Origin of the sequence: Bradyrhizobium sp. Arg816, from assembly GCF_029989365.1 — a bacterium.
Classification (GTDB): domain Bacteria; phylum Pseudomonadota; class Alphaproteobacteria; order Rhizobiales; family Xanthobacteraceae; genus Bradyrhizobium.
This window is the reverse complement of the sequence record NZ_JAPRAQ010000007.1, coordinates 220,955-273,360: the sequence shown is the minus strand read 5'-3', so window position 1 is coordinate 273,360 and position 52,406 is coordinate 220,955. Positions and strand designations below refer to the sequence as shown.

The following is a 52,406-nucleotide window of genomic DNA, read 5'->3' as shown; positions in this document are numbered from 1 at the left end:
CTGTGATCTTGCGGGACAAGTCGCCGCGCGCCACGGCGGTGGTCACATTGGCGATGTTACGAACCTGTGCGGTAAGGTTGCCGCACATCGCGTTGACGGAGTCCGTCAGATCCTTCCAGGTGCCGGCGACGCCGGGCACGATGGCCTGGCCGCCGAGCTTGCCGTCGGTGCCGACCTCGCGCGCCACGCGCGTCACTTCGGAGGCGAAGGAGCGCAGCTGGTCCACCATCGTGTTGATGGCTTCCTTGAGCTGAAGGATCTCGCCGCGGACGTCGACGGTGATCTTCTTGGACAAGTCGCCGTTGGCGACCGCGATCGTGACCTCGGCGATGTTGCGAACCTGGTTGGTCAGGTTGTTCGCCATCGAGTTGACGCTCTCGGTCAGATCCTTCCAGACGCCGGTCACCTCAGGCACCTGGGCCTGGCCGCCGAGCTTGCCTTCGGTGCCGACCTCGCGGGCCACGCGCGTCACCTCGGAGGTGAACACGCCGAGCTGCTTGATCATGGTGTTGACGATGGTCGCCGACTGCAGGAATTCGCCGCGCAGCGGGCGGCCGTCGACGTCCAGCTTGACGGTCTGGAGCAGGTCGCCTTGCGCCACCGCCGCGACCGCGCGCGTCACTTCGCGCGTCGGCCACAGCAGATCGTCGATCAGCGTGTTGACGGAGCCTTCCATGTCGGCCCAGGAGCCGCTGGCAAGGCCGAACTTCACGCGCTGGCGGGTCTTGCCCTCGCGCCCCACGACCTGACCGACCAGCTCGAGTTGCTGCGCCATGCGCTGGTTGGCGGCGATGATTTCATTAAAAGTGTCGGCGATCTTGCCGTCGATGCCGAGATAGTCCCCGCTCATCCGCACCGAAAAATCGCCGCTGCGCATGGCCTGCAAGACAAGCAGCAATTCCGGCCGGGAATCCGGGTCCGACATACCGTTGTTTTTTGGCTTTGGAACGCGACGACCGGAGCGTGATGCAGTTCCGGGATCGAGGTCGCTCATACTGATTCCCCCGCGGCGTCGGCCGAATCCAAGGCGTGACGCAGTTGTCAAAATAGAGCGTCAGCCAAATTCGAAATCAAGCGCCAACGTTTGCGGCGCTTGGAATTGGAACCTGCCATGCTCAGCCCGGTCAAAATAACGATGAGGAGTGACGATGGTTCCATCCCGTTCAGGAAAAAGCCGCCCTGGCCGCTGGCATTCTGGCCTGCACCAGAGCTCCCAGCCCCAAGCTGGTGCCAAGCTGGCCCGCCCAGCTGGCGCGGGGCTGTGACCGGCGACCCCGCCGCAAGCTCCGCCACGCCACACGCTGATTCGCAGACCACGGGGACCGCGACCAGATCGAACCCCAGCGGCAGCGGCACCTCGACCTCGGGCGGCAGGGACGACAACGGCGATGCCGGCCGGGACAAGATGCCTGAGAGTAACCGTACGGTGCGGCCGGACAACCAGCAGCAACACCCGGAAGACAAATAGGGCTGCTATTTGTCCGCCATGGTGCGCTCCGCATCTTTGACCTGCGTGCGCAGCATCGGCAATTGCTCGCGCGCGAAGGCCGCGAGCGCAGGATTGTCGGGCGCTTTCAGATAGCGCTCGAGCAGACTGATGGCGGAGTCATATTCGGGAATTTGCGCGGCATAGAAGCTTCTGACGTAAGTTGGTCCATCCGCGCTTTCTGGCTCGGCGAGGCTTGCGCTCACTGACGTCGTCTTGCCGGCGTGCGGCTCCGCACCGATCGCGTCCTGAATCTGCTTCAGGATCTTGTCGCGCTTGCCTGCTTCCTCGGCGCGCAGGGCCGCGAGATTTTTCACCTCCGCATTGCCTTTCAGGTCGGTGCTCTCCAGCAGGCCCTGCTGGAAACGGCTGAAAGTGTAGAGGCCGTTGATGACATCGGTTGCGGTCGGCACGCGGTCGCCGGCCGTTCGCTCGCCCCTACTGTCGGCGAACGCCGAGGTGCTGACGAAAGCCAGGATGATCGCGACGAGAATCCTCATGCATCTCCAATGACCGATGGCGTGCGAAGTTCCCTGGCGTTACCATCCGGTAAGGGCGATTGCAGAGCGAGAGTTCCGTCCCCACATCTTCTGTATGAAACAGTCTGACATGTTCAGGGATAACGCCGACAATTGCCTTCAGCTCGCCGAGCGCGCGGAAGGGCAGCCCGCCCACAAGCGCTATTTGCGTATGGCGGATGCCTGGACGGCATTGGCGACCGAGCAGGACTGGCTGGATGGTGAAATCCCGCCCGTAAAGGTCCGCGTCCTCCGAACGCAGGATGCGTGAACGCTCGCATCTTCGTCAATCTGCATGTGAGACCGCTCACGGAATGCAAGCAACCAATCCAGGATCATCCACGAACAGTCGATCGCGTTGATTATTCCAGAAGGAGGTTTTGCGATGGCTCCACGTCTGGCTCTTCTTTCGCTCATTCTCGCCTTTGGCGTCTCGGTCGCGTTCGCGACAGTGACGACGGTGCGGCAGGTGCATCTGGAGAATGCATCGGCGGCAATCCACGCCACGCATAGTTAGCGCTGCGGGCCTCGCGCGCTGGAACATTCGTTGTGCCGGCGCGTAAGCGCTTCAGGACATCTGGAGAGGCGAGAGGACATCATGGCGCATTCCGACCACGGCATCGTCAAGGACAAGCGGGCGGAAGATCAACCGCGCGACAAGCAACGCGCGCAAACCGTGCACAAGACGGATCCGAAGGGCTCGCCGTCGCGTGAGGCGACGCGCGATCCCAAGCTCAACGATAACACCAAGACGCCGGGCTCAGGCGTGATGCCGGACGATTCCGGCGACGCGCCGACCGGCTAGTTCTCGCGAGGAACGAATCCCCGCGCGAAGCGTCGACAGGCTGCTTCCGGTTGTCATACCCCCGGTGAGCCGGAAGCAATCTCCAAGGACGGCCCTGGCACCACTGTGCCGGGGTCGTTTTGCTTGGCGAGGGACGTTCGATCAGTCGTTGCCGCCTTCGGTGTGTCCGTCGGGTCCGCGGCCGAACACCCCGAAGCTGCTCGACTTCACGCCGGCCACTGCATCAACGCCCACGGCGGCCAATCCGAACTTGAGGAGCTCGCGGACCGCTGCCGCCCGCGTCGGCATCCGATGTTTGAACCGGAAATCGTCGATGGCGGCCAGCTCTTCCGGGGAGAGCATGATCTGGAGGCGCTCGGCGCGAAGGTCATTCATGGTCGATCACGCAAAGTGAGTAAGTTGAGTAGTTTGCTCAACGAACGAGTCTGGCGCGAGTTCCACAAGAGTCGGAAAAATCACCAGATGAGTAAAAATACCCATTAAAATCAATAAGTTATTATTGAAACAACTCTGACGGTGGCGCATTCTCTCGGAGAGGGAGAAGAGGCCATGACGGAGGAAGTCAGGTTACCCCGCAAGCTTTCCGAAGAGCCCGAGGCGCCCAAGCCGGTGCGTCCGAGTCATCAGAAGGTCATCGAGCAAGTCGAGCGCTGGGCCAACAGCTCGGGGCTGCAACCACCGAGGATGGAAGATGCGAAGACGATCTGAGCCGCATACATTTGAGCAACGTCTCAAGGCAGAGCAGCTGCGGCTCGAGCAGGAATTGTCGGGCTTGCCGGATGGACAGCAGCGCGATTCTGTCGTGGCGCGCATCGATCAGCTTCAGACCGCTGCTGCGATGCATGATTTCCTGATGCTACGGGAGGCCGCGGCCGCTCGCTGATTGCCCCTGGCGTCCGTGCTCCGTGCGGCGAGAGGTGATGCGAAGCGTCCGCCTCAGCCACCACGCCGACACCGAAACCAGGACCCAGACCAGAATGGCGATGGCGAACGCGCCGATGATGCTTGCCGATACCGTGACGTAGAACGCGGCCGCGAACGCTGCGAGGCCGATACTTCCAAGGCCAGCGCCCGCGGCGTCCAGCGCGGCCGCCTGCTGTCCGCGCCTCCGTCCGCTGAAACCGGCCTTCTCCTTGGCGCGGCGCTCATGGCTTTCGATCAGCGTGGCGCTGGCGCAGAAGACGGCGGGAAGCGCGAGGAAGAGCCCGCCGGCTGAAGCGCCGAACCGCGCTCCCACGACGCCTGCGAAAACCGTCGCCAGTCCACCGAGCAGGAAGCGAACGCCGTATTCGTACCAGCGCGTCTGATGAAGCGACGACGATGACAGCTTGATCAGCATCAGGCGGCACCTCCAAGACCCGCGAGCAGGCCGAAGGCGACTGCGAGCCATACGGCAAAAGCGACGATGGTGGCGGGCAGCGCCGCGAGCCGAAATCTCATCAGGAGATGGCAGACGACGAGGCTGTAGCATGCGAGGGCGACCGCGCCGTAAATCATGGTCCGGCTTTCGGCCGCAGCGTAGCGCGGGCCGTGCTGAACGACCGCGATGCCGAGCGTGGCGAGCGCGACCGACGGCGCGGCGCCGAGGAGGCCGCCAAAACTCTTGGGCTTGAGCGCGTCACCGAGGATTGCGAACGCGCCGCCGGCGATGAAGCGCACGACATATTCAGTCATGGCGACGCCCGCCATCGTCGTTTCCGCGCCGCGGTTTGGTCAGCGTCCATGGCCGCATCAGTCGCTCCACGGCCGCACCAAGGACGAAGCCCGCGACGACGTCGCTCGCCCAATGCGCGAGCACCGCAATCCGAGTCAGCGAAAGCCCGACCGCAACCGCGCGTAGCAACCGACGCGGGGTTTTCGGCAGCAAGCCGGCCGCGGAGGCAAGCGCGCCCATATGAACCGCGTGACCGGAAGGGAAGGCGTCGCGCGCCTGTCCCGAGATCGGAACTCCATGTCGGTGCCCTCGTATGGTCAGCCGGTCTGGTCTGATCTGATCGAACATGGATTTCAGGACGTGGGGCAGAACGGCCGTCGCCAGTGAAACAGCTAGAACGTGGTTTGCAATGGGCCGCTGTTGCGGCTGCCGAAGATGAGCGTAGAGCCAACCCGCGGCAGCCAGCGCGAGCAACACGTGCTCGTCGGCGGCCCAGGTCAATGTCTGCGCGGTGTGCTCGAGGCCTGAATTGGTGTGATCAGCGATCTCATCCGCGATCGCGATGTCGATCTTGGTAGGTTTGACGTCAACTAATGCCATCGGTTTTCGAGCGTGATATCCTTCATGACATTCCTGTAAAGCTTGGATGACCGCGAAGGTTCCTGAGTGGCAGTCTGCGCTGCTCCGCTCATGTGGATGGCGTTACGGCTGTCCCGATCCGCCCGCCGAGCCATACACCTGGCCCGTCGCGTAGCTCGCATCGGTCGCGGCAAGCTGCACATAGATCGAAGCGAGCTCGGCCGGCTGGCCGGGGCGACCGAGCGGCGTCATGTCGCCGAACTTCTCGAGCTTCTCCATCGTGGCGCCGCCGGAGACCTGGAGTGGCGTCCAGATCGGTCCCGGAGCGACGCCGTTGACGCGAATGCCCTTCGGCGCGAGCTGCTTCGCCAGCGACTTCACGTAGTTCATCGTCGCGGCCTTGGTCTGTGCATAATCGTAGAGGTCCGGCGAGGGATCGTAAGCCTGCTCCGACGTCGTGCCGATGATGCAGGAGCCCGGCTTGAGATGCGGCATCGCTGCCTTGATGATCCAGAACGGCGCGTAGATGTTGGTCTTCATGGTCGCGTCGAAATCTTCCGACGAGACGTCGAGGATCGAGGCGCGCGTCTGCTGCCGTGCCGCGTTGTTGACGAGGATGTCGAGCCCGCCGAGGCCTTGCACGGACTGCTCGACCAGCTTCTTGCAGAACGCTTCATCCTTGAGATCCCCGGGGATCGCAAGCCCGGTGCGCCCTTCCTTCCTGATCAGAGCGATCACCTCCTGTGCGTCGGGCTCTTCCGCCGGCAGATAGTTGATGGCGACGTCGGCGCCCTCGCGCGCATAGGCGATCGCAGCCGCGCGGCCCATGCCGGAATCGCCACCGGTGATCAGCGCCTTCCGGCCGGCGAGCCGGCCGGAGCCCCTGTAGCTGGTCTCGCCGTGGTCCGGCCGAGGTTCCATCTTGCCGGCAAGGCCCGGCCAGGGCTGCGACTGCTTCTTGAACGGCGGCTTCGGAAAGCGGGTGACGGGATCAATCAGGTCGTGCTCGGCCATCTCTGTGTTTCCTTTCGCTGACGAAGACGCCAGCGAAGCCGCAGCGAGCGTCGCGCTCGCCGCGTGAACGACGTGCCGGCGGGATACTGAAGTCTTGCCTTGATGCGCCATGGTGGTCTCCGCAACCTTGCGATCTCGACGAGCGGGACGAGTGGAGAGGTTGCTAACATGAGGACGCCGGTGAGGCCGGCATCCTTACGCGATGATTACCTGGACTGCCCGACGCTAGGCGCCTTGCCGAGCTCCTTGGCCATATCGAGATGATGCTTGAGTGCCGGCAGCGTCTTGCCGGCCCAGTCCTTCAGCGCCGAGTTGTCGCCACCCTTGGCGTAGCGCTCGAATAGCGAGACCGCGTCCTCATGCGCGCTGACCTGATAGGAGTTGTAGTCCGAGGTGAAATCCTTGCCCGTAACGCCCTTGAGCTTGTCGAGCTTGCTCTGGTGCGCACTGTCGAGCGCCGTCGGCAGGGTCGCCTGCACCTTGCCGTCGCCGACCAGGCCCTTGAGCTGGCTGCTGGTCTTGGTGTGGTCGGTCACCATTTGCTGGGCGAAGGATTTCTCCTGCGCAGTGCCCTTCTGCTCGGCGAGCTTGCTGGATTCGATTTCGAACATGTCGCTGATGGCGACCTCCTTGACGAAATCGGCGGTCGCGGGCGCGACGCCGAGCGCCGAGTTGATGCCGGTTTTCTCGCCGAGCGACTGGGCGAGCGCGGGGCCTGTGAAAAGCACGCAAGCAAAGGCGATGACGGCACGTCTCATGGTCGGTCCTCCGGATTGGCGACGCGGCCGCTGGCCGCGCGGGTCTTTGCGCCGACCAACACCGCGCCGGGACCGAGGTTCCTAATCCGTCGGATTGCGACCGGTGCGCGGATTGATCGGATCGGTCGGCTTGCGCCGCAACCTCTCAGGCAGGAACGGTTCTGCCGGCGAGGCCGACGGAACAGCGCGCACATCGGCGTGTCGCTGCGCCCGCTCATGCGGGGTCTGGTTGGTGTTGAACTGTCGCTTGACGTCGACACCGTCGACGGGATCGTTGATGCCGTGCTGGATATCGCGAAAATCGCTCATGCTTCACCTCACGCCAGGTGTCCTGATGTGAATACGAGAACGGCGCGTTTTCCGTGATGTTCCTGCTTGGCCGCGAGATGCCACACCTGCACGCAGGAACGATCATCCCTTCACGCAAGTTGATCCATACATTGGCTGAGTGGAGAAGCGGGATGTTGAATCAAGGCGAACTGGATCGCGGCGAGATGGGCCGATTGATCGGCAGTGACAAGGTCGAGGGAACATCGGTCTATGGCGCCGACCGCAACAAGATCGGTTCGATCGAACGCGTGATGATCGACAAGGTCAGCGGCAAGGTGTCCTACGCCGTGCTCGGCTTCGGCGGCTTCCTGGGCCTCGGCAACGATCACTATCTACTGCCCTGGCAGTCGCTGAAATACGATACGGAGCTCGGCGGCTATGTCACCGGGATTACCGCCAAGACGCTCGAAGGCGCGCCGAAATATGGCGAACGCAGCGATTGGAACTGGGGTGACGACGCGGCAGTCCGCGGCATCAACTCGTATTACGGTGTTCCCTTCGCGTAAGCTCCCATGGAAAGCGAGATCCGATGAGCAAGGAACGGCCCACCGACGATCCCCGGCGTCAGAATGACTGGGGATCCCACGCCCAGACCGACAAGCCCTGGAAGGGCAATCCGGAGAAGGAGCAGAAGTCGGGCGAGACAAGAGACCAAGACGCACTGAGCAGAGGCGGTTGAAGGATGCGCCTGGCGCCACTCTATCCCACCGCCTCCTTCCGCCCCGGTCCCGCATGCACATGCACCTGTTTCGCGTGCAGCGGCTCACCGCATTCCGAGCAGACCATCACGGGGTCGAACTCCTTGCCGCAAGTCTTGTGCTGGTGCAGCAGCGGGCGGCCGCGCTCGTCGCCCATGTGGGTGTCGCCCCAATGCACCATCGCCATGATGATCGGGTAGAGGTCGAGGCCCTTCTGCGTCAGGATGTATTCGTAGCGCTTGGGCGCCTCGGAATAGGGGACGCGGCGCAGGATGCCGAACCGTACCAGCTTCTTCAGTCGCTCCGAGAGCAGGTGCCGCGTGATCTGGAGCGAGGACTGAAATCCCTCGAACCGGCGCACGCGTAAAAAACATTCGCGCAGGATCAGCAGCGTCCAGCGGTCGCCGACCACGGCGACGGTGCGGGAGAGCGAGCAGGGCTCTTCATCCAGCGTGTCCCACTTCATGGTGCGATCTCCGGCAAAGGGTAGTAAGTCAGAAAAAGGAACTGACTTGAATGATCAGCGCTATTTCTATTGAAGGCTATCATTCACCCCCGTGGTTTGACAGTTCTATTTTAGAACTATAGCCTCTGACGCGGTCACATACCGTTCTCACCGAAGGAGGCGACCTTGCCCAAGCGAAATGCGACAGCCGCCGTGATCGGGGCCGGCGATTTCATCGGCTCCGAGATCGCCAAGAAATTTGCCGCGGAAGGTTTCACGGTCTTCGCCGGCCGCCGCAACGGTGACAAGCTGGCGCCGCTGGTGGAGGACATCGAGGCCGCCGGCGGCGAGATTCACGCGCGCTCGCTCGATGCACGCAAAGAGGAGGAGGTCATCTCCTTCCTCAATGACGCCGACCAGCATGCGCCGCTCGAAGTCTGCATCTTCAACGTCGGTGCCAACGTCAATTTCCCGATCCTCGACACCACCGAGCGCGTATTCCGGAAAGTGTGGGAGATGGCCTGCTATTCCGGCTTCCTCGCGGGCCGGGAAGCGGCGCGGCTGATGCTGCCGCGCGGTGGCGGCAACATCTTCTTCACCGGCGCGACGGCGAGCTTGCGCGGCGGCAGTGGCTTTGCCGCCTTTGCCAGCGCCAAGTTTGGTTTGCGCGCGGTGGCGCAGGCGATGGCGCGCGAGCTCGGGCCGAAGAACATCCACGTCGCCCATCTCATCATCGATTCCGGCGTCGACACCGAGTGGGTGCGGCAGCGCCGGCTCGAAGCGCTCGGGGCGAATGCGCTTGATAATCCCGACCTTCTGATGCCGCCGTCGTCTGTCGCGGATGCCTATTGGCAGCTCTATCAGCAGCCGAAGAGCGCCTGGACCTTCGAGATGGAGATCCGCCCCTTCGGAGAGAAATGGTGACCGCGGAGCAAAAGTCCGACTAGACTGATCCCAATACAAACTGAAATCCGGGAGGCCCCTACGTGAAGACTGCGATCACCGAACTGTTCGGCATCGAGCACCCGATCATCCAGGGCGGCATGCATTTCGTCGGCTTTGCCGAACTCGCCGCTGCCGTCTCCAATGCCGGAGGGCTTGGCATCATCACGGGCCTCACGCAGAAGACGCCGGAATTGCTCGCGAAGGAAATCGCGCGCTGCCGCGACATGACGGACAAGCCGTTGGGCGTGAACCTCACCTTCCTGCCGACCTTCTCGGCGCCGCCTTATCCGGAATACATCGCGGCCATCGTCGAAGGCGGCATCAAGGCGGTCGAGACGGCGGGGCGCAGCCCGGAGCAGTACATGCCTGCGCTGAAGGCCGCTGGCATCAAGGTGATCCACAAATGCACATCGGTCCGCCACTCGCTGAAGGCCGAGCGCATCGGCTGCGACGCCGTCAGCGTCGACGGCTTTGAGTGCGGCGGCCATCCCGGCGAAGACGACATTCCCAACATGATCCTGCTGCCGCGCGCGGCGGAGGAATTGAAGATCCCGTTCGTGGCCTCCGGCGGCATGGCCGACGGGCGCAGCCTCGTCGCGGCGCTGTCGCTGGGCGCCGCCGGAATGAACATGGGCACGCGCTTCATCGCCACCAAGGAAGCACCGGTGCATCAGAACGTGAAGAACGCGCTTGTTGCGGCCACCGAGCTCGACACCCGCCTGATCATGCGCGCTCTCCGCAACACCGAGCGCGTGCTGAAGAACGCCAACGTCGATCGTCTGCTCGAGATCGAGCGCGAGAAGGGCGCCAAGTTGAGCATCGACGATATCCACGACCAGGTCGCGGGCGTCTATCCCAAGATCATGCTGGACGGCCAGATGGACGCCGGCGCCTGGAGCTGCGGCATGGTCGCAGGACTGATCCACGACATCCCCTCCTGCAAGGAACTCGTCGATCGCATCATGGATGAGGCGGAACAGATCATCCGCAGCCGCCTGATGGGGTTCCTGGACGGGACGGGTGCAGCGCGAAAGGTCGCCTGACAGCGCCAAACTTCTTAACCACGGCGGCACTTGGCCGCTGGAATTGCGCGTGACGCCTCCTAAATAGGGGTAAATCACCCTTGAAATAAGCAATCTCAAGAGGCGTCCGTGGTCCTGAAGAGCGTTCCTTTTGCAGTTGCCATTGCCCTCGTGCTCGCATGGGGCGGCATTGCGCGCGCTGACGACTACAAGCCCGACGAATATCTTGGTCTCGATCTCTCCAAGGCGGTGCTGTCGCCGAAGCGGCTCGGGCCCGAGACGCAGTTCGCCCCGGTCGCGTTGGAGGCGAAGGGTGGCAACGAGGCGCAGGCGCGCGCCGAGCCGATGGACGTGCCGAAGAAAGTTGCCGCCGAGCGCGTGCACGTGGCCGAGCCGAAGCCTGTTCATGCCAGGAGCGCCCAGCCACGCGGCGCAGCGCGTACCAAGCTCGCACATCGTCGCGGCAATCCGCTGGACGCGCAGGCGATGGACACCCGCATCCAGACCTGGCCGTGCCGCACCGGCGGCATTTGCAACTGGAAGCGCTAGCCGGGTCTGTCCCGTCATCCCCGCGTCGCAAAACCGTAGGCGCGGAGTCAAGAAACCGTCAGGATAGGGGTCAAGGAGCGCAGGCACCTTCCGTCGCGATTCGACGAAGGTTTCCTGAATGGCAACGCTCCGCGCCTCGCGCGCATGGACCCGGCGGCAGTTCCTGGTCCGCTCGACTTCAAGTCTCGCCGTTGCCGCGCTCGGCACACTCGCAAAGCCATCGATCAGCCGCGCCGCCGATCGCCCGCAAATCATGGGCGGCATTCAGTCCGGCGATGTCTCGGATGGCTCCGCCGTGATCTGGGCGCGCGCCGACCGGCCCGCGCGAATGCAGGTGGAATGCGCGACCGTCGAGAGTTTCAAGACGATCATGGCGTCAGCTTCGCGCGACGCGCTGCCCGATGCCGACCTCACCGCAAAACTGCTGCTGAACGATCTGCCGTCCGGGCAGGACATCTTCTATCGCGTGCGTTTCGACGACATCGCCACCGGCATTGCCGGCGAAAGCCGCGTCGGCCATTTCCGCACCGCGCCGGCCGCAGGGCAATCTATCTCGTTCGTGTGGTCGGGCGACGTCGCGGGGCAGGGCTGGGGCATCGACATCTCGCGCGGCGGCTATCGCAGCTATCGCACCATGCTGGACAATCGCCCGGACTTCTTCATCCACTCCGGCGATCACATCTACGCCGACTGCACGATTCCCTCCGAGCAGAAGCTGCCGAACGGCGAGACCTGGCGCAATCTGGTGACCGAGGAGAAAGCCGAGGCCGCGCACACGCTGGCGCAATTCCGCGGCAACTACAAATACAACCATCTCGACGAGCATTTTCGCGCGTTCCATGCGAACGTCCCGATGTTCGCACAGTGGGACGACCACGAGGTCACCAACGACTGGTCGCCGACCGGCAGCTACGACGACGCCGGCTATGAAGACGACGGCACACCGCGCCTGGTCTCGCGCGCCCGTCGCGCCTTCTTCGATTTCATGCCGATCCGCGACATCGGCGCACGACAGGGCCGGGTCTATCGCAAGATCGCTTACGGTCCGCTGCTCGACGTCTTCATGATCGACATGCGCAGCTACCGCGATGACAGCTGGAACAAGGGCGAGGACCATCGCGGCTGGATTCTCGGTGCCGAGCAGCTCGCCTGGCTGAAGCGGGAGCTCGCCGCTTCGCGTGCCACCTGGAAGGTGATCGCGGCCGACCTGCCGATTGGCCTCGTCAGCCTCGATGCCGTCGCGCTCGGCAATGGAGCGCCCGATCGGCGTGAGCACGAAATCGCAGATCTGCTGGCCTCGATCAAGCGCGCGGGCATCCGCAACATCGTCTGGCTCACCGCCGACATGCACTACACCGCCGCGCATTATTACGATCCGAACAGGGCGCAATTCCAGGATTTTGAGCCGTTCTGGGAGTTCGTCTCCGGCCCGCTCCATGCCGGCACCTGGGGTCCGGGCGAGCTCGACAACACGTTTGGCCCGGTCGCGATGTACCAGAACGGCTGCAGCGAGGCGCAGGGGGAGAACCTCGCGCCGTGCTTCGGCCTGCAGTTCTTCGGCAGGGTCGACATCGACGGTGCGAGCGGCGTGATGACCGTGACCTTGAAAGACGTCGACAACCGCGACCTCTGGTCGGTCGACATCGTGCCGCAGCCGCAGGCGCGCCCGGCCGTGGTGGCGCAGCATTCGTGACTCTCTCCGTCGTCATGGCCGGGACGAGCCCGGGCATGACGGTGGGGAAGGGTTTGCGTATCCAAAGCTAACCCGATCTTGATTGGCCGCCGCACGCCTCCCGCGCTATACTGATTGCTCCCGCCACCTCTTTTCCATCACCGAAGAGTTTACCCTCGCGGCCCCACCGCGTGTTCGGCGGCTGAAATACGTCAGGAGTTGACCCATGGATCATCTGAAGACACAGGGCATCAGCATGCCCAAGCTCGGCCTAGGCACCTTCCGCATGCAGGGCGATGCCTGCCGCGCGGCGGTCGAGAGCGCGCTGTCGATCGGCTATCGCCACATCGACACCGCCGAGATGTACGCCAATGAAGAGCCGATCGGTGCGGCGCTCGCCGCGGCCCGACTGCCGCGCGGCGAGCTGCATGTCACGACCAAGGTTTGGCACGAGAATCTCAACCCCGATGCGATCCGCCGCGCCTTCGACACCAGCCTGACCAAGCTCCGGCTCGACCATGTCGATCTCTACCTCGTGCACTGGCCATCGAAATCCGCGAACTGGGGCGCGGTGTTCGAGACCCTGATGGAGCTGAAGGAGGAGGGGCGTACGCGGGCGATCGGCGTGGCCAATTTCACCACGGCGCTGCTCAAGATTGCGGTCGAGGACATCAAGGCCCCGATCGCCTGCAACCAGATTGAATATCACGCCATGCTCGATCAATCGAAGGTGCTGGCCTATCTCAACGCCAGGTCGATCCCGCTGGTCGCCTATTGCCCGCTCGCGCAGGGACGCATCGCGTCGGATCCGGTGCTGGCCGAGATCGGTGCCAGGCACAACGCGACCGCCGCGCAGGTCGCGCTGAAATGGCTGCTCGACCAGAACGGTGTCGCTGCGATCCCGAAGGCCTCGCGCCGCGAAAGCCAGCAGGCCAACCTCGATGCGTTGAAGATCACGCTCGACGATTTCGACCGCAACAAGATCGCGGCGTTGCCCAAGGACAGGCGTTGCGTCAATCCAGGCTTTGCGCCGGCGTGGGATTAGCGCCAGCACGCTTTTCGGACGCAAAGAAATGGCCCCGGGAGGGGCCATTTCCATGATGCATTACGCATCAATCCCAGTGGTGCCGGTGACCGCGATTGACCACCACCACCCGGTCACGATGATGCCAGCCGCGATGCCAGCCGTGGTCACGATGCATGCCGTATTCGGCGCGGGCAACGTACGGGCCGTGATGGCCACCGCGCTTGATCACCACCGTTTCGGCACTTGCCAGCGTCGGTGCCGCGATGACGAGCGCGCCGAGAGCCGCAACCACATAACCAAGCTTCTTCATGATGTCCTCCTCCAATGCAATGCACATGAGAACGGCGCATCTGTGCGAACGTTCCGGAGAAACTGGAAGAGAATTCTGAATGGATGTTCAGACAGAGATAATCCGGAAAAATGTGAAGCGGTCTTGCGAGAGATCATGCTCAGCCGCGATGGTCAATCGCAGCGTTGCTGCGCTGGTGTCGGCGCGCCTGTCGCGACGTATTTGCCGTCCCTGATCGTGTACACACCGCGCTCGCTGCGATTGTAGATCGCGCTCAGGCTGCCATCCTTCGCCAGCAGCAGCCCGAACTCACGCGTCTGGTGCAGCGAGGGGAAGTAAACCATCACATTGAGCAGGCCCTCGGCGTCGACCGTGGCGGACACCACTTCGTTCTCGTCCTTGGCCTCGCCGAAATCGCGACGGTACATCACCCGGCCGTCCTTCCTGATCTCGTAAGTCAACAGCGAGCCCTTGTTGCGGTCGGGCCGGGCCGCGCAATCGACCGCCCATGAGCCGAGCAGGCCCCATTGCTCGACCGTTGCCGCAAGCGTCTCGGCGCCGGCCGCGGGCGCGAACGCAATCCACAGCACCACCGCCGCGATCCAGCAGCCTAGACAACGCGTCATGTCCTGAAAAACCCCGCCTCGAACAAGTGCAAGTGTAGCATCCCGCGCGCGATCGTCCACGCGAGCTGCCATTCGCGCGCGAATTTGATCCGCATCAATGAGGCCGGTCGTATCAAGGCTAGGATGGCGCTCCCGAAGGCGAAGTTGGTGAGAGCGATGCTGAATCAAGTCATGGATTTCGCGGGCGAGGTACTGCCGGGGAGCTGTGCCGTGCCGCCTTATTCCGAGACCGCGTTCCTGGCCGAGCTGGGCGAGCGCTTAAGGTCCTCGCGCGCGCGGTGCGAGCTGTCGCGCCGGGAGCTTGCCCGCCGCTCCGGGATTTCGGAGCGCTACATCGCCCAGATCGAGGCCGGCAAGGGCAACGTCTCGATCGTACTGTTGCTGCGGCTGGCCTCCGCCATCCACGGCAGCCAGCCTCGGGTGGCCTAGAGCGAGCCTTAGGCCCGCTTCTCCACATTGGCGCTGCGGGCCGGCACGCCGAACTCCTTGCGGCAGACCTCGGCCAGCACTGCGACGCCCTCACGGATCTGCTGATGTGAGGGGCTCGCAAAGCACAGCCTGAGCCGCGAGCTGGAATGGGGCTTGTTGGTCGACCATTCCGGCCCCGGATTGATCGAGACACCGGCGGCGAGCGCTGCCTGATACAGTTTGAGCGTATCGACCTGGTCGGGCAGCTTCACCCACAGGAAAATGCCGCCCTTGGGCTCCTCGAACTCGGCCGCCGTCCCGAACTGCTCGTTCAGCGCCTCCATCAGCGTGTCGAGCTTCGTGCGCAGCGCCTTCGTCAACGCGGGCACGTGGGTCGAGAAATGCGGCTTGCAGTAGGCGGCCAGCACCATCTGCTCCAGCGCGCCGGAGCCTGCGTCCGTCTTCAGCGCCAGCATCCGCGACATCACATCCCAGGGCGCGACGATGAAGCCGACGCGCAGCGCCGGTGCGATCGATTTCGAGAACGAGCCGATATGGATCACGCCGCCGTTCGGGCTCATCGCGTGGATGGCCGGTGGCCGCTGTCCCGACCAGACGAGATCGGCGTAGCAATCGTCCTCGAAGATGGGCACGCCATATTCGGCCGCGAGCCGCACCAGTTCAGCGCGACGACTTTCCGGCATGATGCTGCCGGTCGGATTCTGCACGGTCGGGATGGTGTAGATGTATTTCGGCCGGATGCCGCGGCTCTTCAAATCGGCCAGCGTCGAGGCCAGCACGTCCATACGCATGCCGTCCTTGTCGAGGGGGATGCCGACGACGTTGACCCCGAGCCGTGCCAGTCGGGTCAACGAGCCCTGATAGCTGTCCTGCTCGAAGATCACGGTATCGCCGCGCGTCAGCAGCGTCGCATTGACGAGGTCGAGCGCCTGCAGCGAGCCGGAGACGATCAGGAGGTCGTCGACCGTGCAGTTGATGCCGGCGTCGCGCTTCAGTTTTGTCACCAGGAATTCGCGCAGGGGCAAATATCCCTGTGGCCCGTGTGCCAACCCGTAAGTGGCAAGCGAGCGGCCTTCCTTTTGCAGGGCGGAATTGGTCGCCTCGATCAGGCCGTCGAGCGGCAACTGCTCGGAGTCGTTGTTACCGCCGACGAAACTGTACTTGGCGAGGCCCGTCCAGCGCGCGGAAGGGGCCGGCAGCCCTGCGGGAAACAGGGGCGCGAAATCGAAGCTGGACGTCATGGGGGCGTTCCTCGTTTTGTTCTTGTTGAGCGGCCGGCCTTGCGCCGGCGTGCCTTACTTCTTGCCGGCCGTCCTCGTCGGACGGCCTCTACTTCTTTGTGGCCGTCCGGGTCGGACGGCCCTGGCTGATGAAAGCGTAATGCGCATTGGCGACGCCGCCAACCATCAAGGCCTCGACCACGGGCTCGGCGATCTCGCCTGTTGCGGCCCAGTCGACGAGGAAATTGGCCCCGGTCCCGCCGCGCACGTCGTCGGTCGGAATGAAGATCGAGACGGTGGCCAGAGGCTTCAGCGCCACCTGACCCTTCAGGTAGGTCTCGACCTGCTTGCCTGCGGTGTCGAAATAGGCGATGCGTTTGACCACCAGCGGCTGGGTCTCGGAGGCGTTGTGAACGCTCAGCGTCACCGAGAAGTCGACTCGCAGCTTGCCCTGGCTCATCGCGACGCTGGAATAGGCGGGCACATAGAACCCGCCGGAGACGGCGAGTTCCTCCTTCGGCAGTGTGGTGAGCGAATCGGCAAAGTTTTGTTCGATATTGACCTTGGATTGCGCGGCTGCGGGCGCGGCAGAGGCGAGGGGACATAGCAGCATTGCTGCGAAAAACCCTGCTCGCATGTGACGAATTGCTCGCTTGCCGCGCCGCAACCTGGCTCTAGGGTGCGGCAAAACGGACCAATTTGGTATGCACGAACTCATTCGCGACATCACTCTCTGTATTCTGTTTGCCTGGATGCTGGGCCTGCTCGCCCATTTCTCCCGGCAGCCGCTGATCCTGGCCTACCTTATCGCCGGCTTCTGCATAGGTCCATTCGGTGCCGGCTGGGTCAAATCACAGGAATCGATCAGCGTCATTTCCGAGCTCGGCCTGATCTTCATGCTGTTCATGATCGGCCTCGAGATCGACCTGAAGAAGATCGTGCGGGCGGGAAAGGTGATCCTGTTCGCGGCAGGCGGCCAGCTCATCGGGGGCTGCCTGCTCGGGGTGCTGTTCTTCGTCGGCATCGGCCTGTCGCTCGGCGGTGGGCATTTCGATGCGGTCTATCTCTGCGTCGCCTGCGCGCTGTCGAGCACCGTGATCATCGTCAAGGTGCTCTACGAGAAGCGCGAGCTCGACACGCTGCCTGGTCGCATCACGCTCGGCGTCCTGGTGCTCCAGGACATCTTCGCCATCCTGTTCCTGGCGGTGCAGCCGAGCCTCGCCAATCTCGAGGTCAGCGTCATCCTGCTGTCGATCGGCCGTGTCGCGGTGCTGGTCGCCGCCGCGCTGCTGGTCAGCCGCTACGTGCTGCCGCGCCTATTCCATCAGATTGCCCGCCGCCCCGAGCTGATCCTGCTTGGCGCACTCGCCTGGTGCTTCCTCGTCGCCGAGACCGCGGAGCGGCTCTCGCTCTCGCGCGAGATGGGTGCGCTGATCGCCGGCGTTTCGCTGTCGACCTTCCCTTACGCCCTCGACGTCACCGCCAAGGTCACCACGCTCCGCGACTTCTTCATCACGCTGTTCTTTGTCGCGCTCGGCATGACCATTCCCGTGCCGGGCCTCTCCGTGATCGGGCTTGCCTTGATGATCGCGGCGTTCACGGTGGTGAGCCGCCTCGTCACCACCTTCGCCCCGCTCTATCTGATGAAGCAGGGCCTGCGCGCCAGCCTGTTGCCGGCCCTTAACCTCGCGCAGATCTCCGAGTTCTCGCTGGTGGTGATCCAGACCGGCGTCGCCGACCATCACATCGCGGCCGAAACGGCGAACGCAGCCTCCTTTGCCTTCGTGGTGCTGGCGGTGCTCTCGACCTTCGTGATGACCCGCAGCGACGAGATCACCCGCTGGGCGATCGGCCGCCTGAAGCGGATCGGCCTGCGCGACCTCGACCATGGCAACGGCCATGCCGAGGAGGGGCAGGAGGGCGGCCATGGCGAGGCCCGCCGCATCGTCATCCTCGGCTTTTTCCGTGCGGCGAGCGCGCTGCTGGCCGAGATCGAACGGCAGGCGCCGGTGCTGCTCGAGCAGATTACCGTGATCGACTTCAATCCCAATGTGTACAAGACGCTGCTGTCGCGCGGCCTGCACGTGATCTATGGCGACATCAGCAGCGCCGACACGCTGCTCCATGCCGGCGTCGGCAAGTCCGAGATGATCATCCTCAGCGTGCCGGACGCCCTTCTCAAGGGCGCCAGCAACGAGAAGCTGGTCCGCCACGTCCGCACCCTCAACCCGACCGCCATGATCGTTGCCACGGCCGATCTCTTGTCGGATGTGGGCGAGCTCTACGCGGCCGGCGCCAGCTACGTCACCGTGACCCGGCTCAGCGACGCTCATGAGCTGTTTACCGTGATCGAAGCCGCCCAGGCCGGGCTGCTGCCCGACAAGCGGGCCGAACTCGATGTCCGGCTCGGCGAGCGGCGCGAAGTGCTGCCCTGAAGGCGGCGCTGCCGCTTTCCGTCCGGGCCGTGTGCGCCTATATCCCTGGTATCTTCGGTGCAAGCCTCAGACCCGCGGGCCGGGCCACCGTCAGGCATATGCGGTTGCGTCCAGGACACTAGCGCTTGGGGCCAAGTCCGGCTAAGGCGTCCGGCGAAGCCTCCCGGCCATAACCGATAGAGATTGGGAAATGCCCGATAACGTTCAGGAAGTCTTGCAGGCCTTTGCCCGGGGTGAGCTCGTGGTCGTCACCGACGACGAGGACCGCGAGGGCGAGGGCGATCTGATCGTCGCCGCCTCGCTCTGCACCGCCGAGAAGATGGCGTTCATCATCCGCCATACCTCCGGCATCGTCTGCGCGCCCGTGACCACCGAGGACGCGCGCCGCCTCCGGCTCGATCCGATGGTGGCCCACAACGATTCCGCGCACACCACCGCATTCACGGTCTCGATCGACTACAAGCCCGACGGCGGCACCGGCATCTCGGCCGAAGAGCGCGCCTCGTGCTGCCGCGCGCTGTCCAATCCCAATGTCGGCGCCAACGATTTCGCCCGTCCGGGCCACATCTTCCCGCTGATCGCCAAGGACGGCGGCGTGCTCTTGCGCTCCGGCCATACCGAGGCCGCGGTCGACCTCTGCAAGCTGTCCGGCCTGCCGCCGGTCGGCGTCATCAGCGAGTTGATGAACGACGACGGCAGCGTGATGAAGGGCGAGCAGGTCGCCCGCTTCGCGGCCCAGCACAAGCTCAAGCATGTCACCATCGCCGACATGATTGCCTACCGCCAGGTACGCGAGAAGCTGATCGAGCGGGTCTCGACCTTTGTCACTGACAGCCCGATCGGGCCGCTCCAGGGCTATGCCTACCGCTCGCCGTTCGATTCCATCGCCCACGTCGCGTTCGTCTATAACGGCGTCGGCGACGGCAAGAACGTGCTGACGCGCTTCCACAAGCCCAACATCGTCAAGGACATCTTCACCGGCCACAAGCGCATGGCGGCAGTGCTCGAGCACTTCAAGAAGTCCGGCCGTGGCGTCTTGGTTTACCTGCGCGACGGCGCCGCCGGTGTCCCCGTTGCCCCGTTGCCCGATGAGAGCGCGAGCGAAGCGGACCGCAACCGCCAGTGGCGCGAGGTCGGTGTCGGCGCGCAGATCCTGCGCGATCTCGGCGTCACCTCGATCCGCCACCTCACCTCATCGGTGCACGACTACAAGGGCCTGTCAGGCTTCGGCATCGAGATCGTCGCCAACGAGCAGCTCGAAAGCTAGCGCTGTCATCCCGGGGCGCGCGCTACGCATCCCCGGGATTTACGCAGACCCATCCATCTGCAACGCAATTGCACTTGTTGCCGCGGCGCTTTAGTTTGTCGGGCAAATTTTGACGGAACCAGACGAAAGGACGTTTCATGAGCGTGCGCCCTCAGACCAAGGACAAGCCGGCTGCGGCTTCCTTCCAATGGGACGATCCGTTCCTGCTCGACGAGCAGCTCACCGAAGACGAGCGCATGGTGCGCGACACCGCGCGCGCCTATGCCCAGGACAAGCTGCTGCCGCGCGTCACCAAGGCTTATCTCGAGGAGAAGACCGACCGCGAGATCTTCAACGAGATGGGCGAGCTCGGCCTGATCGGCATTACGCTGCCTGAGGAATATGGCTGTGCCAATGCGAGCTACGTCGCCTACGGCCTGGTCGCGCGCGAGATCGAGCGGGTCGATTCCGGCTATCGCTCGATGAACTCGGTGCAGTCCTCGCTGGTGATGTATCCGATCTACGCCTATGGCGACGAGAACCAGCGCAAGAAGTACCTGCCGAAGCTCGCCAGCGGCGAATGGGTCGGCTGCTTCGGTCTCACCGAGCCTGACGCCGGTTCCGATCCGGCCGGCATGAAGACCCGCGCCGAGAAGGTCGCGGATGGCTATCGCCTGACCGGCAGCAAGATGTGGATCTCGAACGCGCCGATCGCCGACGTGTTCGTGGTCTGGGCCAAGTCGGCCGAGCACGACAACCAGATCCGCGGCTTCGTGCTGGAAAAGGGCATGAAGGGGCTCTCCGCGCCGAAGATCGGCGGCAAGCTCAGCTTGCGCGCCTCCATCACCGGCGAGGTCGTGATGGACGGCGTCGTGGTTCCCGAGGACGCCCTGCTGCCCAACGTCTCCGGCCTCAAGGGCCCGTTCGGCTGCCTCAACCGCGCCCGCTACGGTATCTCCTGGGGTGCGCTCGGCGCCGCCGAGGATTGCATGCACCGCGCCCGCCAGTACACGCTCGACCGCAAGCAGTTCGGCAAGCCGCTCGCCGCGACCCAGCTCGTGCAGAAGAAGCTGGCGGACATGGAAACCGAGATCGCGCTGGGCCTCCAGGGTTCGCTTCGCGTCGGCCGTCTGATGGACGAGGGCAAGTTTGCGCCCGAGATGATCTCGATCATGAAGCGCAACAATTGCGGCAAGGCCCTCGACATCGCCCGCGTCGCGCGCGACATGCACGGCGGCAACGGCATCTCGGCCGAGTACCACGTGATGCGCCACGTCCATAACCTCGAGACCGTCAACACCTACGAGGGGACGCACGACGTCCACGCCCTGATCCTGGGACGTGCGATCACGGGCATCCAGGCGTTTTTCTAGTCGCCTCGGAATTCCGTGGTGGCTGTCTTGCTGCGCTGTCATCGTCCGCGAAAGCGGACGATCCAGTATTCCGGAGACCTTGCTTTCGCCACTGGTGCCGCGGCGTACTGGATACCCCGCTTTCGCGGGGTATGACGAAGAGTGTGGCGGCACGCACAGGAAGTCCCATGTCCGACAACGACGACATCCCGTTCAACCGCAACTTTCCGCTCAAGGCCGGTGTCGTCGAGGAAGTCCGTCCCGGCGTGCGGCGCGTGCTCTGTAACAATCCGAGCCCGTTCACCTTCACCGGCACGGTCAGCTACATCGTAGGCCAAGGCAACGTCGCGATCATCGATCCCGGCCCGGACGACGAGGCGCATGCGGCGGCGCTGCTCGATGCCGTGCGCGGCGAGACGGTGAGCCATATCTTCGTCACCCACACCCATCGCGACCATTCGCCGAACACCGCGCGGATCAAGCAGGCGACCGGCGCGCCTGTCTATGCCGAGGGCCCGCACCGTGCCTCGCGCCCGCGCTTCGAGAGCGAGAAGCACAATCCGGAGTCCGGCGCCGACCGCGATTTCGCGCCCGATACCAGGCTCGCCCATGGCGACGTCGTCGAAGGCGATGGCTGGCGTCTGGAGGCCGTGGCGACGCCCGGCCACACCGCCAATCATCTCGCCTTCGCCTGGCCCGAACGGAAATTCAACTTCGTCGGCGATCACGTGATGGGCTGGTCGACCTCGATCGTGGCGCCGCCCGACGGCTCGATGATCGACTACATGGAGTCGCTCGACCGCCTCGCCGTGCGCGAGGAGGATCTGTATTTCTCGGGCCACGGCCCGGAGATCCCGGACGGCCAGCGCTTCGTGCGCTTCCTGATCCGCCACCGCAAGGCGCGCGAGGCATCGATCCTGCACCGCCTGGCCAAGGGCGAGGCCGATATCCCGACCATGGTGCGCGCGATCTATATCGGCATCGATCCCAGGCTGACGACGGCCGCCGGCTATTCCGTTCTGGCGCATCTGGAAGATCTGGTCGCGCGCGGCGTGGTGACGACGGATGGCGATCCCGTAATCGGTGGAACGTATCGAATGGCTTAGGGGCGAATGGCGAATAGGGAGCAGCGAATAGGTGCTTTCCACTCGCTATTTGCTACTCCCCATTCGCCGATCTCACTTCTTCACCGTCTTCGCCGGCGCCTTCGGCGGCGCGACCGGCGTCTTCTTCACCGGCTTCAGCGCGTCGGCATCGGCCGCGGTGTTGAGATCGTCGATGAATTTTTTGACGCGCGCGGCGTTGCTGCCGAGATCACTGTCGAAATAGCGCGACGCCGAGCGGATATCGACGCGGGAATCGTCGCCGTCGGGCACGACCCGGATCGAGATGTCCTCGCGGAATCCCATGATCGGCGTCCGCGCCACCGCCTCGATGCGGCCGATACGGCGCGGCGGCTGCGGCTCGCGCTCGTCGATGACGAGCCATTTGCGCTTGATGACGAGCTGGCGCGCAATCGCATAGGCCCGATCGACCGGGATCTCGAGCTCGATCGGCTCGATGTCGGGATAGAACTGGCGCTGCTGCTCGGCCGAATAGAGGCCGGCATAGACCGCGGTGTTGGTGCCATCGCCGGTGCGCAGATGCGCGAGCGCGTCGAAGCGTGGCGGGTCGATCGGGTTGGTGGTGATGTCGTAGATCGGCGGCAGCTTGCGGTATTGCAGAGCGAGATAAGCGGGATAAGCGAGGATCGCGCCGTCGATGAGGAAGGCGAGCAGGATGCGCCCCATGCCGCGCGAGCCGTTCTGCCAGATCGCGGCAAAGCCCGCGAGCCCAAACAGGATCGAGAGACCGGCGATCGCGAGCCCGCCGAAGAACGTCATCAGCGCCGGTTTCATCTCCAGGAAGTCGAAGCGGACGATGATGATCGAGACCACCACCGCCACCACCGCGAACACGGCCAGATTACGCGCCCAGCTCGCGAGGCTGGACACGGGCTCCGACTGATAGGGAGCGGAAAACCTGCGGGCCATCGGGTGAAGCTCTGCCGGGGTTTTAGGGGCGGTATCGGCCGATTTGGCGCGACGATGGGCCGTTGAGACCACGGCCCGGGGGCAAATTCAAGGGTCGTTCACCCTCCCCTGGAGGGGGAGGGTCGATCGCGCGAAGCGCGAGCGGGGTGGGGTGATCCCTCCACACGGGCACCATCCCCGTGGAGAGACTGTCGCCCCACCCCGTCTCTCATTTTCGCTGCGCTCAAATGCGAGCCGCCCCTCCCCCTCCAGGGGAGGGTGGCACCTTTTACGCCGCCGCGTTCGGGAAGCGGTAATCCTTGAACTGGTCGCGCAGTGCGGTCTTCAGGATCTTGCCGGTCGCGGTGTGCGGAATGCCGTCGACGAAGGCGACGTCGTCAGGCATCCACCATTTGGCGATCTTGCCGTCCATGAACTTCAGGATGTCCTCGCGGCTGGCCTGCTGGCCCTGCTTGAGCTGCACGATCAGCAGCGGCCGCTCGTCCCATTTGGGATGATAGATGCCGATGACGGCGGCCTCCGCCACGGCGGGATGGCCGACCGCGAGGTTTTCGAGGTCGATCGAGGAGATCCACTCGCCGCCGGACTTGATCACGTCCTTGGAGCGGTCGGTGATCCGCATGTAGCCGGCCTCGTCGATGGTCGCGACGTCGCCGGTGTCGAAGAAGCCTTCCTCGTCGAGGATGTTGCTGTCGACGCGGTAATAGGCCTTGGCAACGGCGGGGCCGGAGACCTTGAGACGGCCGAAGGTCTTGCCGTCCCAGGGCAGCTCCTTGCCGGCATCGTCGGTGATCTTCATCTCCACCGCGAAGGGCGCATAGCCCTGCATCTGCAGCACGTCGAGCCGCGCATCGCCGGTCGCATTCTGGAACGGCGGCTTCAGTGCCGCGACGCTGCCGATCGGACTCATCTCGGTCATGCCCCAGGCGTGGCGCACGTTCGAGCCCATGTCGAGGAAGGCCTTGATCATCGAGCGCGGCATCGCCGAGCCGCCGCAGATCACCATCTTCAGGTCCGGCAGCTTCAGATTGTTGGCGGCCATGTGCTGCAGCAGCATCAGCCACACCGTGGGCACGCCCGCCGTGTGCGTCACATTCTCGGTCGAGAGCAGCTCGTAGACGGAGGCGCCGTCGAGCTTGGCGCCGGGCATGACCAGCTTGGTGCCTTGCGAGGGCGCCGAGAAGGCGATGCCCCAGCTATTGGCATGGAACAGCGGCACCACCGGCAGCATTGTCTCGGACGCGCTGGTGCCGAGCGCATCGACATTGTTCGCCATCAGCGCGTGCAGCACGTTGGAGCGATGCGAATACAGAACACCCTTCGGATCGCCCGTGGTGCCGGATGTGTAGCACATCGCGGCTGCCGTGTTCTCGTCAAAGTCCTTCCATTCGAACTTGCCGTCGGCCTCCGCGATCCAGTCCTCGTAGGCGACCACGTTCTTCAGCGTCGTCTGCGGCATGTTCGCCTTGTCGGTGAGCACGACGTAGCGTTCCACGCTTGGCAGCTTGTCGGCGATCTTCTCCAGGACCGGAACGAAGGTGAGGTCGGTCATCACGATGCGGTCCTGCGCATGGTTGATGATCCAGGCGATCTGCTCGGGGAAAAGGCGGGGATTGACGGTATGGCAGATGGCGCCGATCCCCATGATGCCGTACCAGACCTCGAGATGGCGCCAGGTGTTCCAGGCGATCGTTGCGACACGGTCACCGAGCTTGATGCCGTCTCGCTCCAGCACCTGCGAGACCTTGAGCGCCCGCTTGTGGATTTCGCCGTAGGTGGTGCGATGGATCGGTCCCTCGACCGATCTCGTAACGACCTCCTGCTTGCCATGAATCCTGGCGGCGTGTTCGATGATCCGGTGGCAGAGCAGGGGCCAATCTTGCATCAAACCAAGCATTCAGACATTCCTCCGAGGTGGGCTGGACTTTTTATAGCTCTCAGCGCTGGGCCAAAGAATTGTCATGAGTTTTAGCCTGCCGGACTTTCGCCGCAAATGGTCTTGTCGCGGCTATATGTCCGCGGGCGCGGCAATGGTTACCGCCGCGCTGGGGCTGTCGCTTGTGCTGGCCGAGAGGGCAGAGGCGCGAAAATATGCTGCGCCGCTCGATATCTTTGGCTTTGGTACACCACGGCCGCGCGCGACGGTTCATTCCGCCAAGATGCCCGTCAGGATACCGCTACCAAAACCGCGTCCTGAAGAAGCCCCCAAGGCAACGGACGAGGCCCCCCCGGAGACCGAAGGAAAACCTTCTTCCGACAAGCCGAGCGCGACCAAGCCCGCCGAGGCCGCGCCGCCGCCCGAGAAGCAGCTCTCGGCCTGCCGGCTGGCGCTGACCGAGGAGATCGCAGTCGCGCCGTCCATTCCCGATATTCGCGGCCCCGGCGCCTGCGGCGGCGAGGATCTGGTGCGGCTGGAGGCGATCGTGCTGCCGGACAAGCGCAAGGTGGCGGTCAAGCCGGCGGCGGTCCTCCGCTGCACCATGGCGTCCGCGATCGCCGATTGGGTGCGCAAGGACATGGTGCCGCTGGCGGCGAGCCTCGGCTCGACCATCAGCGACCTCGACAATTTCGACAGCTTCGAATGCAGAGGCCGTAACCGCATCGCCGGCGCGATGCTGTCCGAGCACGGCAAGGCCAACGCGCTCGACGTTCGCGCCATCAAGCTCGCCAACGGGCAGTCGATCGGCCTGACCGACCGCAGCATGCCGCGCGACGTGCGCGAGCGCGTGCTGCATTCGGTCTGCGCGCGCTTCTCCACCGTGCTCGGTCCGGGCTCGGACTGGTATCACGAGGACCACATCCATCTCGACCTGGCGCAGCGGCGCAATGACTACCGGATTTGTCAGTGGAACGTCTGGGATCCCCTGCCGCAGGTCGCCCCGTTGCTGCCGTTGGAACGGCCCGAGGAGGCGCCGCCGCGCGAGATCGCGGCCAGGCCTGAGGCCAAGGATGGAGCCAAGGATGCAGCCAAGGATGGAGCTGATGACGAGGCAGCGCAGAAGTCCCCGGCGCCTGCGGACAAGTCGGCCGCCAATGGCAGCAAAGCCGAGCCGCACAAGCCGGCAACAAAAAAGCGCCGGTAAAACCGGCGCTTTTGAATGTCTGAGAGCAGGAAGCGATCAGTAGCTGCCCGCCTGGCCCGTCTGGCTGCCGCCGAGCGCGAGGCGCGAATTGTAGGGCGAGTCGCCGTGCTTCGGCTCGAGCACCACGACAATGGTGCCAACCTTGACGCGGTTGTAGAGGTCGATGGCATCCTCGTTGGTCAGGCGGATGCAGCCCGACGAGATCGAGGCGCCGATATATTCCGGCTGGTTGGTGCCGTGAATGCGGAACAGCGTGTCCTTGCCGCCGGAGTAGAGATACATCGCGCGGGAGCCCATCGGATTGTCCGGACCCGGTGCAACGTAGGTCGGCACGCCCAGTCGCGAAATCTCGCCCGGGGTCGGATGCCAAGCCGGCCACTCGGTCATGCTGCCAACCTTGGCAATGCCCGACCAGGCCATGGCTTCTTCGCCGACGGTGATGCCGTAGCGGATCGCCTTTCCGCCATCCAACACCCAGTAGAGGTAATGGTTGTCGGAATCGACCACGATCGAGCCCGGCGATTCCTTGCGGTGGTAATCGACGATGGCGCGGCGGAACGGCTCGGCGACCGGGGTGTTCTCGTACCGGACCTTGGCGAGGAGTTCCTTGTCCTTCGGCTTGAAGGCCTTGGTGTCGGTCGCTTCAAAATGTGTGGCCTGCATGCAGCCCGACAGCATCAGGCCAGCGGCCAAAATACCCAGCATAACTTTCAGCGACGACATGAATTGGTTCCAATCGACAACAACAAGCTTACGCGGAGCTTGAGCCAAGCTCAAAACCACGACTCCGTTGGCCCCTATTATCGTGGAAATCTGCCACAATTCCAGCGTTTCAGACCTTTTCCCGCGCTGCGAGAGCCAACCTGTGGCTTTTTTGCCGCAAGTTTTGCGCTCCTGTGCTGGTTTTTGGGCAAAAGGCGCCGGACTGTCGATTCCGTGCCACGGTTGGGCCACGGCGCCGCCACAAATGCAAACGCTCCATTAATGTGCTTGTCATCATGAACTTGTCAGAATCGCGCTAAGGGGCTGTCAGTCTGTCGCAGGCCCCCTGCTGGAGTTGTGCATGTTTTCTGTGTTCGTTCCCTCCGACTCCTCCCTCAAGAAAGCGGTCGTCGAGGACCTCGCGGCGGTTCCGGAGCACGCCGTGTGGATCGACCTGGTCAACCCGACCGCGGCTGAGGACAAGGCGGTGGAGCGGCTCTCGGGCATCGCGATCCCGACCCGGGAGGACATGCAGGAGATCGAGATCTCCAGCCGCCTCTATATCGAGAACAGCGCGCGCTACATGACGGCGACGCTGATGTGCCAGTCCGACACCGACATGCCCCGGACCACGGCTGTGACCTTCATTCTCGGCGACCATCGCCTGGTGACGGTGCGCTACGACCAGCCCAAGCCGTTTGCGCTGGTCGAGGCCAAGCTGGCCCGGTCCTGCGCGCCGGCGATCACCGGCGAGATGGTCCTGATGGAACTGCTGGACGCCGTGATCGACCGCTGCGCCGACATCCTGGAGCGCTGCGGCGCGGAGATCGACCAGGTCTCGCACGACATCTTCGAGCCCGAGAGCGAGCGCCACGGCCACGCCAAGCAATATTCCCAGATCCTGATCTCGATCGGCCGCAAGGGCGATCTGACCTCGAAGGTTCGCGAAAGCCTGGTGTCGATCGGCCGCGTCGTCACCTTCCTCTCCGCGGTGGTGGAGGGCGTGAAATGGTCGAAGGACATGCGTGAGCAGCTCAAGACCATGCAGCGCGACGTCGCCTCGCTGACCGACCACGCCTCCTATCTCTCCAGCAAGATCACCTTCGTGCTCGACGCCATGCTCGGCGTCGTCAATCTCGAGCAGAACAACATCATCAAGCTGTTTTCGGTCATGGCCGTTGTCCTGATGCCGCCGACGCTGATCGCCTCGATCTACGGCATGAATTTCAAGGCGATGCCGGAACTCGAATGGGTCCACGGCTATCCGATGGCGCTGGTGATGATGCTCGCCGCCGCGATCGTCCCGTACTGGATCTTCAAGTTCAAGAAGTGGCTTTGATACCTACCGAGACCTTACGCCGTTCAACGAGACATGGTGGTTGGTGTCGCAGAATAGAGCGGGATTGAGGCCGCGCGGTGATGTGTGCCCGCCGCCCCAATTCCTCCGGTAAAATTTGAGCAGTGGGCTGAACGTTTGCGCGAAACTTGTCTGCGATAAGCAGCATGTTAGCCGCGAGGAACAGCCATGGTTGAAAAACACATAACGTCGCCCCGCAACGTCATCGATCTGGCGAATTACCGTCAGGTCCTGGCGAGCGGCAAGGCGTCGTCGATGTCGGCACGCATGTGCCGGCACTGTGGTGCTCCGCTGCTCGATGGTGAGAACGACGACGACTGCTCGACTGCGTTCAGCACGGCCGCTCCGCGGCTGCGCGATCGGTCGCGTCGGATTCGAGTCGATTGAGGAACGGAAGGGTAAAGGCGATCCAGGTCCTGCGGCGGCGTTGTCTGGATCGCCTTGCTTCCCGCCCTTCGAGCGGGAAAATCATCTAGCGCTTCACGATCTGGGCCGTCGAGACGACGGTCTCGGCGATGGCGCCGTCGCGACTGAAGGGAGCGAGATGCTGCCCGACATCGCGCAGCATCGCGTCGGCATTTTCGCCAAGCGCTTCCGGCGATGACGACGAGTAGGTGAGCGTGCGTTCCGCCAAGTCGTGCAGGCCGACCAGATGGCTGGTCTCGATTGAGACGAGTTCAGCGGGCTGAAACGAACTGCCGCGAAAGAATGCTGGGAGGTCGCGGTGAGTCCGCGTGCCCCGACCGGCCTCCTCCCACAGCTTGGCCGGTGACCATCGGCGGCGCGCTTCATTGTAGCCGTCAAGCCACGGGTTGCGGCCGTCGGTGGCCGAGAATGAGGCGCAGATGGCAATTGCGCCGTCGTGCGCGACCAGCCGGTCGAGCAGTGCAAGCGTCAGGTCGCGATCCATCCAATGCAGGGCGCGCCCGATCGTCACGAGATCGAAGCTGCCGATGTCGGGAGCAAGCGTTTCGGCCTTGCCCTCGATCAGCGTGATATACCGCCCTGCGCCCGCTGCGGCGCGTCGCGCCGCCTCGATCATCTCGGGCTCGGGATCGACGCCGACAACGCGGCCGACATAGGGGCCGAAGCCGAGCGCCAGGAGTCCGGGTCCGGTGCCGAGGTCTATCAGGCTGCCCTGTTTGGTGAGACCAAGCTTGTGCGCGACGCTGTGAAAGAATTCGCTCGGGTAGGGCGGCCGCAAATGCTCGTAGAGTGAGGCAGTGCTCGCGAACCGGCCCATGCTTCGCCTGCCTGGCCTTACACGTGCTGGCCGCCGTTGATGTGGATCTCGGCGCCGTTGACGTAGGAGCTGGTGTCCGTGCACAGCACGTAGATGATCTTGGCGACCTCGTCCGGCGTGCCGAGCCGGTGCATCGGGATCTGCTGGTCGACGATCTTCTCGGTGCCCGGTGACAGGATCGAGGTGTCGATCTCGCCCGGCGCGATCGCGTTGACGCGGACGCCGACCCGGCCGAAATCGGAGGCCATCTCGCGCGTCAGGGATGCAAGCGCAGCTTTCGATGTGGCATAGGCGGCGCCCGCGAAGGGGTGCACGCGCGAGCCCGCGATCGAGGTGACGTTCACGACCGAGCCCCTGGCCGCCTTCAACTCCTCGATCAATCCCCGCGCGATCATGATCGGCGCAAAGAAATTGACGTGGAAGACGTGCGTCCAGGTATCGAGGTCGGTGTCGACCGAGCCAAGCCGCGAGCCGCCCGGACCCTTCGGCGAGATCGCGGCGTTGTTGACGAGTGCATGCAGCATGCCGCCTTCGAGCCGGTTGCGGATGTCGGTGATCGCGCGCGCGGTGTCCTGGGGGTTGCCGAGGTCGACCTGGATGTGATCCTCGGGGCCGGCGTCCCACGGGCAGTCCTCGGGGAAGGGATGCCGCGAGCAGGTGATGACGCGCCAGCCCGCCGACGAGAAGCGGATCACGGTGGCGTGGCCGATGCCGCGGCTCGCTCCGGTCAGGAGCAGCGTGCGGCGCGGCGCATTGGACGAATGCGGCATGGACATCTTTCAGGTCGGCCTGAGCTCAGGGATACATCCGCGTCTTGGACCATGGCTGGCCGGCCGCGTCACGGCGAAATTCGATACGGTCGTGCAGGCGGAACGGGCGGTCGTGCCAGAACTCGATACGCGAGGGCGTGATGCGCCAGCCGCTCCAGCCCGGCGGCCGCGGCACCTCGCCGATGATGTGCTTGGCCGCGACTTTGGCGATGGCTTGTTCGAAGGCGAAGCGGCTTTCCAGCGCCTCGGACTGCTTGCTCGCCCAGGCGCCGATCTGCGCCTGCTTGGGGCGGGTGGCGAAGTAAGCGTCGGCCTCGGCGTCGGTCACCGGCGTCACGTTGCCGCGGATGCGGACCTGACGGCGCAGCGACTTCCAGTGAAAAAGTAACGCCGCCTTAGGATTTGCGGCGATTTCGCGGCCCTTCTGGCTCGCGATGTGGCTGTAGAAGACGAAACCGTCGGCATCGAAGCCCTTCATCAGGACCATGCGCACGTCAGGCAGTCCGTCGGGATCGACGGTTGCGAGCGCCATGGCGTTCGGATCGTTCGGCTCGCTCTTGATCGCCTCGTTCAGCCAGGCCTCGAACAGCGCAAATGGCTCGTCGGCGGCGGTGAAATCACCGGATGTTAAGGGTGTCTGGTGTTTCATCGAGGTCGTGTCGGTCATGTCCGGAGTCCGAATTGCGTCCCGCGGCCCAAAACGCGTTGTTGTCCGCTACCGCCCTATATAGGGCATGGGGACGCGTTGGCCTATCGGCGATCCGGCCGTCCGGCTTTGTCATGACAATGATTCTGATCGGGTTCGGCTCCGGCGGCTGCAGCTTTTCCCGCAACGACACCAGCGCCTACGCCAAGGCCGACGACAGCGACCTGACCGGCTCGATCGCGCGGTCGGCAAAGGAAGCCCCGCCGACCGACACCGATCTTGCCTTCGCCCGTAACGCCGCCTCCGACGTGCTGAGCAAGGGCGACAAGGATTCCAGCCAGCACTGGGAGAACCCGGAAACCGGAGCGCGCGGCTCGGTGACGCCGATCGCGCAGTCCTACGCCGCCGAGGACGGCCGCAAGTGCCGGGACTTCCTGGCGAGCTACGTCAATGGCAGCACCGAAAGCTGGCTCCAGGGCGCCGGCTGCCAAAGCAGCCGTGGCCGTTGGGAGATTCATACGCTAAAGCCGTGGCGGAGCTAGGAATCGGCTCTGCGGCTAGTTGCAAAAATGCCACTCGCCTCCCACATGACCAGCAGATGGGGCGGGGAGCCCTTTGAACAATTCGATTTCCTGAAGGAGACGTGACGGATGCGCGACCCCTATGAGGTCTTGGGGGTGCCGCGGAGCGCCAACGCTGCCGCGATCAAGAGCGCCTATCGCAAGCTTGCCAAGAAGCACCATCCCGACAGCAACAAGGATGACCCCAAGGCCGCCGAGCGCTTCTCCGAGATCAATTCGGCGAACGAGATCATCGGCGACGAGGACAAGCGCAAGCAGTTCGACCGCGGCGAGATCGACGCCGACGGCAAGCCGCGCTTCCAGGGTTTTCCGGGTGGCGGCGGGCCGCGCGGCCGTGCGGGTCCCGGCGGGTTCGAAAGCTATACGTTCCGCAGTGGCGGCGCGGGCCCTGGTCAGGGCGGCGGCGCGTTCGAGGACATCCTCAACAGCATGTTCGGCGGCGGGACGCGTGGTGCGCGGCCCGGGGCCGGCGGCGCCGGGCAGTTCGAATTCGACACCGGCGGGATCGGCCTCGATCTCGACGTCAATGTCGCCATGTCCGTCTCGCTGGAAGAATCGGTCAAGGGTGGCGAGAAGCGCGTCCGGCTGCCGACGGGCAAGGAGCTCAACGTCAAGATTCCGGCCGGCGTCACCGAGGGCCAGCAGATCCGGTTGCGGGGGCAGGGCGAGAGCGCTCAGGGCCATCCGCCGGGCGATCTCCTGATCACGATCAGCATCGCGCCACACCCGTTCTTCAAGATCGAGGGTGCCGACCTCAGGATCGACCTGCCGGTCACGCTCTACGAGGCGGTGCTCGGCGGCAAGGTCCGCGTGCCGACCCTCGGCAATGCCGTGGAACTGTCGGTCCCGAAAAACACCTCCAGCGGCCGGACCTTCCGCCTCAAGGGCAAGGGATTGCCAAAAACTGGCGGAACCGGGGATCTCTTCGTCACCATCAGGATTATGCTACCGGACGGGAACGACGCCGAGCTTGAGGCATTGATGGAGAAGTGGCGGGACCAACACCCCTACAATCCACGTAGCGGGCTTGGCTAAAGCATGATCCGGACCCGGAGGGCCGCGTGAGCGCGAGGCGTTCATGCGGCGTTCAGCCGTTCTCCGAAAAGATCATGCGCAGAGAAAATTGCTGAAGCGCGAGCCATCGCGCTTTAGGGCGAGATCGCAACTGAAGGGGGTCTCCCAAAGGACCAGAGCATCTCTCAACAGATGATGCTCGTCATATGCCTGAGGCGTGATAACGCCGCTCGGCTCATGTGGTTCGACGTGTCGGCTGTCCGGCGGGGCAGTCGATAAATAGGTGCGGCCTCGAGAGGGGGACCAGCGCGGTACCAAAAACCCCAATCGAGGCCGCCCGCGTCGATCGGCGGATCGAACGCTACTCATTTTCTCGTGAGCATCCGGTGCGATAATGAGACGCACCCATGTCTTGATTCCAAATTTTCAATGTCGGAATCGAGGCACCGCTTTCAAGCGGTTGCTCAGGTACCGTTTTTCTCGGCCTGGTCGTAGACCGCCTGCGCGACCTTGGTCAGGCGATCGCGATCGCTGCCGCCGCTGACGACGTAGCCGACGCCGCGCTCGGCCCAGAACAGCGCGCCGTCCTTGTCGGCCTTGGCGTAGCGCATCTGAGTCGCGCCGTTCTCGGTCTTGGCGGTGTAGATCGTGTACCGCTCGCCCGAGGCGCCCTCATACATCAGGAACGACGCCGGACCGTTCGGCCCCGGCAAGAGCCGGCCGCCGACGAGCTTCAGCCCGCTCGCCTCCAGGTTCGGCGCGAACACGGTCCAGCCGCAGCGCCTGGTCAGCCAGGCCTGGAGATGGTCGCGCTCGTTGCCGCCGACCTCGACGGGGTGGCGAACCTCGACGACATAGAGACGGTGGGCGTCAAGCGCGTCCGCCGTGAAGCTCTGGAAGGTCGAGGGAGCGCTGGCGGCGCCATGCGCCACCCAGCCGGCGGTGCCGCCGGCCACGAAGGCGACCAGCACAGCCGCCGCGGCGCCATAAAACCATTGCCGGGGACGGCGCTCCAGCCGCTCGAGCTCCAGCCGGGCCGGCACCGGCTCCTGCGCGACGCCGTCATAGCGGGCGTGCAGCATCTCGGCCATGGTCTGCCAGGACTGCACGCGCTCGGCATCCTCAGGGTGCGCGGCAAGCCAGGCCTCGACGTCGGCGCGGCGCTCGGCCGGCAGCTCGCCGTCGACATAGGCGTGCAGTTCGTCCTCGGTCACTGGAATCCTGTGGTCGTTCATATCGATCGTCTCTGGCTCTGCGGCCCAAAAAATCTTACGCGGTTCAACTGCGTTGCTTCCCACTCCATGCAGCGGAAGCGATCTGCGCGATGCATCAACCCTGCCATCATTTCACCCGCTTGAGCGCTGGGCGCTCACCTTCCAGCGAGGCTTTGACGTGGGCTCTCGCCCGCGCCAGGCGCGACATCACGGTGCCGATCGGCACGCCCTGGATGTCGGCGACCTCGCGGTAGCTCATGCCCTCCAGCATCACCAGCAGAAGCACCGAGCGCTGCTCCTCGACCAGCGTCGCCAGCGCCTTCTCGATGTCGCGCCCTTCGGCCTCGGTCCCGCTGGCATCCGGATTGTTCTCCGTCAGCTGCGTGAATTGCGGGCGTCTTGCCAGCGAGCGCCGCCGGTTCTTGTTGAGGTTGGTCAGGATCGTATAGAGCCAGCTCCTGACATCGCCGCCGAGGAACAGGCGCTCCGAACGCAGCGCCCGCACCAGCGTATCCTGCACCAGGTCGTCGGCCGCATCCGCATCGCGCGTGAGCGCGCGGGCGTAGCGGCGCAACGCCGGGATCATGGCTTCCACACTCTGGCGAAACGCACTCATGCCGTCTTGACGTCCTGGTGTCCGGCGCGAGCGCCTCAATCATCATAACACCCGAACGGAACGGCTATTCCGGCGCTCGAAACAGCGTTAACGCCGCGTATTAGGACTGTACCGCAGGGGAGGGCTGGTGTACCTCCAGACCTCAACGAGAGCTCGACGGGACGCTCAAAAATGTCGCAGGATTCAGGTCTGATGCAGGGACTGATGCAGGGCAAGCGCGGGGTGATCCTCGGCCTTGCCAACAACCGCTCGATCGCCTGGGGCATCGCCAAGGCATGCCACGCAGCCGGCGCCGAGCTCGCCTTCACCTATCAGGGCGATGCGCTCAAGAAGCGCGTCGAGCCGCTCGCCGCCGAGATCGGCGGCCTCGTGCTCGGCCATTGCGACGTCACTGATGCCGCGACCATCGACGCCGCCTTCGCAGTGCTGAAGGAGAAGTGGGGCAAGATCGACTTCCTGGTGCATGCGATCGCCTACGGCGAGCAGCTCGACGGCCGCTACGTCGACACCACGCCGGAGAATTTCTCCAAGTCGATGCTGATCTCCTGCTACTCGTTCACGGCCGTGGCACAGCGCGCCGAGAAGCTGATGACCGATGGCGGTTCGCTCATCACGCTCAGCTATTACGGCGCCGAGAAGTGGATGCCGCATTACAACGTGATGGGCGTGGCGAAGGCGGCGCTGGAGGCCAGCGTGCGCTATCTCGCCGCCGATCTCGGCGAGAAGAACATCCGCGTCAACGCGATCTCGGCGGGCCCGATCAAGACGCTCGCGGCGTCCGGCATCGGCGACTTCCGCTATATCCTGAAGTGGAACGAGAACAACGCGCCGATGCGGCGCAACGTATCGATCGAAGACGTCGGCGGCAGCGCGCTGTATTTCCTCTCCGATCTCGCGCGCGGCGTCACCGGCGAGGTGCATCACGTCGATTCCGGCTATCACGTGCTCGGCATGAAGCGCCCGGACGCGCCGGACATCTCGTTCGGCGGCAAGGACTAGCTTATAAATCTGGAATGCCCGTGCCCACGATCTATTATCTTCGCCACGGTGAGACCGAGTGGAATGCGCTCGGGAGGCTTCAGGGCACCAAGGACGTTCCGCTGAACGCGCGTGGACGCGGTCAGGCCGTGCAGGCCGGCGGCGTGCTGGCGGATCTCTTCAAGCGCGACGGCAAGGACAAGGCAACGTTACCCTACGTGTCGAGCCCGCTCGGGCGTGCACGCCAGACCATGGAACTCGCGCGCGGCAAACTCGAACTGCCGCCGGCGGACTACGCGCTCGACGATCGCCTGCGCGAGATCGGCTACGGCAGCTGGGAAGGGCTGACGCTGGCCGAGAGCGAGGCGGCCGATCCGGACGTCTATGCCAGGCGCCTCGCCGACAAATGGACGGTCGGCCCCGCGGGCGGGGAGACCTACGCCGATGTGCAGGTCCGCGTGCGGGCCTGGTACGACCAGCTCCGGACCGATACCGTCGCGGTCGCCCATGGCGGAACTTGCCGGGCCCTGATGGTTTCGCTCGGCCTTGAGACGCCCGCCAGCGCGGCCGAGCTCTATATCGAGCAGGGCGCGGTCTACGTCTTCCGCGACGGGCGGCTGGAGAAGTTTAGTTAAGCCGGTTCGCCGTCATTCACGGTGGCTATGGGTTTGACCCCCGGCCCCCCGCGCGTTACCACACGCCGGAACCGACCCAGCGAGCAGCGATGTCCTTCAACACCTTTGGCCACATGTTCCGCGTCACCACCTTCGGCGAGAGCCATGGGGTGGCGATCGGCTGCGTGGTCGACGGCTGTCCGCCCATGATCCCGCTCACCGAGGCCGATATCCAGCAGGATCTCGACCGCCGCCGGCCGGGTCAATCGCGCTTCACCACCCAGCGCCAGGAGCCGGACCAGGTCAAAATCCTGTCCGGGGTGATGGCGCATCCGGAGACCGGCGTGCAGGTGACGACGGGCACCCCGATCGGCCTGCTGATCGAGAACACCGACCAGCGCTCGAAGGACTATTCCGAGATCAAGGACAAGTTTCGGCCCGGCCACGCCGACTTCACCTATGAGGCCAAATACGGCCTGCGCGACTATCGCGGCGGCGGCCGCTCCTCGGCGCGCGAGACCGCGATGCGCGTCGCTGCGGGCGCGATCGCGCGAAAAGTGCTGCCCGATGTGAAGGTGCGCGGCGCGCTGGTGCAGATCGGTCCGCACAAGATCGACCGCGACAAATGGGACTGGGACGAGATTGCGAAAAATCCGTTCTTCTGTCCGGACAAGGACAAGGCCGCGTTCTTCGAGACCTATCTCGACGGCATCCGCAAGAGCGGCTCGTCGATCGGCGCGGTGATCGAGGTCGTCGCCGAAGGCGTGCCGGCAGGCCTCGGCGCGCCGATCTACGCAAAATTCGATTCTGATCTCGCGGGTGCGATGATGACCATCAACGCCGTGAAGGGCGTCGAGATCGGTGCCGGCTTTGGCGCGGCCGAACTCACCGGCGAAGAGAACGCCGACGAGATGCGCACCGGCAATGATGGCACGCGCTTCCTCTCCAACCATGCCGGCGGCGTTCTGGGCGGCATCTCCACCGGACAGCCGGTGGTGGTGCGCTTCGCGGTGAAGCCGACCTCGTCGATCCTCCAGCCGCGCCTCACTGTCGATCGCAAGGGCGCCGACGCCGAGATCTTCACCAAGGGCCGCCACGACCCCTGCGTCGGCATCCGCGCCGTGCCCGTCGGTGAGGCCATGATGGCCTGCGTGTTGGCCGATCATTTCATTCGGGATCGCGGGCAGGTGGGGCGCTAGCTCCGAGCAGGGCGTTCGTGTCGCGGTACTGGCCCACCGCGCAGCTTGACGTCCCCAAGACTTCGTCCGCAAATGCGGACATGCAAAACTCCGAGATCCAGCGCATCACCAACTGGCTGATCGACGGTGCGAGGTCGTCCGGGACCCCTTCCGAGATGATCGCCGAGGTCTGCGAGCATCTGGTCGCGGCCGGCCTGCCGCTGTCGCGGTTCGGCATCTTCATTCGCACGCTGCATCCGGAAATCTTCGGCCGCAACTTCATCTGGCGCCAGGGCCAGAAGGTCGAGATCGGCACCGTCGATTTCGAAATCCTGGACACGCCCGAATTCGCCCGGAGCCCGCTCCGGATCGTGTTCGAGGAGGGGCTGGAGGTCCGGGGACGAATGGACGATCCGGACAGCAAGCGGTTTCCGTTCCTCGACGACATGCGCGCCGAAGGCGTGACCGACTACCTCGCGATGCCGATGCACTATCTCGACGGCTCGATCCACGCGACGAGCTGGGTCACGCGGCATCCCGGCGGCTTCAGCGACGACGACATCGCGGCAATCCGCTCCATCGTGACACCGCTCGCGCGCGTCGCCGAGATCATCAGCCTGCGCCGCACCGCCGAGATGCTGCTCGACACCTATGTCGGCAACCGTGCCGGCGCGCGCATCCTCGGCGGCCAGATCCGCCGCGGCCACAACGACACCATGCAGGCCGCGATCTGGCTCTCGGATCTGCGCGGCTTCACCGCATTGTCGGACCGGCTGCCGGCCGAGACCGTGGTCGAGATCCTCAACCACTATTTCGACTGCCAGGTCGCCGCGATCCGGGGCCATGGCGGCGAGGTCCTGAAATTCATGGGCGACGGCCTGCTTGCGGTGTTCCCGATCGACGAATATATCGGCGATGCTGCGCATGTCTGCACTCGCGTGCTGGAGGCCGCGCGCGAATCCCGCGCCAGCGTCGAGGCGCTCGCCTTTCCGGTCGGCGACGTCGTCGAGCGCTTCCGTTTCGGCGTCGCACTCCACGTCGGCAACATCCTCTACGGCAATATCGGCGGCGGTAACCGGCTCGATTTCACCTGCATCGGCCCAGCCGTCAATCTCGCGGCACGGCTGGAGAAGATCACGGGCCGCCTCGGCCGCACCGTCGTGGTCTCGGAAGTCTTCGCGAACGCCTGCCGCCATGACTGGCGCGAGCTCGGCGAATTTCCGATTGCGGGGTTTTCGAAGGCACAGCGCGTGTACGGGCTCGCCGAAGAGACGCCGGTGGTGATGGCCTGATGCGCGATGAGATCAAGATCATCCATCGTCGCAACATGAAGCCCTATTCCTCGGGCTCCGTCGTGAACAGCAGGGGATAGCCCTTGGCGCGGCCGGCGTCGGTGGCGCGGGTGGCCTTGGTTTCGGCGACGTCCCTGGTGAACACGGCGACCACGCAGGCGCCCAGCTTGTGCGCGGTGATCATGACCTTGTAGGCCTGATCCTCCGTCATGCGGAACTCGGCCTTGAGGATCATCGTGACGAATTCGCGCGGCGTGAAGTCGTCGTTGATTAGGATGACCTTGTGCAGCTTGGGCCGCTCGACCTTGGTCTTCGTCCTAGTTTTCGGCTTGGTAACGGTGTCGTTCATTCCGCCTCCCGGAAACGGCGGGCTCGGTTCAGCCGCGGTGCTCAGTGTGCGGCTCTCTCACCATATTGCAGGACCTGCACCTTCTCCAAGGTGATCAGGCCGCTCGACATCATGCCATCCAGGATGGGCAGGAATGCGTTGATGCTGTCCTCGCTGTCGACGATCTCGATCAGCAGCGGCAGGTCTTCCGACAGCCGCAGGATCTTCGAGGTGTGCAGCCGGCTCGACTTGCCGAACCCCATCGGGCCGCGCAGCACGGTGGCGCCCGCGAGATGCCGCTCGCGCGCCGTCGTCACGATCGCTTCATAAAGCGGCTTGCCGTCGAAATGGTCGCTCTCGCCGATGAAGATCCGGAGCGAAACAGCCTGATTGGGGATTTGCATGGTCAGCTCCTCGTCAAGCGGTTGTAGCGGCTTGCCATCATATGGCCGAGCCACACGGACACCAGCCAGCAGATGACGGATGCCGCGATATAGGCGAGTGCCGTGTATTTCATGCCGCCGTGGAACAGGCGGAAGGTCTCCAGGCTGAAGGCCGAGAAGGTGGTGTAGCCGCCGCAAAACCCGGTCATGACGAATTGCCGGTGCTCGGGCCGCGCCAGCACGCGGCCGTCGGGACCGGTCAGCGTCGCGTAGAAGCCGATGATCAGCGATCCCGTGGCATTGATGAACAGCGTCGCGACGGGGAAGCCCGGGCCGGTGTCGAGCACGAGGGAGACGAAATAGCGCGCGAGGCCGCCAAGGACGCTGCCGAAGGAAACCCAGGCATAGAGCATTGCGCTGCGCCAGCGGTCGGTGGAGGAGGGAACGGCCATCCGCTTCTAGCCTCCAAGACCGTCAGCGAGGACAAATCCGAAACTGACGGCGGCAAGGCAAAGTCCGACCGAGAGCGCGACATTGCCGAGCGCATGCAGTGGCTCGCCGTTGCGCGCCAAGGTCAGCGTTTGCAGGCTGAACGAGGACACCGTGGTGTAGCAGCCGAGGAACCCGGTCACCGCGAACAGCCATGGATTGGGCGCGGCGAAGACCGAGCCGGGATGGGTTGCCAACGCGCCGAAAATGCCGATCAGGAAGGCGCCGGTGATGTTGATGGTCATGGTGCCCCAGGGAAAGGTCTCGCCCAGCCGCCGCGCGATCGCGCCCGAGACGAAATAGCGCGCGCAGCCGCCGAGAACGCTGCCGACCACGATTGCGATCACTCCGCTCAACACGACGAACACCCCTCCATCATCATTTGTCCTCCGTTGCCAGACCATCGCCGACGGCGAGCAGCCCTACGAGCGCGACCAGCGCGAAGCCGAGCCCCGCCAAAAACGTGCCCGCCGGACCGTAGGCATCCCACAGCGCGCCGGCGATCACGCTTGCGGCCAGCAAGGCAAGCCCGGTGAACAGGTTGAAATAACCGAATGCGGTGCCGCGCAGGCTTGGCGGCGCGGCGTCGGCGACGAGGGCCGACAGCAGGCCTTGGGTCAATCCCATGTGCAGCCCCCACAGCACGACGCCGAGCGCGAGGCCCGCAAGGCTCGGCAGCAGCGCGAGCGCGAGGTCGGCGGCCGCGAGGAAGACGAGGCCGAGCGCGAGCAGCCCGGTCCGGTTGATCCGGTCCGACAGCACGCCGGCCGGATAGGCCGACAGGGCGTAGACCACGTTCATCAGCACCAGCACCGCCGGCACCCACATCGCCGAGAGACCGATGTTCTGCGCGCGCAGGATCAAAAAAGCCTCGCTGAAGCGCGCGAGCGTGAACACCACGCCGACCGCGACGACGCGCCAGTACACGGATCCGAGCTGCCGCATGGCGGAGGTGTTCAGCGGATTCTTCGTAGGCTGCCGGCTGGGGTCCGGCTCCGGCTCGCTCACCGCGAATGCGATCAGGCCGAAAGACAGGAAGGCCGGCAGCACGGCTACCCAGAAGACGAGGGCAAAATTATCTGCCGTCCACCACATCAGGCCGATCGCCACGAGCGGTCCGACGAATGCGCCGATGGTGTCGAGCGACTGCCGCAGGCCGAAGCTCGCGCCGCGCAGGCCCGCAGGTGCGATATCGGCGATCAACGCATCGCGCGGTGCGCCGCGAATACCCTTGCCGACGCGGTCGATGAAGCGCGCGGCAATCAGCCAACCGACGCTGGGCGCAAGCGGGAACAGCGGTTTTGTCAGCGCGGCCAGCCCGTAGCCGAGCGCCGCGAGAAGCTTGCGCCGGCCGAGCCAGTCGGACAATGCGCCGGAGAAGATCTTCGTGATCGAGGCGGTCGCCTCCGCAATGCCCTCGATGAAGCCGACCGTGAGCGTGGAGGCCCCGAGCACGGTGACGAGATAGACCGGCAGCAGCGCGTGGATCATCTCGGAGGAGACGTCCATCAGCATCGAGACGAAGCCGAGCACCCAGATCCCCCTGGGCAGCCCCGCACGCGCAGCATTCGGTGTCGTCGTCGTCACGCCCTGACCTTCGCCTTCAGGCAACAAAAAACCCGCCATCGGCGGGTTTGTCCATGCTCCCGCCAAAGGCCGAGGCTTTGAGATTGCCCCTCCTCGAGCAGGAGTCATCAGCCCACTACGGTCACAGGCCGACGGGCGGTTGTCGGGGGACTCCATCCCCATCTATATGGTCAGCGTAGCATGGAAATCGCACCGGACAAGTGGGCGGGGAAGGTCTGTCCTCGGCTCGATGCTGCGGGACGCCCCGGAATGATGGTGTGAGCGATCGCGCATGTCCCCGTGGCGCAAGCGCGGCAACACGGCGGCAGCTTTGCGTGACGTGCGCATTCCCAACTCGCGAATTCCTAACCGGAATGTGAAGCGCAAGCGATCTTCGGACTTTGCGGCAAGGCGATTGCATGTCACCATCGCGTCATACGACGGGAGACTGCGATGCGCATGCTGTTCTCGATCGGGGCTGTGTTGGTGGCCGGCGTGCTCGCCGGAGGGGACGTCGCGGGCATCGCGGCACCAGGGCCCAAATTTGAACCGAGCAGGAATTCGCCACAACGGCTAGCGGCCGACCGGGACGCGCAGACGGTCGATGTCGAGCTGGTCCTCGCGGTCGACGTCTCCTACTCCATGGACATGGACGAGCTCGCGATCCAGCGCGAAGGCTATGCGCAGGCGATCCAGTCGAAGGAATTCCTCCAGGCGCTGAAGCTCGGGCCGAATGGCCGGATCGCGGTGACCTACTTCGAATGGGCCGCTTCCAGCGATCAGAAGATCATCATCCCGTGGCGGCTGGTTGACGGACCGGAGACGGCGGACGCGGTCGCCGCCGAGATCCTGAAGACGCCGATCCGGCGCGCCTCGCGCACCTCGATCTCCGGCGCGATCACGTTCGCGATGCCGTTGTTCGACGAGGATCCCTATCGCGGCTTGCGCCGCGTGATCGACATTTCCGGTGACGGCCCCAACAACAATGGCGGCCCGGTCACGACGGCGCGCGACGCCGCGCTCGAGAAGGGCATCGTCATCAACGGCCTGCCGATCATGGTCAAGGAGCCGTCCTATTCGACCATGGATATCGACAATCTCGACTATTACTACGAGGACTGCGTCATCGGCGGTCCCGGCTCCTTCGTCATCACGATCAAGGATCGCGACAAGTTCAAGGAAGCCATCCGCACCAAACTCCTAATGGAGGTCGCCGGCCGTATGCCGGAGCGCCCCGTGAGGCGCGTTGCCGACAAGGAGCCACGGGTCAGCTGCTTGATCGGCGAGAAGATCTGGTCGGACCGCTGGGGGCGCTGATCCGCTACCCCGAATGAGACCTTTTGCCCTGTCCCGCACGCGGTCGAATTTAACCACGTGTTAACTGCTGCGTGGCCCTAATCGGTTCGTTTCCCGTTGTTTCCGGATAAAGTTCTGACATCGCCGTCCGGCGCGCGAACAGAAGCGGGTCTGTCAGACAAATCCGCAGAGCGATCCAATGGCCATCGTCACATCGAGCACCAGCCAGATTTCGCCCGCCAACGAGCGGGTGTATCACCAGAGCGGTCTGATAGGTGACTGGAAGGGCAATTGGGCAGGCAACAACCAGGCCGTCGGTTTCAAGGTCGTGAACATCCGCGGGCCCAAGGCCCAGATCGAGTACACCCATAACGGGCACACCGAGCGCGGCATCGGCGAGGTCAATGGTGCAACCATAAGCTATGGCAACGTCACGGTCGGCACCAAGGACGGCAAGAATCTGGTGCTCCTGTACTCCTCGGCCGTTGGCAAGCAGAGCGCGACTTTGCAAAAACAGGCGCCGCCAGGTTCCGACAGCATCCTCATGGGAAGCTGGGGCGGCTATTCTGCCGACATCGGCAAGAGCGCGAGCTTTCGCGTGCTGGCCATCAACGGCAAAGAGGCGACGGTCAGCGTCACCACCGACGGTATCACCCGCCAGGGCACCGGCTACGTCTACAGGAACGTCATCATGTTCGGGCAGTCGCAGATCTCGACCGACAACGGACAAAACGGCAAGATCATCTACCAGGTCGGCTCCAAATCCTTCACTGTGCCGGTGACGAAATATCCGCCCGCGGATTCGTCGTCCTCCGTGGACAAGACGGCCTGAACCTCAGCCGCCCTGGGCGGCCTGCGGCCCCCTCACCATTTCGGCGCCCGCTTCTCCACGAACGCCCTCAAACCCTCCTGCGCTTCGTCCGACGTCGCGACATTGCAGAAATCGTCCACGGCACTTGCGATGCTGCGCCGGTAGTCGAGATCGATCTGGCGCATGAAGGCGGCGCGGCCCATCCGCAGCACGGCGGCCGACTTGCCGGCGAATTGCGCCGCGAGCTTCAGCACCTCGGCGTTGAGTTCGGCATCGTCGACGACGCGGTTCACCACGCCGAGCTCGCGCGCCTCCGCGGCGGTGAAGACGCGGCCGGTGAACAGCAGCTCGAAAGCGCGGTGACGTCCGACGATGCGCGGCAGATGCGCGTAGTGGATCGCGGGAATGACGCCGACGTCGATCTCGGGATAGCCGAACGTCGCGCTCTCGGCTGCCAGCACCACGTCGCAGGACACCGCCATGGTCATGCCGCCGCCGCGCGCCGCGCCTCCGACCGCGGCGATCGACGGCTTTCCGAGCCCATACTGGGCGTCGTAAAGGTCGATATAGAGCGCCTGGAGGAATTCGCGGATCTCGGCGCCGGATTTGCCAAGCAGAATGTCGAGGTCGAGGCCGGCCGAAAAGCGCTTGGCGATCGCGCTTGCCAGCACGACAACGCGCGCTTCCGGATCGTTCGCCGCGCGACGCAGGGCCGCGACCACCGCACGGATGACCTCGAGGCTCAGTGCATTGACGGGCGGGCGGCACAACGTGATGCGGGCGATGTTGCCTGCGCGTTCGTAGGCGACGGGATTGTCAGATGTCACCGGGTTCTCCATGCTTTCGGGAAACGTGCGGCATCGATCGCGGTGGTGGCGCGGTTATTTCGCGGCGAGCGGCGGCAACAGCGGCGGGACGCTGTCGTTCGGCGCTTCCACCTTGTCCCGGCGACAGCTTACGGTGCGGCTTGGGCCGTGCAAGACCTCCAGCGCGCATGCTAGACTGCGTGCAGGAGATTGCTTGCCGGATGGAGGAACCAATGACCGACGAACACCCGATGATGGCCGGTTCTGCCACCGTCTTCGTCGTGTCCGACATCACAGCCAGCCTCGCCTATTACCGCGATGTGCTCGGCTTCGAGGTCACCTTCGAATACGGTCAGCCTCCGTCCTACGCCTGCCTCTGCCGTGACGAGGTCGGCCTGCATCTGCTTGCGGCGGCGGCCCGGGCACGGCGGCATCTGCATCTTCGTCAGGGACGTCGATCAGATCTATGCCGAACTATCGGGACGCGGTGCCAGGCTCCTCAACCGTCCGGAGGACCGCGACTATCGTATGCGCGATTTCGACGTCGTCGATGCCGACGGCAATCAGCTCACGTTCGGTATGGGAACGGACGACGCGGCCTGACATCGCGGGCCGCGCGTCCGCAGTTGGATCAGATCCGGGCCTCCAGGATCAGGTTGAAGGGTGTTTCGGCGGCGCGGCGGAAGCGCGACAGGCCGCCTTCGCTGGCGACCTTGCGCAGCCTTGCCTCGCCGGCTTGGGCGCCGAGCGCGAGGCCGACCTCCTGATCGAGCGAGGCCGGCGTGCAGATCATGGTGGACGCCGCATAGTAGACGCGCCCGACCGGGTTGAGATTGTCTTCGAGGCGGTCGCCTGCGAACGGCTCGACCAGCATGCAGGTGCCGTCCTTGGCCATGGTCTCGCGCACGTGGCTGATGGCGCCGACGGGATCGCCCATGTCGTGCAGGCAATCAAAGAAGCAGACGAGATCATAGCCCTCCGCCGGATAGGTCTTGGCCGAGTGAACCGCGAAGCTGACACGATCGCCCAGCTTCGCTTCGGTGGCCGCCTTTCGTGCGGCTGCGATCGAGCCTTCGTGATAGTCGAAGCCGTAGAAGCGGGAGTTCGGGAAGGCCTCCGCCATCAGCCGGGTCGAGACGCCGTGCCCGCAGCCGACATCGGCGACCTTGGCGCCGCGCTTCAGCTTGTCCACGACGCCTTCGAGCGCGGGCAGCCACTCCTGCACCAGATGATGCATGTAGCCGGTGCGGAAGAACCGGGCGGTGCCGCAGAACAGACACTCGCTGCGACGATTCCAGCCGACGCCCTTGCCGGACTTGAATGCGTCCGTAATTTTCGGCTCGTCGAGGAACGCCGCGGCAATGACATTGCCGACCGCGCCGAGGAAGACCGGGCTGTCATCATCGGCAAGCGCCATCGCCTGCTCCGGCAGCATCGAGAACTTGCCGGACGTGGAGTCGTATTCGACGTAACCAGAAGCCGCCTGGCTCGCCAGCCACTCGCGGACGTAGCGTTCGTTCGTTCCGGTGGCGCTTGCGAGTTCGGCAGAGTTCATGGGTCCCTTGGCGGCGAGGGCGCGGTAGAGGCCGAGCTTGTCGCCCAGCAGGACCAGCGATGCGTTCATCGCGGCCCCGACCTCGGTGATCATCTTGCCCATAAAGGCATTCAACCTGTCGGAATTGACCTCCATGACAGCCTCCATGCAATGTCAGGCATTTTCAAAGGTCTGCGCAATTTTGCGTTGCCGAACCGGACCGGCCGATCACGATCGAAGTGACGGCTCGCGTTGCGCGTCCTCTATGTGGGTCAGCCCGGCGCGCGGGAGGTTCAACACGTCAGGATAACGTCATTCTGGAACTCGATGGCGCGACCAGTCACTGGTATTCGCGTGATCCCCGGCGTATAATTTTCACACTTCTTTGACGGTCACCTGAATGTCCAGCCTTGCACGTTCCTGCGGTCTCGCAACTCTCGTCGTGGTGTTCTGCCTCGGCGGAGCGCCGGCTCACGCGCAGGTCGCGCCCCTGCAATATTGGATCCCGGGCGGGCCTTTCGGCTTTGGCGGCAGCGCCGGCCAGAGCTCCGGTGGCTACGGCAATTTTCCGAGCTTCAAGGGTGGCGATGCCAACGCAGGCTATGATTTTCGTCCCGGTTTCTTCGTCGGAAGCGAACGCGGCAATCTAGGCCTCGGCGGCCTCAGCCAGCCTGCGCCGGCCGGCAATTTCAGCGCGCTCTCCTACGACGGTACGCAGTTCGGTTACAACACCAAGACCGCGGGCGGCATGCCCGTCACGTTCTTTGCCGGTTTCGACACGCTGAAATACAATGGCGGCATCGGCAGCTCGCTCGCCCCGCTCACCTCCAGCGCCTCGCCCGGCTACGGCGCTTTCGCGGGTGTCGAGTTCAAGCCGACCTCCAACCTCAGCCTGTCGTTCGGCGCCGGTTTCACCCAGCAGCAATCGGGACGCATGGACAGCGACATCAATTCGTCGATGCTGCCCGGCGAGTCGCCGGCGTTGGGCGGCTTGCGTCGTTGAGTGCTCACGCGTGCGTTTCGCCGCCCGCTTGACCGCGGCCGCGTTGGCCTACGACAAGCCAGCCACCAGCGGGCGTTGCAGGTGCTTCGCCATCAGCTCCGCCGCTTCGGCGTAACGCCGCGTTTCCAGAACCTCGAGCAGGCGCAAATGCTCGCGCACGTGCCGCCGCATGCCGTCGCGGTCGGCGAAGCTGCGATAGGCGAACAGGCGTCTGATCGAATTCACGCGCCGGAGCGATTCAAGAAAGAAGGGATTGCCGGCGCCGCGGATGATCTCCTCATGGAATTCGCAACCGGAAAGAAAGACCTCGCCGATCGTCATCTTCTCGAGCTCGCCTTCGAACACGCGCAGCTGGCGCTCGCGCAAGCGTGCGATCACCTCCTGCGGCAGCGCAAAGCCGGGCAGCGCGATCGCCGCAGGCTCGATCACCGCGCGAAACGCCATGGCCTTGGCCTGAGCTTCGGGGCTCGAGACCGTCTCCGCGAAGCGCCAGCCATAACCCGGCAGGCGTGCAATCCAGCCCTCGGCGGCGATCCGGTCAAGCAGCCGCTGCAACTCGGCCCGGCTGAGGCCATAGCGGCGCATCAGCTCCGCCTCGGTGACGTCAGCCGGCAGCCGGCTTGCGAGCACGTCGCCTGCGATGGACGTATAGACCTGTTCGCTGCGCCTGACTGCCGCGAGGGCTGGCTGGGCTGCGCCGCTGGTCGGATGCTTGGCCAGCACGAACCCGCGATGCGGCTCGCCGCGCGCGAGCCCCGCCGCTTCCAGAGCCTTGAGGCCGAGCCGGATTGGTGCGCGTGAGAGATCGAGCGCATCGGCAAGCCGTTGTTCGATCAAGCGATCGCCAGCCTTCATGCCTTCGCGTCGGGCGAGCGCCATGATCAGCCCGGCGAGGTGCTCAGCGCGCTCGGAACCGCCTTTGCTTGAAGCGGGCTGTCGGGAATTGTCGGAGGCGGTCATTGCAATGCACGCAGATTTTGAGCTTGACAGACTGTCCCACGGATTGTTCTTTTACGCAATAATATACAATCGAGCCAGGGAGAGCCTGATGGCGCATGCGCCGGATGTCCTGATTTGCGAGGTCGGCCCCCGCGATGGGCTGCAAAACCTGGACGTGTTCGTTCCCACCGAAGCCAAATGCGCGCTGATCGATACGATCGCCACTGCCGGCATGCGCGAGATCGACGCGGGATCCTTCGTGCCGCCGAAGGTCGTGCCGCAATTCGCCGATGTCGATGCGGTGATGGCGCACGCACTTGAGCACAAGACCGCGACCATCGGTGCACTTGTGCCGAACGTGAAGGGCGCCGAGCGCGCCATCGCCGCCGGTGTCGACGCCATATATTTCGTCATCTCCGCCAGCGAGACGCACAACCGCGCCAATGTGCGCCGCTCGATTGAAGAGCAGCTCGACGGATTTCGCGCGGTCCGCGCCGCGATCGACGCCAGTCCGACGGACCGGCGGCCGCATCTGATGGGCGCGATCGCCACCTCCTTCGGCTGCTCGCTGGAAGGCGAGGTGAGTGAAGCGGCCGTGTGCCGCGTCGCGCGCGCCTTTGCCGAGGCCGGTGCCGACGAGATCGGACTCGCCGACACCGTCGGCTATGCCACCCCGAAACTGATCAGGCAGATCGTCGAAGCTGTCACACGCGAAGTCGGATCGCAGATGACGCTGCGGCTGCATCTGCACGACACGCTCGGTGCTGGCCTCGCCAATGCCGTCGCCGGCCTCGACGCCGGGATCCGGCGTTTCGACGCCGCGGTATCAGGACTTGGCGGCTGTCCATTCGCGCCTGGTGCCCGCGGCAACATCGTCACCGAGGATCTCGTGTTCATGCTGGAACGGATGGGACTTTCGACCGGCATCGACCTCGATCGCCTGATGCAAACGCGCGAGATTCTGGCCCGCCATATCCCGGCACAACATCTCACCGGGCACCTGCACGAGGCCGGAATTCCCAAGGTGCTGCGGAGGGCGGCATGACGGCGACGGCGCCCGTGGCGGCAACGGAGCTGCGTCCGCTCGCCGGCCTTCGGGTCATCGAGTTCAGCCAGATGGTGATGGGGCCGAGCTGCGGCTTGATCCTCGCCGATCTCGGCGCCGACGTGATCAAGGTCGAGCCGCCCAAGGGCGACCGCACCCGCTATTTCAAGGGGCCGGCTGCCGGCTTCTTCGCCACCTACAGCCGCAACAAGCGCAGCATCGCGCTGGATACGTCGACGGCGGAAGGCCAGAACGTCGCGCGGCGGCTGATCGAGAGCAGCGACGTCCTGATCGAGAATTTCCGACCCGGCCTGCTGAAGCGGATCGGTCTCGACTACGAGTCGGTTTCCGCTTTTGCGCCACGCCTGATCTACTGCTCGCTCAAAGGCTATTTGCCCGGCCCTTACGAGAATCGCCTCGCGCTCGACGAGGCCGTGCAAATGATGGGCGGCCTTGCCTACATGACCGGCCTGCCGGACCGGCCGATGCGCGCCGGCGCCTCGGTCAACGACATCATGGGCGGCATGTTCGGCGTGATCGCGATCCAGGCCGCGCTGGCCGAGCGGCAGCGCACCGGGCGCGGCCGCTACATCCAGAGCGCGCTCTACGAGAACAACGTGTTCCTGATGGCGCAGGCCATGATGTGCGAGGTGGTCAGCGGCCAGCCCTCGATTCCCTATTCGATCAAGGACAGCCCCTGGCCGGTCTACGATCTCTTCGACACCAGGGACGGCTCGAAGCTGTTCGTCACCATCGTCGGTGAAGAGCAGTGGGAAGCGTTCTGCCGCGCCTTCGATCGCGAATCCTGGCTTGCCGATCCGCGCTTTGCGACGAGCAACGACCGCGTCGACCATCGCGGCTGGCTGATCCCGGAGATCGCGAAGATCTTCAAGCAATGGGACAAGGCCGATCTCGCGGCACGCCTCGAGCAGCTCGATCTGCCCTACGCGCCGGTCAACAAGCCCGGCGATCTCTTCGACGACCCGCATCTGAACCAGTCGGGCGGGCTGACCAACATTCACCTGCCTGACGGCGGCGAGGCAAAAACGCCGCTGCTGCCGATCTCCATGGACGGCCGCCGCCTGCCCAACCGCTACGATCCGCCGCAGATCGGCGAGCAGACGCGCGAGATCCTGGGCGAGATCGGCATTTCGTCGAGCGAAATCGAAACGCTGCGAAAGGCAGGAACCATCCGGATCGCGCCCGGGCCGTCCTGACGACCGGATCGATCAAACAAGAATCAAGGGAGGAGCACATGAACATTACCAGGCGCCAGGCGCTGATCGCGGGCTCCACATTGGCCGGCGCATCGCTGCTGCCCGGGCAGCTCCGCGCCGAGACCAAGCAGGTATCGCTCGCCTTCGGGCCGGTGTCGCCGGTCTACGCCATCGGCATGATTGCCGAGCTGAAGGGTTACTTCAGGGACGAAGGTCTCGACTCCAAGCTCGTCACCGGCAACGCCGGCACGTTCGGCCGTCAGACGCTGGCGGCGGGACAAGCCCTGTTCGCGCATGGCGATGCCAGCCATCCGCTCCAGCTCACTGCGCGCGGCAAGCCCTGCAAGATCCTGCTCGCGACCGAGATGGTGTGCTCCTACGCCAATATCGTGGTCCGGCAGGATCTTTACGACGGCGGTATCAATTCGGTCGAGAAGCTCGCCGAGCACAAACGGCCTGACGGCGCCAAGCCGATCGTCGCGGCCACCGCGATCGGGTCGGGCACCTGGGTGTTCGGCACCTATGTGTTCGAAACGCGCGGGCTCGGCGACAGGGTGAACTGGGTCGCCGGCGGCGGACCCAACACGATGTTTCCGTCGCTGCAGACCAAGCAGTTCGACGCCATCATGGCGCCGCCAAGCTGGATCGTCGAGGTCGAGAAGAAGGGCTTTGGCCGAACGATCTACGACACCTCCAAGCCCGGCGTATTCGAGAAGGATTTCGGCGGGACGCTGCCCGTGCTCGTGATCTACACGCTCCAGGACACGATCGAGCAGGACAAGGCGATGGTGCAGGCCTATGTGAACGCGATCCACCGCGCGATGGCCTTCGTGAAGGCGACGCCGCTCGCGGACGTGCAGGCACTGGTCACGCCGAAATATTTCTCGGGCATCGACCCCGATGCGATCAGCGCCGAGCTCGGCTTCGACAAGTCGACCTGGGCCTATGACGGCGTCATCGACAAGTCATCGTTCGAACGCGGCGCCAAGCCCTGGTACCGCAAGGGAACGGATATTCCCGAGACGAAATACGAGGATGTCGTCGACATGAGCTTCCTCCAGGCGGCGAGGGCGACATACAAATGATCGCTGCGCCAGGCCCGGGATTCGCGCTCGCGCGAGACGAGGTTGAGAGAGCGGAGGCGCGAACCCGCATCGCGGTGCGAGGTCTCGCCAAGCGCTTCAACGCGTCCGGCCGCGAGTTCGTGGCGGTCGATGACGTTTCCTTCGAGGTCAAGCAGGGCGAGTTCGTCGCGCTGCTCGGTCCGTCCGGCTGCGGCAAGAGCACCATCCTCAACATGGTCGCGGGGCTCTTGCCGCGCTCGGGCGGACGCATCCTGATCGATGAGGACATGGTGGAGACCGGCAAGGTCAATCGCAGGGTCGGCTATGTCTTCCAGCGCGACACGCTGTTTCCCTGGCGAACCGTGGAGCAGAACATCGGCTATGGGCTGGAGATTGCGGGGCTGCGAAAGACCGCGCGCGCCGGGCGCGTCGCTTCGGCGGTCGAGAAGGCCGGGCTCTCCGGCTTTGCACAGAGCTTCCCCAGCATGCTGTCCGGCGGCATGCGCCAGCGCGTCGCCTTGATGCGCACGCTGATCATGGAGCCCGAGATCCTGCTGATGGACGAGCCGTTCGGCGCGCTCGACACCCACACCAAGCTCGAGATGCACAAGACGCTGCTGGAGATCTGGGAACGCGAGCGGCAGACCGTGCTGTTCGTGACCCACGATCTCGGCGAAGCCTTGACGCTGGCGAGCCGCATCATCCTGCTCTCGGCCCGGCCCGGAAGGCTCAAGGAGGATTTCGACGTCGCCATCCCGCAGCCGCGCGACCCCGTGGCCATCCGCGAGACCGCCGAATTCGGCCGCCTCTACTCTCACATCTGGCATTCCCTCGGCGAAGAATTCCGCCGCACCAGGGCCGAATGATCATGTCCAACAGCCGTAGCGCCGTCCTGTTCTGGCAAGTGGCCATTCTCGTGGTGGTTCTCGTCGTCTGGCAGTGGGGCTTTGAATGGAGCAAGGCGCTGTTGCCGAAGGCCTATGTGCCGAAAATCCTCGATCCGTATTTCGTCGCCAAGCCGTCGTTGATCTGGCAGAGCTTCCTGCGGCTTGGCTGCTTTGCCGATCCCGCCGGCTTTGCCGCCTGCATCAACGGCAACGACAACAATTTGTGGCTCGCCACGCTCGTCACGCTGAAGAACACCTGGTGGGGGTTTCTTTTCGGCTCAGCGAGCGGAGTAGCGGCCGGCCTGGTTCTCGGACGTTCGGACTTCCTGGCCCGCGTGTTCGGGCCCTATGTCGTGGCGCTCAACTCGATACCGCGCATCGCGCTGGTGCCGCTCGTCATCCTGATCTTCGGCCTCGGCGATCTCTCCAAGATCGCCACTGCCTGGCTCGTCGTGTTCTTCGTGGTGTTCTTCAACACCTTCGAGGGAACGCGTGCGGTCGACCGCGACCAGATCGCCGCCGCTCGTCTGCTCGGCGCCAGCGAATTCATCGTGCTGCGCACGGTGGTGATCCCTTCCGCACTGGCCTGGGTGTTCGCTTCGCTGTTGCCGGCGGTGT

Annotated in this window: 65 protein-coding genes, 1 pseudogene and 1 riboswitch (2 of these 67 running past the window's edge); of the genes and pseudogenes, 35 read left to right on the top strand and 31 right to left on the bottom strand. The window is 64.4% G+C overall.

Going from position 1 to position 52,406, the window contains the following annotated elements:
* The 3 genes from OWC48_RS19920 to OWC48_RS19910 form a co-directional block, all read right to left on the bottom strand.
* Positions 1-994 carry the 5' end (the start) of a HAMP domain-containing protein gene (locus tag OWC48_RS19920; RefSeq protein WP_282521483.1) on the bottom strand. The gene continues 5,300 nt to the left of window position 1, outside the view, so 994 of the gene's 6,294 nt are visible here — the first part of the coding sequence; its start codon is at positions 992-994; its stop codon lies off the left edge, out of view.
* Between the two features lie 47 nt (positions 995-1,041).
* Positions 1,042-1,383, bottom strand: coding sequence for a hypothetical protein (locus tag OWC48_RS19915; RefSeq protein WP_282521482.1), 342 nt, complete (start codon positions 1,381-1,383; stop codon positions 1,042-1,044).
* Positions 1,384-1,473: 90 nt separating this feature from the next.
* Positions 1,474-1,986, bottom strand: coding sequence for a DUF4142 domain-containing protein (locus OWC48_RS19910; RefSeq protein ID WP_282521481.1), 513 nt, complete (start codon positions 1,984-1,986; stop codon positions 1,474-1,476).
* Between the two features lie 94 nt (positions 1,987-2,080).
* On the opposite strand from OWC48_RS19910, the gene OWC48_RS19905 reads away from it, so the two are divergent.
* The 3 genes from OWC48_RS19905 to OWC48_RS19895 all read left to right on the top strand — a co-directional run bounded on the left by OWC48_RS19905 (position 2,081) and on the right by OWC48_RS19895 (position 2,809).
* A complete protein-coding gene (locus OWC48_RS19905; RefSeq protein WP_282521480.1) occupies positions 2,081-2,275 on the top strand; it encodes a hypothetical protein in 195 nt (64 codons plus the stop codon).
* 114 nt (positions 2,276-2,389) lie between these two features.
* Positions 2,390-2,521, top strand: coding sequence for a hypothetical protein (locus OWC48_RS19900; RefSeq protein WP_256376429.1), 132 nt, complete (start codon positions 2,390-2,392; stop codon positions 2,519-2,521).
* 81 nt (positions 2,522-2,602) lie between these two features.
* On the top strand, positions 2,603-2,809 hold the full coding sequence (locus OWC48_RS19895) for a hypothetical protein (RefSeq protein WP_282521479.1): 207 nt from the start codon (positions 2,603-2,605) through the stop codon (positions 2,807-2,809).
* Between the two features lie 141 nt (positions 2,810-2,950).
* Here the strand turns inward: OWC48_RS19895 and OWC48_RS19890 are convergent, their stop codons facing one another.
* On the bottom strand, positions 2,951-3,184 hold the full coding sequence (locus OWC48_RS19890) for a hypothetical protein (protein ID WP_282521478.1): 234 nt from the start codon (positions 3,182-3,184) through the stop codon (positions 2,951-2,953).
* A gap of 174 nt (positions 3,185-3,358) precedes the next feature.
* On the opposite strand from OWC48_RS19890, the gene OWC48_RS19885 reads away from it, so the two are divergent.
* Positions 3,359-3,517, top strand: coding sequence for a hypothetical protein (locus tag OWC48_RS19885; RefSeq protein ID WP_282521477.1), 159 nt, complete (start codon positions 3,359-3,361; stop codon positions 3,515-3,517).
* 148 nt (positions 3,518-3,665) lie between these two features.
* On the opposite strand, the gene OWC48_RS19880 is transcribed toward OWC48_RS19885, so the two are convergent.
* The 6 genes from OWC48_RS19880 to OWC48_RS19855 all read right to left on the bottom strand — a co-directional run bounded on the left by OWC48_RS19880 (position 3,666) and on the right by OWC48_RS19855 (position 7,123).
* Positions 3,666-4,148: a hypothetical protein gene (locus OWC48_RS19880; RefSeq protein ID WP_282521476.1), complete on the bottom strand. Its 483-nt coding sequence runs from the start codon at positions 4,146-4,148 to the stop codon at positions 3,666-3,668.
* The gene (locus OWC48_RS19875; protein ID WP_282521586.1) at positions 4,148-4,483 is read right to left on the bottom strand and encodes a hypothetical protein; all 336 of its coding nucleotides are present in this window, start codon (positions 4,481-4,483) and stop codon (positions 4,148-4,150) included. Before OWC48_RS19875 ends, OWC48_RS19880 begins: the two co-directional genes overlap by 1 nt.
* The gene (locus tag OWC48_RS19870) at positions 4,476-5,063 is read right to left on the bottom strand and encodes a phosphatase PAP2 family protein (protein WP_282521475.1); all 588 of its coding nucleotides are present in this window, start codon (positions 5,061-5,063) and stop codon (positions 4,476-4,478) included. Before OWC48_RS19870 ends, OWC48_RS19875 begins: the two co-directional genes overlap by 8 nt.
* Before the next feature lie 102 nt (positions 5,064-5,165).
* Positions 5,166-6,056, bottom strand: a complete 891-nt coding sequence (locus OWC48_RS19865) for an SDR family oxidoreductase (protein WP_282521474.1) — start codon at positions 6,054-6,056, stop codon at positions 5,166-5,168.
* A 206-nt stretch (positions 6,057-6,262) separates the two neighbouring features.
* A complete protein-coding gene (locus tag OWC48_RS19860) occupies positions 6,263-6,814 on the bottom strand; it encodes a DUF4142 domain-containing protein (protein WP_282521473.1) in 552 nt (183 codons plus the stop codon).
* An 81-nt stretch (positions 6,815-6,895) separates the two neighbouring features.
* The gene (locus OWC48_RS19855; RefSeq protein WP_282521472.1) at positions 6,896-7,123 is read right to left on the bottom strand and encodes a hypothetical protein; all 228 of its coding nucleotides are present in this window, start codon (positions 7,121-7,123) and stop codon (positions 6,896-6,898) included.
* Positions 7,124-7,275: 152 nt separating this feature from the next.
* Between OWC48_RS19855 and OWC48_RS19850 the strand changes: the two genes are divergently transcribed.
* Positions 7,276-7,650, top strand: a complete 375-nt coding sequence (locus tag OWC48_RS19850) for a PRC-barrel domain-containing protein (RefSeq protein ID WP_282521471.1) — start codon at positions 7,276-7,278, stop codon at positions 7,648-7,650.
* Positions 7,651-7,673: 23 nt separating this feature from the next.
* The gene (locus tag OWC48_RS19845; RefSeq protein ID WP_282521470.1) at positions 7,674-7,823 is read left to right on the top strand and encodes a hypothetical protein; all 150 of its coding nucleotides are present in this window, start codon (positions 7,674-7,676) and stop codon (positions 7,821-7,823) included.
* Between the two features lie 20 nt (positions 7,824-7,843).
* On the opposite strand, the gene OWC48_RS19840 is transcribed toward OWC48_RS19845, so the two are convergent.
* Positions 7,844-8,308 (bottom strand): helix-turn-helix domain-containing protein, encoded by a 465-nt coding sequence (locus OWC48_RS19840; protein WP_166350493.1) that lies wholly within the window; start codon positions 8,306-8,308, stop codon positions 7,844-7,846.
* 165 nt (positions 8,309-8,473) lie between these two features.
* On the opposite strand from OWC48_RS19840, the gene OWC48_RS19835 reads away from it, so the two are divergent.
* The 5 genes from OWC48_RS19835 (at position 8,474) to OWC48_RS19815 (ending at position 13,520) form a co-directional block, all read left to right on the top strand.
* Positions 8,474-9,211, top strand: a complete 738-nt coding sequence (locus OWC48_RS19835) for an SDR family oxidoreductase (protein ID WP_282521469.1) — start codon at positions 8,474-8,476, stop codon at positions 9,209-9,211.
* 62 nt (positions 9,212-9,273) lie between these two features.
* Positions 9,274-10,275 (top strand): nitronate monooxygenase family protein, encoded by a 1,002-nt coding sequence (locus OWC48_RS19830; protein WP_282521468.1) that lies wholly within the window; start codon positions 9,274-9,276, stop codon positions 10,273-10,275.
* Between the two features lie 108 nt (positions 10,276-10,383).
* Positions 10,384-10,803, top strand: coding sequence for a hypothetical protein (locus OWC48_RS19825; RefSeq protein ID WP_282521467.1), 420 nt, complete (start codon positions 10,384-10,386; stop codon positions 10,801-10,803).
* 118 nt (positions 10,804-10,921) lie between these two features.
* Positions 10,922-12,496 (top strand): alkaline phosphatase, encoded by a 1,575-nt coding sequence (locus tag OWC48_RS19820; protein WP_282521466.1) that lies wholly within the window; start codon positions 10,922-10,924, stop codon positions 12,494-12,496.
* Between the two features lie 205 nt (positions 12,497-12,701).
* Entirely contained in the window at positions 12,702-13,520 is an 819-nt protein-coding gene (locus OWC48_RS19815; RefSeq protein ID WP_282521465.1) for an aldo/keto reductase, read from the top strand.
* A gap of 67 nt (positions 13,521-13,587) precedes the next feature.
* On the opposite strand, the gene OWC48_RS19810 is transcribed toward OWC48_RS19815, so the two are convergent.
* Positions 13,588-13,812, bottom strand: a complete 225-nt coding sequence (locus OWC48_RS19810) for a hypothetical protein (protein ID WP_282521464.1) — start codon at positions 13,810-13,812, stop codon at positions 13,588-13,590.
* 152 nt (positions 13,813-13,964) lie between these two features.
* Complete coding sequence (locus OWC48_RS19805; RefSeq protein ID WP_282521463.1) at positions 13,965-14,417, bottom strand: hypothetical protein; 453 nt, start codon at positions 14,415-14,417, stop codon at positions 13,965-13,967.
* 156 nt (positions 14,418-14,573) lie between these two features.
* Between OWC48_RS19805 and OWC48_RS19800 the strand changes: the two genes are divergently transcribed.
* Positions 14,574-14,846, top strand: coding sequence for a helix-turn-helix domain-containing protein (locus OWC48_RS19800; RefSeq protein ID WP_282521462.1), 273 nt, complete (start codon positions 14,574-14,576; stop codon positions 14,844-14,846).
* Between the two features lie 8 nt (positions 14,847-14,854).
* Here OWC48_RS19800 and OWC48_RS19795 read toward each other — a convergent pair whose 3' ends face one another.
* Together OWC48_RS19795 and OWC48_RS19790 are read right to left on the bottom strand one after the other, a co-directional pair.
* Positions 14,855-16,087, bottom strand: a complete 1,233-nt coding sequence (locus OWC48_RS19795) for a PLP-dependent aminotransferase family protein (RefSeq protein ID WP_028158083.1) — start codon at positions 16,085-16,087, stop codon at positions 14,855-14,857.
* Between the two features lie 88 nt (positions 16,088-16,175).
* Positions 16,176-16,703: a DUF3124 domain-containing protein gene (locus OWC48_RS19790; RefSeq protein ID WP_404979794.1), complete on the bottom strand. Its 528-nt coding sequence runs from the start codon at positions 16,701-16,703 to the stop codon at positions 16,176-16,178.
* A 67-nt stretch (positions 16,704-16,770) separates the two neighbouring features.
* Between OWC48_RS19790 and OWC48_RS19785 the strand changes: the two genes are divergently transcribed.
* From OWC48_RS19785 to OWC48_RS19770, 4 genes are all read left to right on the top strand, one after another.
* The gene (locus OWC48_RS19785) at positions 16,771-18,501 is read left to right on the top strand and encodes a cation:proton antiporter (RefSeq protein WP_282521460.1); all 1,731 of its coding nucleotides are present in this window, start codon (positions 16,771-16,773) and stop codon (positions 18,499-18,501) included.
* A 190-nt stretch (positions 18,502-18,691) separates the two neighbouring features.
* Entirely contained in the window at positions 18,692-19,768 is a 1,077-nt protein-coding gene (ribB, locus tag OWC48_RS19780; protein ID WP_028148219.1) for a 3,4-dihydroxy-2-butanone-4-phosphate synthase, read from the top strand.
* A gap of 137 nt (positions 19,769-19,905) precedes the next feature.
* Positions 19,906-21,120, top strand: a complete 1,215-nt coding sequence (locus OWC48_RS19775) for an acyl-CoA dehydrogenase (RefSeq protein ID WP_282521459.1) — start codon at positions 19,906-19,908, stop codon at positions 21,118-21,120.
* A 167-nt stretch (positions 21,121-21,287) separates the two neighbouring features.
* The gene (locus OWC48_RS19770) at positions 21,288-22,205 is read left to right on the top strand and encodes an MBL fold metallo-hydrolase (RefSeq protein ID WP_282521458.1); all 918 of its coding nucleotides are present in this window, start codon (positions 21,288-21,290) and stop codon (positions 22,203-22,205) included.
* Between the two features lie 72 nt (positions 22,206-22,277).
* Here the strand turns inward: OWC48_RS19770 and OWC48_RS19765 are convergent, their stop codons facing one another.
* On the bottom strand, positions 22,278-23,132 hold the full coding sequence (locus tag OWC48_RS19765) for a DUF1499 domain-containing protein (RefSeq protein ID WP_282521457.1): 855 nt from the start codon (positions 23,130-23,132) through the stop codon (positions 22,278-22,280).
* Between the two features lie 268 nt (positions 23,133-23,400).
* Positions 23,401-25,029, bottom strand: a complete 1,629-nt coding sequence (locus OWC48_RS19760) for a fatty-acid--CoA ligase (RefSeq protein ID WP_282521456.1) — start codon at positions 25,027-25,029, stop codon at positions 23,401-23,403.
* A gap of 64 nt (positions 25,030-25,093) precedes the next feature.
* Here OWC48_RS19760 and OWC48_RS19755 point away from each other — a divergent pair, with 64 nt between their 5' ends.
* Positions 25,094-26,215, top strand: coding sequence for an extensin family protein (locus OWC48_RS19755; protein WP_282521455.1), 1,122 nt, complete (start codon positions 25,094-25,096; stop codon positions 26,213-26,215).
* 36 nt (positions 26,216-26,251) lie between these two features.
* On the opposite strand, the gene OWC48_RS19750 is transcribed toward OWC48_RS19755, so the two are convergent.
* Positions 26,252-26,938, bottom strand: a complete 687-nt coding sequence (locus tag OWC48_RS19750; protein ID WP_028148213.1) for a L,D-transpeptidase — start codon at positions 26,936-26,938, stop codon at positions 26,252-26,254.
* 340 nt (positions 26,939-27,278) lie between these two features.
* On the opposite strand from OWC48_RS19750, the gene OWC48_RS19745 reads away from it, so the two are divergent.
* Positions 27,279-28,256, top strand: a complete 978-nt coding sequence (locus tag OWC48_RS19745; RefSeq protein WP_282521454.1) for a magnesium transporter CorA family protein — start codon at positions 27,279-27,281, stop codon at positions 28,254-28,256.
* Between the two features lie 186 nt (positions 28,257-28,442).
* Positions 28,443-28,661, top strand: coding sequence for a hypothetical protein (locus tag OWC48_RS19740; RefSeq protein WP_028148212.1), 219 nt, complete (start codon positions 28,443-28,445; stop codon positions 28,659-28,661).
* An 85-nt stretch (positions 28,662-28,746) separates the two neighbouring features.
* Here OWC48_RS19740 and OWC48_RS19735 read toward each other — a convergent pair whose 3' ends face one another.
* Genes OWC48_RS19735 through pdxH form a run of 3 tightly spaced genes read right to left on the bottom strand, consistent with a single transcriptional unit; the run spans position 28,747 to position 30,954 of the window.
* A complete protein-coding gene (locus OWC48_RS19735) occupies positions 28,747-29,517 on the bottom strand; it encodes a class I SAM-dependent methyltransferase (RefSeq protein WP_282521453.1) in 771 nt (256 codons plus the stop codon).
* Between the two features lie 17 nt (positions 29,518-29,534).
* Positions 29,535-30,287: an SDR family NAD(P)-dependent oxidoreductase gene (locus tag OWC48_RS19730; RefSeq protein ID WP_282521452.1), complete on the bottom strand. Its 753-nt coding sequence runs from the start codon at positions 30,285-30,287 to the stop codon at positions 29,535-29,537.
* A 25-nt stretch (positions 30,288-30,312) separates the two neighbouring features.
* Positions 30,313-30,954, bottom strand: coding sequence for a pyridoxamine 5'-phosphate oxidase (pdxH, locus tag OWC48_RS19725; protein WP_282521451.1), 642 nt, complete (start codon positions 30,952-30,954; stop codon positions 30,313-30,315).
* A gap of 113 nt (positions 30,955-31,067) precedes the next feature.
* Between pdxH and OWC48_RS19720 the strand changes: the two genes are divergently transcribed.
* The gene (locus OWC48_RS19720; RefSeq protein ID WP_282521450.1) at positions 31,068-31,475 is read left to right on the top strand and encodes an RT0821/Lpp0805 family surface protein; all 408 of its coding nucleotides are present in this window, start codon (positions 31,068-31,070) and stop codon (positions 31,473-31,475) included.
* Between the two features lie 108 nt (positions 31,476-31,583).
* A complete protein-coding gene (locus OWC48_RS19715) occupies positions 31,584-32,549 on the top strand; it encodes a DnaJ C-terminal domain-containing protein (RefSeq protein WP_014497224.1) in 966 nt (321 codons plus the stop codon).
* Positions 32,550-32,992: 443 nt separating this feature from the next.
* Here the strand turns inward: OWC48_RS19715 and OWC48_RS19710 are convergent, their stop codons facing one another.
* Positions 32,993-33,763 carry an anti-sigma factor gene (locus OWC48_RS19710; RefSeq protein WP_282521449.1) on the bottom strand — a complete coding sequence of 257 codons (771 nt, stop codon included), beginning with the start codon at positions 33,761-33,763 and terminating at the stop codon, positions 32,993-32,995.
* A 106-nt stretch (positions 33,764-33,869) separates the two neighbouring features.
* A complete protein-coding gene (locus OWC48_RS19705; RefSeq protein ID WP_014497222.1) occupies positions 33,870-34,358 on the bottom strand; it encodes a sigma-70 family RNA polymerase sigma factor in 489 nt (162 codons plus the stop codon).
* Between the two features lie 171 nt (positions 34,359-34,529).
* Here OWC48_RS19705 and fabI point away from each other — a divergent pair, with 171 nt between their 5' ends.
* From fabI to OWC48_RS19685, 4 genes are all read left to right on the top strand, one after another.
* Complete coding sequence (gene fabI, locus OWC48_RS19700; protein WP_028148205.1) at positions 34,530-35,357, top strand: enoyl-ACP reductase FabI; 828 nt, start codon at positions 34,530-34,532, stop codon at positions 35,355-35,357.
* A 14-nt stretch (positions 35,358-35,371) separates the two neighbouring features.
* Complete coding sequence (locus OWC48_RS19695) at positions 35,372-35,971, top strand: histidine phosphatase family protein (protein ID WP_282521448.1); 600 nt, start codon at positions 35,372-35,374, stop codon at positions 35,969-35,971.
* A gap of 89 nt (positions 35,972-36,060) precedes the next feature.
* Complete coding sequence (gene aroC, locus OWC48_RS19690; RefSeq protein WP_282521447.1) at positions 36,061-37,149, top strand: chorismate synthase; 1,089 nt, start codon at positions 36,061-36,063, stop codon at positions 37,147-37,149.
* Between the two features lie 80 nt (positions 37,150-37,229).
* Positions 37,230-38,420 carry an adenylate/guanylate cyclase domain-containing protein gene (locus OWC48_RS19685; protein WP_282521446.1) on the top strand — a complete coding sequence of 397 codons (1,191 nt, stop codon included), beginning with the start codon at positions 37,230-37,232 and terminating at the stop codon, positions 38,418-38,420.
* 43 nt (positions 38,421-38,463) lie between these two features.
* Here the strand turns inward: OWC48_RS19685 and clpS are convergent, their stop codons facing one another.
* The 5 genes from clpS to OWC48_RS19660 are packed head-to-tail and all read right to left on the bottom strand — an operon-like array spanning position 38,464 to position 41,246.
* On the bottom strand, positions 38,464-38,769 hold the full coding sequence (gene clpS / locus OWC48_RS19680; RefSeq protein WP_014497217.1) for an ATP-dependent Clp protease adapter ClpS: 306 nt from the start codon (positions 38,767-38,769) through the stop codon (positions 38,464-38,466).
* A gap of 41 nt (positions 38,770-38,810) precedes the next feature.
* Positions 38,811-39,152, bottom strand: coding sequence for a DUF190 domain-containing protein (locus tag OWC48_RS19675; protein ID WP_282521445.1), 342 nt, complete (start codon positions 39,150-39,152; stop codon positions 38,811-38,813).
* A gap of 2 nt (positions 39,153-39,154) precedes the next feature.
* Positions 39,155-39,583, bottom strand: coding sequence for a fluoride efflux transporter CrcB (gene crcB / locus OWC48_RS19670; protein WP_282521444.1), 429 nt, complete (start codon positions 39,581-39,583; stop codon positions 39,155-39,157).
* A gap of 6 nt (positions 39,584-39,589) precedes the next feature.
* Positions 39,590-40,024 (bottom strand): fluoride efflux transporter CrcB, encoded by a 435-nt coding sequence (crcB, locus tag OWC48_RS19665; protein ID WP_306664389.1) that lies wholly within the window; start codon positions 40,022-40,024, stop codon positions 39,590-39,592.
* Positions 39,999-41,246 carry an MFS transporter gene (locus tag OWC48_RS19660; RefSeq protein ID WP_282521442.1) on the bottom strand — a complete coding sequence of 416 codons (1,248 nt, stop codon included), beginning with the start codon at positions 41,244-41,246 and terminating at the stop codon, positions 39,999-40,001. Before OWC48_RS19660 ends, crcB (OWC48_RS19665) begins: the two co-directional genes overlap by 26 nt.
* Before the next feature lie 52 nt (positions 41,247-41,298).
* A riboswitch (Fluoride riboswitch) is annotated at positions 41,299-41,376 on the bottom strand.
* A 263-nt stretch (positions 41,377-41,639) separates the two neighbouring features.
* On the opposite strand from OWC48_RS19660, the gene OWC48_RS19655 reads away from it, so the two are divergent.
* Both OWC48_RS19655 and OWC48_RS19650 read left to right on the top strand, forming a co-directional pair.
* On the top strand, positions 41,640-42,503 hold the full coding sequence (locus OWC48_RS19655; RefSeq protein ID WP_282521441.1) for a DUF1194 domain-containing protein: 864 nt from the start codon (positions 41,640-41,642) through the stop codon (positions 42,501-42,503).
* Between the two features lie 178 nt (positions 42,504-42,681).
* Positions 42,682-43,314 carry a hypothetical protein gene (locus tag OWC48_RS19650; RefSeq protein WP_282521440.1) on the top strand — a complete coding sequence of 211 codons (633 nt, stop codon included), beginning with the start codon at positions 42,682-42,684 and terminating at the stop codon, positions 43,312-43,314.
* A gap of 32 nt (positions 43,315-43,346) precedes the next feature.
* On the opposite strand, the gene OWC48_RS19645 is transcribed toward OWC48_RS19650, so the two are convergent.
* Complete coding sequence (locus OWC48_RS19645) at positions 43,347-44,120, bottom strand: enoyl-CoA hydratase/isomerase family protein (RefSeq protein ID WP_282521439.1); 774 nt, start codon at positions 44,118-44,120, stop codon at positions 43,347-43,349.
* On the opposite strand from OWC48_RS19645, the pseudogene OWC48_RS47180 reads away from it, so the two are divergent.
* Both OWC48_RS47180 and OWC48_RS19640 read left to right on the top strand, forming a co-directional pair.
* Positions 44,114-44,467: pseudogene (locus OWC48_RS47180) on the top strand (VOC family protein); the annotation flags it as partial. The gene OWC48_RS19645 and the pseudogene OWC48_RS47180 sit on opposite strands and share 7 nt — an antisense overlap.
* Before the next feature lie 13 nt (positions 44,468-44,480).
* On the top strand, positions 44,481-44,702 hold the full coding sequence (locus OWC48_RS19640; protein ID WP_282521438.1) for a hypothetical protein: 222 nt from the start codon (positions 44,481-44,483) through the stop codon (positions 44,700-44,702).
* Between the two features lie 28 nt (positions 44,703-44,730).
* Here the strand turns inward: OWC48_RS19640 and OWC48_RS19635 are convergent, their stop codons facing one another.
* Positions 44,731-45,789, bottom strand: a complete 1,059-nt coding sequence (locus OWC48_RS19635; protein ID WP_282521437.1) for a methyltransferase domain-containing protein — start codon at positions 45,787-45,789, stop codon at positions 44,731-44,733.
* A gap of 244 nt (positions 45,790-46,033) precedes the next feature.
* On the opposite strand from OWC48_RS19635, the gene OWC48_RS19630 reads away from it, so the two are divergent.
* Entirely contained in the window at positions 46,034-46,636 is a 603-nt protein-coding gene (locus tag OWC48_RS19630) for a hypothetical protein (RefSeq protein WP_282521436.1), read from the top strand.
* A gap of 48 nt (positions 46,637-46,684) precedes the next feature.
* Here the strand turns inward: OWC48_RS19630 and OWC48_RS19625 are convergent, their stop codons facing one another.
* Complete coding sequence (locus OWC48_RS19625; RefSeq protein WP_282521435.1) at positions 46,685-47,515, bottom strand: GntR family transcriptional regulator; 831 nt, start codon at positions 47,513-47,515, stop codon at positions 46,685-46,687.
* A gap of 169 nt (positions 47,516-47,684) precedes the next feature.
* Between OWC48_RS19625 and OWC48_RS19620 the strand changes: the two genes are divergently transcribed.
* The 5 genes in view from OWC48_RS19620 to OWC48_RS19600 are tightly spaced (at most 38 nt apart) and all read left to right on the top strand, a layout consistent with a single transcriptional unit that may run on beyond the window.
* Positions 47,685-48,620 carry a hydroxymethylglutaryl-CoA lyase gene (locus OWC48_RS19620; protein ID WP_282521434.1) on the top strand — a complete coding sequence of 312 codons (936 nt, stop codon included), beginning with the start codon at positions 47,685-47,687 and terminating at the stop codon, positions 48,618-48,620.
* Positions 48,617-49,837 (top strand): CaiB/BaiF CoA-transferase family protein, encoded by a 1,221-nt coding sequence (locus tag OWC48_RS19615; protein WP_282521433.1) that lies wholly within the window; start codon positions 48,617-48,619, stop codon positions 49,835-49,837. Before OWC48_RS19620 ends, OWC48_RS19615 begins: the two co-directional genes overlap by 4 nt.
* Positions 49,838-49,875: 38 nt before the next feature.
* Entirely contained in the window at positions 49,876-50,922 is a 1,047-nt protein-coding gene (locus OWC48_RS19610) for an ABC transporter substrate-binding protein (RefSeq protein WP_282521432.1), read from the top strand.
* Positions 50,919-51,767 (top strand): ABC transporter ATP-binding protein, encoded by an 849-nt coding sequence (locus OWC48_RS19605; protein ID WP_282521431.1) that lies wholly within the window; start codon positions 50,919-50,921, stop codon positions 51,765-51,767. Before OWC48_RS19610 ends, OWC48_RS19605 begins: the two co-directional genes overlap by 4 nt.
* A 2-nt stretch (positions 51,768-51,769) precedes the next feature.
* Positions 51,770-52,406, top strand: partial view of an ABC transporter permease gene (locus tag OWC48_RS19600; RefSeq protein WP_282521430.1) — the 5' portion only. 215 nt of this gene lie beyond the right edge of the window; 637 of the gene's 852 nt are visible here — the first part of the coding sequence; it begins with the start codon at positions 51,770-51,772; its stop codon lies off the right edge, out of view.

What these genes read in the sequence shown, in the direction of transcription:
- OWC48_RS19910 (WP_282521481.1), bottom strand. Translation starts at nt 1,986, where the DNA reads ATGAGGATTCTCGTCGCGATCATCCTGGCTTTCGTCAGCACCTCGGCG.
- OWC48_RS19905 (WP_282521480.1), top strand. Translation starts at nt 2,081, where the DNA reads ATGAAACAGTCTGACATGTTCAGGGATAACGCCGACAATTGCCTTCAG.
- OWC48_RS19900 (WP_256376429.1), top strand. Translation starts at nt 2,390, where the DNA reads ATGGCTCCACGTCTGGCTCTTCTTTCGCTCATTCTCGCCTTTGGCGTC.
- OWC48_RS19895 (WP_282521479.1), top strand. Translation starts at nt 2,603, where the DNA reads ATGGCGCATTCCGACCACGGCATCGTCAAGGACAAGCGGGCGGAAGAT.
- OWC48_RS19890 (WP_282521478.1), bottom strand. Translation starts at nt 3,184, where the DNA reads ATGAATGACCTTCGCGCCGAGCGCCTCCAGATCATGCTCTCCCCGGAA.
- OWC48_RS19885 (WP_282521477.1), top strand. Translation starts at nt 3,359, where the DNA reads ATGACGGAGGAAGTCAGGTTACCCCGCAAGCTTTCCGAAGAGCCCGAG.
- OWC48_RS19880 (WP_282521476.1), bottom strand. Translation starts at nt 4,148, where the DNA reads ATGCTGATCAAGCTGTCATCGTCGTCGCTTCATCAGACGCGCTGGTAC.
- OWC48_RS19875 (WP_282521586.1), bottom strand. Translation starts at nt 4,483, where the DNA reads ATGACTGAATATGTCGTGCGCTTCATCGCCGGCGGCGCGTTCGCAATC.
- OWC48_RS19870 (WP_282521475.1), bottom strand. Translation starts at nt 5,063, where the DNA reads ATGGCATTAGTTGACGTCAAACCTACCAAGATCGACATCGCGATCGCG.
- OWC48_RS19865 (WP_282521474.1), bottom strand. Translation starts at nt 6,056, where the DNA reads ATGGCCGAGCACGACCTGATTGATCCCGTCACCCGCTTTCCGAAGCCG.
- OWC48_RS19860 (WP_282521473.1), bottom strand. Translation starts at nt 6,814, where the DNA reads ATGAGACGTGCCGTCATCGCCTTTGCTTGCGTGCTTTTCACAGGCCCC.
- OWC48_RS19855 (WP_282521472.1), bottom strand. Translation starts at nt 7,123, where the DNA reads ATGAGCGATTTTCGCGATATCCAGCACGGCATCAACGATCCCGTCGAC.
- OWC48_RS19850 (WP_282521471.1), top strand. Translation starts at nt 7,276, where the DNA reads ATGTTGAATCAAGGCGAACTGGATCGCGGCGAGATGGGCCGATTGATC.
- OWC48_RS19845 (WP_282521470.1), top strand. Translation starts at nt 7,674, where the DNA reads ATGAGCAAGGAACGGCCCACCGACGATCCCCGGCGTCAGAATGACTGG.
- OWC48_RS19840 (WP_166350493.1), bottom strand. Translation starts at nt 8,308, where the DNA reads ATGAAGTGGGACACGCTGGATGAAGAGCCCTGCTCGCTCTCCCGCACC.
- OWC48_RS19820 (WP_282521466.1), top strand. Translation starts at nt 10,922, where the DNA reads ATGGCAACGCTCCGCGCCTCGCGCGCATGGACCCGGCGGCAGTTCCTG.
- OWC48_RS19815 (WP_282521465.1), top strand. Translation starts at nt 12,702, where the DNA reads ATGGATCATCTGAAGACACAGGGCATCAGCATGCCCAAGCTCGGCCTA.
- OWC48_RS19810 (WP_282521464.1), bottom strand. Translation starts at nt 13,812, where the DNA reads ATGAAGAAGCTTGGTTATGTGGTTGCGGCTCTCGGCGCGCTCGTCATC.
- OWC48_RS19805 (WP_282521463.1), bottom strand. Translation starts at nt 14,417, where the DNA reads ATGACGCGTTGTCTAGGCTGCTGGATCGCGGCGGTGGTGCTGTGGATT.
- OWC48_RS19800 (WP_282521462.1), top strand. Translation starts at nt 14,574, where the DNA reads ATGCTGAATCAAGTCATGGATTTCGCGGGCGAGGTACTGCCGGGGAGC.
- OWC48_RS19795 (WP_028158083.1), bottom strand. Translation starts at nt 16,087, where the DNA reads ATGACGTCCAGCTTCGATTTCGCGCCCCTGTTTCCCGCAGGGCTGCCG.
- OWC48_RS19790 (WP_404979794.1), bottom strand. Translation starts at nt 16,703, where the DNA reads ATGCGAGCAGGGTTTTTCGCAGCAATGCTGCTATGTCCCCTCGCCTCT.
- OWC48_RS19785 (WP_282521460.1), top strand. Translation starts at nt 16,771, where the DNA reads ATGCACGAACTCATTCGCGACATCACTCTCTGTATTCTGTTTGCCTGG.
- ribB (WP_028148219.1), top strand. Translation starts at nt 18,692, where the DNA reads ATGCCCGATAACGTTCAGGAAGTCTTGCAGGCCTTTGCCCGGGGTGAG.
- OWC48_RS19775 (WP_282521459.1), top strand. Translation starts at nt 19,906, where the DNA reads ATGAGCGTGCGCCCTCAGACCAAGGACAAGCCGGCTGCGGCTTCCTTC.
- OWC48_RS19770 (WP_282521458.1), top strand. Translation starts at nt 21,288, where the DNA reads ATGTCCGACAACGACGACATCCCGTTCAACCGCAACTTTCCGCTCAAG.
- OWC48_RS19765 (WP_282521457.1), bottom strand. Translation starts at nt 23,132, where the DNA reads ATGGCCCGCAGGTTTTCCGCTCCCTATCAGTCGGAGCCCGTGTCCAGC.
- OWC48_RS19760 (WP_282521456.1), bottom strand. Translation starts at nt 25,029, where the DNA reads ATGCTTGGTTTGATGCAAGATTGGCCCCTGCTCTGCCACCGGATCATC.
- OWC48_RS19755 (WP_282521455.1), top strand. Translation starts at nt 25,094, where the DNA reads ATGAGTTTTAGCCTGCCGGACTTTCGCCGCAAATGGTCTTGTCGCGGC.
- OWC48_RS19750 (WP_028148213.1), bottom strand. Translation starts at nt 26,938, where the DNA reads ATGTCGTCGCTGAAAGTTATGCTGGGTATTTTGGCCGCTGGCCTGATG.
- OWC48_RS19745 (WP_282521454.1), top strand. Translation starts at nt 27,279, where the DNA reads ATGTTTTCTGTGTTCGTTCCCTCCGACTCCTCCCTCAAGAAAGCGGTC.
- OWC48_RS19740 (WP_028148212.1), top strand. Translation starts at nt 28,443, where the DNA reads ATGGTTGAAAAACACATAACGTCGCCCCGCAACGTCATCGATCTGGCG.
- OWC48_RS19735 (WP_282521453.1), bottom strand. Translation starts at nt 29,517, where the DNA reads ATGGGCCGGTTCGCGAGCACTGCCTCACTCTACGAGCATTTGCGGCCG.
- OWC48_RS19730 (WP_282521452.1), bottom strand. Translation starts at nt 30,287, where the DNA reads ATGCCGCATTCGTCCAATGCGCCGCGCCGCACGCTGCTCCTGACCGGA.
- pdxH (WP_282521451.1), bottom strand. Translation starts at nt 30,954, where the DNA reads ATGACCGACACGACCTCGATGAAACACCAGACACCCTTAACATCCGGT.
- OWC48_RS19720 (WP_282521450.1), top strand. Translation starts at nt 31,068, where the DNA reads ATGACAATGATTCTGATCGGGTTCGGCTCCGGCGGCTGCAGCTTTTCC.
- OWC48_RS19715 (WP_014497224.1), top strand. Translation starts at nt 31,584, where the DNA reads ATGCGCGACCCCTATGAGGTCTTGGGGGTGCCGCGGAGCGCCAACGCT.
- OWC48_RS19710 (WP_282521449.1), bottom strand. Translation starts at nt 33,763, where the DNA reads ATGAACGACCACAGGATTCCAGTGACCGAGGACGAACTGCACGCCTAT.
- OWC48_RS19705 (WP_014497222.1), bottom strand. Translation starts at nt 34,358, where the DNA reads ATGAGTGCGTTTCGCCAGAGTGTGGAAGCCATGATCCCGGCGTTGCGC.
- fabI (WP_028148205.1), top strand. Translation starts at nt 34,530, where the DNA reads ATGTCGCAGGATTCAGGTCTGATGCAGGGACTGATGCAGGGCAAGCGC.
- OWC48_RS19695 (WP_282521448.1), top strand. Translation starts at nt 35,372, where the DNA reads ATGCCCGTGCCCACGATCTATTATCTTCGCCACGGTGAGACCGAGTGG.
- aroC (WP_282521447.1), top strand. Translation starts at nt 36,061, where the DNA reads ATGTCCTTCAACACCTTTGGCCACATGTTCCGCGTCACCACCTTCGGC.
- OWC48_RS19685 (WP_282521446.1), top strand. Translation starts at nt 37,230, where the DNA reads ATGCAAAACTCCGAGATCCAGCGCATCACCAACTGGCTGATCGACGGT.
- clpS (WP_014497217.1), bottom strand. Translation starts at nt 38,769, where the DNA reads ATGAACGACACCGTTACCAAGCCGAAAACTAGGACGAAGACCAAGGTC.
- OWC48_RS19675 (WP_282521445.1), bottom strand. Translation starts at nt 39,152, where the DNA reads ATGCAAATCCCCAATCAGGCTGTTTCGCTCCGGATCTTCATCGGCGAG.
- crcB (WP_282521444.1), bottom strand. Translation starts at nt 39,583, where the DNA reads ATGGCCGTTCCCTCCTCCACCGACCGCTGGCGCAGCGCAATGCTCTAT.
- crcB (WP_306664389.1), bottom strand. Translation starts at nt 40,024, where the DNA reads ATGGTCTGGCAACGGAGGACAAATGATGATGGAGGGGTGTTCGTCGTG.
- OWC48_RS19660 (WP_282521442.1), bottom strand. Translation starts at nt 41,246, where the DNA reads ATGGCGGGTTTTTTGTTGCCTGAAGGCGAAGGTCAGGGCGTGACGACG.
- OWC48_RS19655 (WP_282521441.1), top strand. Translation starts at nt 41,640, where the DNA reads ATGCGCATGCTGTTCTCGATCGGGGCTGTGTTGGTGGCCGGCGTGCTC.
- OWC48_RS19650 (WP_282521440.1), top strand. Translation starts at nt 42,682, where the DNA reads ATGGCCATCGTCACATCGAGCACCAGCCAGATTTCGCCCGCCAACGAG.
- OWC48_RS19635 (WP_282521437.1), bottom strand. Translation starts at nt 45,789, where the DNA reads ATGGAGGTCAATTCCGACAGGTTGAATGCCTTTATGGGCAAGATGATC.
- OWC48_RS19630 (WP_282521436.1), top strand. Translation starts at nt 46,034, where the DNA reads ATGTCCAGCCTTGCACGTTCCTGCGGTCTCGCAACTCTCGTCGTGGTG.
- OWC48_RS19625 (WP_282521435.1), bottom strand. Translation starts at nt 47,515, where the DNA reads ATGGCGCTCGCCCGACGCGAAGGCATGAAGGCTGGCGATCGCTTGATC.
- OWC48_RS19620 (WP_282521434.1), top strand. Translation starts at nt 47,685, where the DNA reads ATGGCGCATGCGCCGGATGTCCTGATTTGCGAGGTCGGCCCCCGCGAT.
- OWC48_RS19615 (WP_282521433.1), top strand. Translation starts at nt 48,617, where the DNA reads ATGACGGCGACGGCGCCCGTGGCGGCAACGGAGCTGCGTCCGCTCGCC.
- OWC48_RS19610 (WP_282521432.1), top strand. Translation starts at nt 49,876, where the DNA reads ATGAACATTACCAGGCGCCAGGCGCTGATCGCGGGCTCCACATTGGCC.
- OWC48_RS19605 (WP_282521431.1), top strand. Translation starts at nt 50,919, where the DNA reads ATGATCGCTGCGCCAGGCCCGGGATTCGCGCTCGCGCGAGACGAGGTT.